Genomic DNA, 57671 nt, shown 5'->3' on the forward strand with positions numbered 1-57671 from the left:
GTACATCATATTGCTGACTCTCAATTAAATATGTATCAGCGTTTGAAGTTAGCACTCACGGATAACAATCCGACCGTACCAGCGTTTATTCAAGATGAATGGGTGATGTTGCCGGATAACGACTTACCTATCGAAAGCTCGATTAAGATGCTAGAAGGCATGAACGAGCGTATCGTAGCAATTGCTAACAATTTAAATGAAGATCAATTAGCACAAACATTTACGTTAAAAGATAGTGGCGAGATAACGGTAGGTAAAAAGATAGCAAAATTATCTTGGCATGAAGAACATCACTTAGCACATATTAAAATAGCATTATCTAAATAGTAGAATATAGAAGGCCGTTCAAATCATGAGAATTTGAACGGCTTTTTTAATTTGGTATGTAGTTGACTTAGTTGATTTATAGAAAATTGGTGTAAAATATCGCTTGAAAAAAGTCTGAGTATGATTTCCAATAAATTGCAAACTGAAAAATAAAGTGGAATTGTACACAATTGACGAACAAATTACATAAATATTACGTGTTTATATTTTATAATAATCTGTTTATAGACGTTTGTGAAAGCTTTTAGTAACTTTTTCGCCATTATTAGTAACTTTTTCACTGTAATTTAGATGTAAAGAACATGCGTATATTTTAATTTGACTGTAACCTACAAACATTTTATGGATGTTATAGTATTATTTGTGAGTTGGTTGAAGCAGTAAATTAATTTTTAATTAAATAATTGAAATTCAGCCATATAAAATAAAAAATTAAAATTATCTTTTTGGGAGGATTTATTAATAATGAAAAAAACAGTAATCGCATCAACTTTAGCACTTGGATTAGGCGTAACAGGAGCAGCAGGTAATTCAGCTGACGCTTCAGAGCAAAACGTAGATAAAGCACAATTAGCACAATTAGCGCAATCAAATCCAGAGCAATTAAATGAAGCACCTGTTCAAGAAGGTTCATATGACATCGACTTTAATTATAATGGTACAGAATATAGTTTCGAATCAGACGGTACAAACTTTAGCTGGAGCTTTGGTGGAGGATCAGCTGAAGGTTCAACTGAGGCACCTGCTCAACAAGAAGCACCAGCTGAACAAGCAGCACCAGCTGAACAAGCAGCAGAGCCAGCACAACAAGAAGCACCATCTGAACAAGCTGCAGAACCAGCTCAACAAGAAGCACCAAAAACTGAAGCAACTCAACAACCACAACAAGAATCTACTTCAAAAGAATCAAGCTCAAGTGAAGCTTCAAGTGGTTCATCAGTAAATGTTAACTCTCATTTACAAGCAATCGCTCAACGTGAATCAGGCGGCGATCTTAAAGCTGTTAACCCATCATCAGGTGCAGCAGGTAAATATCAATTCTTACAAAGCACTTGGGATTCAGTAGCTCCAGCAGCTTACCAAGGTGTATCTCCAACAGAAGCACCTGAATCTGTACAAGATGCTGCAGCAGTTAAACTTTACAATGAAGTTGGCGCTTCACAATGGGTTACTGCATAATTTAAACAGTAATTAATCATTTTAAATAAACGATTCAAAACCTGCTTCTATAATATAGAGGCAGGTTTTTTGATTTAATAAATAATTTGAGATAAATAAAACAAGGGAGTGGGACAGAAATCTAATTTTTCTAATAAAATTTCGTCGTCCCACCCCGGCACAGCTGACTAGAAAATGGAATACAAGAGCTTTAGCTCTTGCATAAGAACTACTTGTCTTCATAAATGAAGTAGTAGTTCTTTAAATGCTTGATATAAGCGTATTTTCAATTCAGTCAGCCACTGCCAATATAAAAAACTGAGGCTAAGACATGTGATATGTCCCAGCCAATTGTTTTTGTTATTAAAATATTTCCGAGGAAATGCAATTTTAGTATGGAGACGATACAAGTATTACAAATAATGTGACCAGATACCGTCGCTTGGAATTGATTCTACAGATATAATTTCATCTTTAGTCGGATGTTTTACGCTAAGATGCGATGCCCATAAAGCAATTTGTTGACCAGGTTTATTAATATGTTGTCCATATTTTTGGTCTCCATATAATGGTAAGTTTTGATTCGCAAATTGCACTCTAATTTGATGTGAACGTCCAGTTCGCAATTGTACTTCGACTAAACTTTTCTTTTCAGCATTACGAATTATTTTGTAGTCTAAGATCGCTTGTTTTGCTTCTTTTCTTTTTGAATCTACCACATATACGATATTTTTATTACGATCTTTCCAGAGATAATCTTTAAGTTCACCTTGTTTTTTTGCAGGTGTGCCATGAACAACTGCTAAATAAGTTCTATCAAAATTTTGCTTTCTTAGTTCATTTGATAAACGAGATGCAGCTTTGGATGTTTTAGCAAATACCATAGCACCACCGACTGGTCTATCAAGACGATGTACTAAGCCAAGATAAACTTTTCCTGGTTTATTATATTTTTTTTAATGTAATCTTTTAACATAGACAATAAATCTTCATTTTTTGAGTCATCAGCCTGTACTGGTATATTAATAGGTTTTTCGACCATAAGTAAATGATTATCCTCATAAAGGACATTGATAAACATTGAACTCCTCCAAATCGATATAATACTTTACATAGTTAGTACGCAATATTAAAAAATAATGTGTTTAAAATAACGTGAAATAAAAATAAAACGAAGTAAAAAGTAAGTGTATACTATTGGTGTAAAGGTACACCATTGTCACACTAATTACATAGAGATTACATAGAGGTAAAGCAAGTATTCTATTTATGAACTATCGTGAGAGTATTTTGGTTGAATTTTCTGGAAATTATTAAGATATTTAGTGTAATGGGAGTGTAAAAAGTCGATTGTTTTTTTAACTTCACTGTAACCCACGAGCTATTTATAGATGTTACAGTAGGTCTTGTAAATTAATTGAGGAAAGTAAATCGTCTTAGCGATGATTGAAATTACGAATTAATTTTAAAACTATAAAATGAAAATTATCTCTTAGGAGGATTATTAATAATGAAAAAAACAGTAATTGCATCAACTTTAGCAGTAGGATTAGGCGTAACAGGAGCAGCAGCAGGAAATTCAGCTGACGCTTCAGAACAAGGTATCGACAAAGCAGACTTAGCGCAACAAGCTCAATCAAACTCTGAACAATTAAATCAAGCACCTATACAAGAGGGTTCATATAATCATAACTTTACTCAAGATGGCGTAAATTATAACTTCCAATCAGATGGTACAAACTTTACTTGGAGCTATGGTGAAGGTTCAAATGGTTCATCAGAACAAGCTTCAACTAATAGTGATCAACAACAAGCTCAACCACAACAAGAACAACCACAACAAGAACAAGCTCAACAAGCAACTGCTGAGCAACCAACTGAACAATCAGCTCCACAAGCTGAAGAAACTCAACAACCACAACAAGAAGCTGCTTCAACTCAATCTTCAGAAAGTTCAAATGAATCAAGCTCAAGTGAAGCTTCAAGTGGTTCATCAGTAGAAGTTAATTCTCATTTACAAGCAATCGCTGAACGTGAATCAGGTGGCGACCTTAAAGCTGTTAACCCTTCATCAGGTGCAGCAGGTAAATACCAATTCTTACAAAGCACTTGGGATTCAGTAGCACCTGAAGAATACCAAGGTCAATCACCAACTGAAGCTCCAGAATCAGTACAAGACCAAGCAGCAATGGATCTTTACGAATCTGAAGGTGCTTCACAATGGGTTACTGCATAATATAAGCAGTAATGTCTAATTAAAATTAAATATAGTTAAGTGAATAAACTAATCCCTGTTTCTACTATGTAGAGACAGGGGTTTTTATATGTAAATAAATTTATTTTGAAAATTGATTAACTAATGGGTGTAAGGGAATAATATGATATTATGAAAAAACTTTTAGCACATTTAATCGTAGCATTGACGTTAGCAATTATATTATTTTTGACTACTTTATTTTTCGATTTATTTAAATCGATGCACTTAACAGCATTATTACTGAATATAGATTTTTTAATAGATGACAATGCTTCAAATATTGTTTTGGAATTTTTAATTCATGTAGGCATTACAATTTCACTTTATGCTTTACTTTATTTTATTTATAAAAAGTTAGGGGATTATTATTATATCGCGTTAATTTGTGTCATGTTTTCATTTTTAGCACTTTATCCATTGCTGATTTATATGGCAATTAACCCTGTTTTTCAATTTCAATTCATGGGTTATATCTGTTGGATTATTGCACATATTCTATTTTTAGTTTGTACGCATAAAGGGATTAAGTTTATGGGGAGAAGGTTTTAAAATTCATAATTTTGTTAAAAACTTAATACAGTAAAAGTGAAAAGGCGGTTTATAATTATTATGTAACGACGTTAATTACTCTTAAGGAGGGGTTTTTAATTAAAAATGCAGAATTAGTATTATTTGATTTAGATAATACTTTATTTCCTTTCAATGATTTATGGTTAATTGCGAATAAACAAATTTTCAACGATTCTGGGTATGCAGAAGATATTGCATATGATGAATTCCTCAAAATTTACACTTATTATGATAAAAAATTTTGGTTGAAACATAGTCGAGGAGAGATAACTTTAGATGAACTCAGGCAACTACGATTAATAGAAAGTTTAAAATATTTTAAGAAAAATATTACAACAAAAGAAGCACATGAATATTTCTTAGCTTTTTTTGACATTATTATTCAACATATTAAACCAAATATAATATTAAATGATCATCTTAATGAATTAAAAAAATGGGTGAATATAGGTATATTAACTAACGGAAAAATTTCAGAACAAACAACTAAGATAGCACGTTTAGAATTAAAAAAGATTTTTGAAAATAATATTTTTATATCTGAAGATATTGGAAGTGAAAAGCCTGATGGTGCTGCTTTCTTAAAGGTAACTCATATGCTAAATATCAAACCTGAGCATACAATATATGTAGGAGATTCTTGGGAAAATGATGTTTCTGGTTCACTTAATGTAGGCATTAAACCAATTTGGTTTCATGGTGACAAAAACATAAATGACAAAAATATAGAAGTTATTAATAGTAGTATTGAAGAATTAGTAGAAAGTTTGATAACACGAGTGAAACGATAAATAAAACACTGTTATGCATCATGCATAACAGTGTTTTATATTATTGGCTTACAAGATTTTTGAAGTTTTCTAAGCGTGCGGCTTTTTCTTCTTCGCTAATGTCATGTTTTTTTACATAACGATTATTTTCGTGAGTTGCACATTCGTGTGTACAAGCACCTAAATAACGTTCTTCATTTTCTTCAGAAACAAGAATTTGTTTGTTACATTCTGGATTGCTGCAATTGATATAACGTTCGCATGGTGTACCATCGAACCATTCTTTACCCACAACTGTTTTGTCTACTTGGTTGACTTCTACACTAATACGTTCATCAAAGACGTACATTTTACCGTCCCATAATTCACCTTTTACTTCCGGATCTTTACCGTAAGTAGCAATGCCACCTTCAAGTTGACCTACATCTTCAAAGCCCTCTTTTAATAAGTAACCAGAGAATTTTTCACAACGGATGCCGCCAGTACAATAAGTAACAATCTTTTTGTCCATGAATTGCTCTTTATTTTCTTTGATCCAATCAGGTAGGTCTCTAAATCTCGTGATATCAGGACGAACTGAGCCGCGGAAATGACCTAAATCGTATTCGTAATCATTTCTTGCATCAATGACTACAGTATCATCAGCCAATAAAGCTTCTCTAAATTCTTTTGGTGATAAGTAATTTCCTGTTAATTCTCTTGGGTCAACGTCATCTTCTAAATCTAGAGCAACGATTTCTTCTCTTGGACGTACGTGCATTTTTTTGAAAGCATGTCCTTCAGCTTCATCAACTTTAAAAGTAATTCCCTTAAATCTTTCATCTGATTTCAATTGTTCCATATATTGATCAGTAGCTTCGACTGTCCCAGATACAGTACCATTGATACCTTCTGTAGATACTAAAATACGGCCCTTAAGTTCTAAATCCTTACAAAATTCTAAATGCTCCGTAGCGAAAGTTTCGGGGTCATCAAGTGTTGTATATTTATAATACAATAATACTCTATAATCCATAATTCGATTCTCCTCTAATCTATTCTTTTCATTATTATTAATATAAAATTTATGGTTGAAGTGGTTGGTTGTATTGAAGCAACGTAATGCTTCATTTATAATTTACTTACTCATTATTTCGAGTAAAAGAACAAAATTCTCCTTATTGCATTATAACAAAAAAGGGATAATATTCAATTTATTAATTTAAATTAGTGCAATATTTTCATTATATATGAAAAGTACATTTGAAGAAATAGAAAAATAAAAATGCTCTTCTCAAAACCGTCACTTTAATAGTGAAAACCATGAAAAGAGCAAAGGTATATAGCATTCATTTTATACTTCTTAAAATTTAGAAACAGCTATGATGAACTTATTTCTTTTTATTTGTGCAAACAAGTGCAGTCACTAAGCCAATTGTACTTATAGCAAAAATAATGTTCATAATTGCTAAAGTTTCGATGATTACGACGTCTTTGCCTAATCTTTCAAAGGCATTTTGCTGCATTTCCTTTTCAGAGCTTAAATCGCTTTGTGATCTTGAAGGTTTTTCTTCGATATCTTCTAACATTCTTTCTTCAACTTTAGGCATGTAATTCCTCCTTGTATACTACTTTAATATTTTCCCTTTTGACAAAAAATCAATCATACACCTTTGAAAACGCTAAACTATAAGTAATTGCAAATGAACGTGGTTATTACTATACTGAATTGATAATTGTTAGTTGAAAAGGGAGAGATGTAAATGGAAACGGTATACTTGGCAGGCGGATGTCTATGGGGTGTACAAGCCTTTGTTAAAACTTTACCTGGTGTAGTAGACACAGAAGGTGGCAGGGCAAACGGTATTACAGATACACTCGATGGAGAATATGATGGATATGTAGAAGTCATTAAGACAACATTTGATCCAGCAAAAGTGACAGTTACAGACTTAATGGGATATCTATTTGAAATTATTGATCCTTATAGCGTAAACAAGCAAGGTGAAGATGTTGGCTTGAGATATAGAACAGGATTATACAGTGAAGATGCCAAGCATTTAAAAGAGGCACAAGCATTTATAGATGCAATTGAAGACCATCATCTGATTGCAACAGAAGTATTACCACTGACAAATTACGTGAAAAGTGCAGAAGAAAATCAAGATAGATTAACAAGATTCCCTGATGATTACTGTCATCTTCCTAAAGCACTCGTAAATAAATATAAATAAATAAATAAACAAGGCGGCTCTCAGATTAGTGAGAGCCGCCTTTGCTTATGAGCAGTGATTATGAACTATCTCATGATGTATAAAATAAGTAGTTTATCTTTAAGCCTTTAACACATCTTGTTCTAATGGAATTGATTTTTGAGCGCCTTCAACTTGGACTGTAAGCGAAGCTGCTTTATTTGCGTAAGTAATACTTTCTTCTATATTAAAGTCTGTCATATTGAGACGACTTGCAAATGCACCGATAAAAGTGTCACCTGCTGCTGTTGTATCAATCGCTTTTACTTTAAACGAAGGTATTAAACCAGCAGAATTTGCTGTCGCGTAATAAGTACCTTGCTCGCCAAGTGTGATAATAACAACTTTCATTCCTAAAGATAAAAAGTATTCGGCGTTTTGATGCATTGATGCACGATCTGTAACTGCGATACCACTTAATAATTCTGCTTCTGTTTCGTTTGGCACAATAATGTCAGTTAAAGTAAGTAAATCTTTAGATAATTCACTTGCAGGAGCTGGATTTAAAATAGTAGTGACATTGTTTTCACGTGCGATTTTAAAAGCGCTAATAATCGCAGGAACAGGCACTTCAAGTTGAGCAATAATATAATCTGCTTCTGCAATTGCGTCAGCTGCTTTATTTACATCTGTATCATTTAATTCCATATTTGCGCCACCATAAACTAAAATTGTATTTTGTCCATTGGCATCAATTGTTATGAATGCTTGGCCTGTTTGGGCGGTATCTGTTGTCATGATGTAGTCTGTATTCATATGCGCTTCTTCAAAATCTTCTAACATGAAATCTGCGTCTCCTTCAGTTCCAATCTTAGAAATAAAAGTTGTTTGGGCATTTGAGCGTGCAGTTGCAAGTGCTTGATTTGCGCCTTTACCGCCACCATAAATTTTTTGAGCATTTTGAAGATGTAATGTTTCTCCCGGTTTAACAAAACGGTCTACGTTTAAAATTTTATCTACATTGGTAGAACCAATAATTACAACTTTATTTGTCATAGTATATTCTCCTTTTTTCTTTAAAATGTCACGTTAGATTCAAGTGCAATATTTGAAAATGGTGTCGTTTCCCCTGTGCGAATATTAGCTTTTGTTAGTGAATGATTTAAATTTTGTTTCATTTCTTCATGTGGAATAAATGAAATTTCTACATTGTCACCTATCAATGATTTAATTTGTTTAAGTTGTTCAGCGTTTTGTGTTTTGATTTCTTCTGCAAGAAATATTTTTTGAACTTCAACTTCTGATAAAACGTTCTCTAAAACATCAATAAAGCGTGGTAGGTCTTTAGTAATCGCTAAATCAATACGACGTTCGTCATTTGGAATTGGCATACCCGCATCATTAATTGTTATTAAATCAAAATGACCCAATGTTGCAATTGCATGTGACACATGACTATTTAAAACCTTTGTTTTTTTCATAATTAAATCTCCCATCCTATAGTTTATTTAATAAATACTGTAACTGCTGCTGCTATTAATATGATTACAAGTCCAATAATAGTAACGATAAGTTCTTTTGGTGTTTTTCTCTGATTCAAGAAATAAATACCTGTTAACGTAGCTAATACTACTGATGTTTGTGACAGTATGAATCCTGTCGCTAATCCATTCATATCTGACTGTGCAGAAATTAAGTATGTTAATGCACCAAATGCAAAGAACAATCCTGAAATAATTTGTTTCCAGCTGACTTTTTCTAAGAAAGCATTGCCTTGTTTCATATTCATAAATGCATAAATTACTGCAGCAAGCACCATACCCATTGCTTGTGGTAAGAATGCTTCCATACCACTGATATTAGTTGCTTGAGGTGCTGCAGAGTAGGCCCAATAACCTATTTCACCTATAAGTAGTAAAATAACTGCATTTCTTAATTTCTTACTATACTGTTGTTCTGATTTTTCACTCCAAACAGTCATATATGCACCAATTAGCACAACAAGTAGGGCAGTGAAGCCGATAATTTTATTTGTTAATCCTGGCCAATCTCCTAATGCAAAGACACCCCATAGTGATGCACCTAATAGTTGAAATGCAGTTGTGATTGGCATAGCTCTGGAAGAACCGACTAGACCAAATGCTTTAAAAGTAATAATTTGTCCAAAGCCCCAACCAACACCTGATATTAATGAAAATATAAGGTTCATTCCTGTTGGAAAATCGATACCTTGAATGAATGCGAAACCTAATGCGAAAATCAACGTTCCTACTGTTGCACCAAATATTTGGTTAACTGGTCGTCCACCAAACTTCGATGCGATGGTAGGAAATAGTCCCCAACCCAGTAATGGTCCAAGACCAATTAAAATTGCTATAATATCCATAAGACACCTCTATATATATTTATGTAGTGATTATTTTTAGGTAAAACGATTTAGTAAAACGTTTTACTAAGTCATAATAACATCAATTTCTATATTTGTACACGCTTTCATTTTTTACAAAAAAATATAAGACCTAGAAGATAAGCTGAAAATTGATAACTGCTAACTCGAGTCAAGCAATCAATGACATATCTTTAAGTCTTATATTATGTGTGTTTTATTTTTAAAAATGTTGTGTTGTTTCTCTGATAATTAACTCATTATGTAATGCAACGTTATGTAAAGTTGCATCATTTTGATTCAGCTTATGAGTGATTAAAGCTAATGCAGCCTCGCCTATTTCTTTAATAGGTTGTGCAACTGTGGTGAGGGAAGGGACAAGATATTTTGCAATGTCTATATTATCAAAGCCAATAACTGAAATATCGTTTGGTACGTGAAATCCTTTATCAGCGAGGCCACGCATAATACCAATAGCCATCTCATCATTTGTTGCAAAAATAGCACTAGATTTGGACTTTATAATATCATCAATGACTGCAAATCCACCTTCTTTATTTAAAGGGGTTTCGATAATTATAGGAGATGGTATCTCATGCATTTCACAATATTTGATGAAACCATCTGTTCTTGCTTTCATATTACTCGTTAAATTATAAGGTTGAATGATTGAAATGTGCGTGTGGCCGTAATCAATAAGATGTGCGGCTGCCAGTTCACCACCATTGCGTTCATTTGTTTTTACGATATCAGTAAATCCATGGTCATCACTTTGATCTAGTACGATATAGGGTATATTATGATTTAATAAATATTGATTTAAACGAGACGGGTTCTTAATCATCTGCGCAATAATCAGACCATCCATGCCTCGTTCGACAAGATGCATAATCCCTTCTTCGATTTTATCTTCCTTTGTTGTTAAGAAGAATAAATCGATATCATCTGGTTTGTGATCGTCCATAGTTTGCATCATCGTGGAAAAGAATGGATTAGTTAAATTTGGTAATAGCACACCGATTAATTTTGTTTGGCTACCACGTAATTGTTGCGCATTTTTATTAGGGAAGTAGCCTAATCGCTCTTTAGCAGCAATGACTTTGTTTACTGTTTCCTCTGAAAAACGGTTGCTTTTTTTATTTAAAATTTGCGAAACCGTAGTCAAAGACACGTCTGCTTCTTTAGCTACATCTTTGATAGAAACTTTTTTCATCCAAGTTCACTCCTTATACAATCTATCCATTTAATATAATAAGTAATATTTTTATTAATTATAGCGTACCATGTACAAAGTAAAATGTATCCATTTCTTATTAATAAAATGAAAACGTTTTATATTTTGGGGGTGAGTTTTTTTAAAAGTGAAGAAAAGATAGGAGTCACGCAGTTCATGTAGTAAAATATTTTTACAGACAAGTTGGAATAAAGGTGGCTAATCTCATTGAAAATGGGGTGATGCCTATGATTTTGGTCTCTACTCCAAGAAAGGATAGAAAATGACTGATTATGAAATCTTGATGGTTGTGTTAACAATCATTGGACTCATATTAGTTTGTAATAGCCAAAAAAAATAACCTTCCAACTTTGGAGAAGTTAAGGTTATTTTAACCAAAAAGCCCCCGTGTTTTAACGGGTCTGTGAGGGAAGTATGTTAGCGCATATCTCCTTCTTAATTTTAATATAACAACGGTTAATTCATAAGTCAAAAGATTTTATTATATTTTTAAAAGCGTACATAGAGACGTTATAAGAATTCAATAAAATGATTCATATAGGGATAGTTAAATTTTTCAAAAAGTGAAGAAAAGGTAGGAGTGACGCAGTTCATGTAGTAAAATATTTTTACAGGCAAGTTGGAATAAAGGTGGCTAATCTCATTGAAAATGGGGTGATGCCTATGATTTTGGTTTCTACTCCAAGAAAGGATAGAAAATGACTGATTATGAAATCTTAATGGTTATGTTAACAATCATTGGTCTCATATTAGTTTGTAATAGCCAAAAAAAATAACGTTCCAACTTTAGGCAGATAAATGTTGAAACGTTATTTTCACTTTGTCTAGCCACCGTCTTTTTAACGGGTCTGTGAGGGAGGTATGTTCACGCATATCTCCTTCTTAATCTTAATATAACAACGGTTAATTCATAAGTCAAAAGATTTTAATGAGTGACGTTTCAATGGCTTAACAGTAGTCTTTCAAGAGGGAAGGCAGTACAAAGAACGACGTTTAAACTAAGTACGTAATTACTTTATATTATATGATGAATTCAACGTATAAATTCAATTTTTCTTAAAATTTGATTCATTGAATAAATATGACGTATGCTATAATATGCGGTATTAAGACAAATTGGTGAGACTAGGAGATTTTCAATTATGAATAAGCCGAAATATCAAATTGTAGCGGACGAAATTAAAGAAAAAATAATTAACAAAAGCTATCAAGTTGGAATGCTCTTACCTACAGAAAAGCAATTTCAGGATAGGTATAATTTAAGTCGCTATACAATCAGACAAGCAATGGATTTATTAGTCAAAGAAGGATACATTAAAAAGAAAAAAGGTTCTGGATCATATGTGAGTTACAATTATTTAAATACAAATCAGAACAATGAAACTAAAAAAATAGGCGTAATCGTGACTTACTTATCGGATTATATTTTCCCGAGTATTATTCGAGGTATTGAGAATGTATTAAAAAAGAATGGCTATTCTTTAATATTAGCAAGTACGAATAACAATCATGAGGAAGAACGTAAATGTTTAGAGATGATGCTGAATCAAGGTGTGACGGGACTTATTATAGAACCTACTAAGAGTAATGTCTATAACCCGAATTTGTCCTATTATTCATTATTCAAACAGCGAGATATTCCGATTTTAATGATTAATGCTAAGTATGATGAGTTGAACTTGCCTTATATAGCAATTGATGATGTGAAATCTGGCTATTTAGCAACAAAATATTTAGTAGATCAAGGACATGAAAATATTGCTTTAATTACTAAAATAGACGATAACCAAGGTAAATTAAGAATGAAAGGTTATTTTAATGCTTTTGAAAGTAATCATATTCTTTTTAAAGGCGAACATATTTATACATTTGATACCGAAAGTAAGCCACAAGTCATCGAACAAATTGTTCAGCATATTTGTGAGAAAAAGATTAATATCACTGGCTTAGTTTGTTATAACGATGAAATTGCTTACGAGATCATCCAAAGATTAAAACAGCGAAATGTGCAGATACCAAGCGATTTATCTGTGGTTGGCGAAGATAATTCAGTGCTAAGTAAATTGAGTGAGATGGATTTGACTACAACGTCACATCCTCAAGAATTACTTGGTAGAAAAGCAGCAGAATGGATGATTACCGCGATAAATACAGATAAAAAACAAACGTCACAACTTATAGATACATATATTATCGAACGAAATTCTGTAAAAAAAATATAAAAGACAGGCTCAAATCAATCACGCTATTGGTTTGAGCTTTTTTATAATTCAAAAAATGTACGGACATAAAATAATAAACATTGACATGTACGGACAAATATTATAAGGTATATTTGAAAACGGTTTCAATAGGAGTGTTTGAAATGGATGGTTTGAAGAAAGCATTAAGTAGTGAAGATATATCGATTGGTATTGAACTTGGTTCTACAAGAATTAATACCGTAGCAATTGATCAGCATTTAAATACAGTTGCATCTGGACATTTTGAATGGGAAAACCAATTCGTAGATGGATATTGGACATATTCTATTAATGATATCTGGGTCGGGTTACAGAAAAGTTATAGTGCAATGACAACAGAAATGAAAGAAAAACATAATTTAACATTAAAACAAGTGAAGTCGATTGGTATCAGCGGTATGATGCATGGTTATCTAGCGTTTGATCATAATGAAGATTTACTTGTACCATTTAGAACTTGGAGAAATGGTAATACAGCAAAGGCAGCTACGTTACTTAGCGAAGCATTTCAATTTAATATTCCAGAACGTTGGAGTATTGCGCATGTATATCAAGCCATATTAGATAAAGAAGTCCATGTGAATCAAATTGAATATTTAACAACGTTAGCTGGGTATGTGCACTGGTACTTAACTGGAGAAAAAGTTGTCGGTATTGGCGAGGCTTCAGGCATGTTCCCAATAGATGTTAACAAAAAAGCTTATAGATCAGATTTATTAAATACAGCTAATGACTTATTTAAAGGAAAAGGATTTGAAAAGTCAGTATCAGCTATATTACCTGAAATTAAATTGGCAGGTGAAAGTGGCGGTCGTCTTACAAGTGATGGTGCAACATTATTAGATCCTTCAGGTAATCTCGAAGCTGGTAGCATTATGTGTCCGCCTGAAGGCGATGCTGGTACTGGTATGGTAGCAACGAACACAGTAGCGCAGAATACAGGTAATATATCAGCCGGTACTAGTGCATTTGCAATGGTTGTATTATCTGATGCATTAAAAGGCATGTACCCAGAAATTGATGTAGTAACAACGCCCGATGGTAGTGAAGTAGCAATGATTCACACCAATAACTGTACTTCTGATATTAATGATTGGATGAACATATTTGGCGAAGTATTAAGCGTCATGGGTGTTGATTTTTCATCGGATAAGTTGTACGGACAGATATTCGAGCGTTCATTGGAAAGTGATGACAACATTGGTGGCTTACTTTCATACAACTATGTTTCAGGAGAAAACATTACAGACGTAGAGACAGGTTATCCATTATTTGTACGTGAACCAAACTATAATTTCAATTTAGCTAATTTTATGAAAATGCATTTATATAGTGCATTCAGTACTTTGAAAATTGGAATGGATTTATTGAAAAATAATGAATCGATTAACATAGATAAATTGATAGCACATGGCGGTATTTTTAAAACCAAAGGTGTCGCACAGCAAGTATTATCATCAGCACTTGAAAATAAGATTACCGTAATGGATACGGCAAGTGAAGGTGGCGCATGGGGTGTCAGTGTTTTAGCTTACTATACCGCACAAGAATCTCAACAATCTTTAGCTACATTTTTAAATGAAGTTGTATTTTTAAACACGGAAGAAGTAACTACGGAACCAGTAGAACAAGAAGTGATTAACTTTAATAACTATGTAGAAAAAGTTAAAAAAGGTTTACCTATAGAACAATCGATAGCTAAATATTTAGGAGGCAAATAACATGTTAGAAACGTTAAAAGCTGAAGTTTTTAAGGCAAATTTAGAATTGCCAAACCGAGGATTGATTAAATACACATGGGGTAATGTGAGTGCCTTTGATGCAGAATCGCAATTATTTGTTATCAAGCCGAGTGGCGTAGATTACGATGTCATGAAACCAGAAGATATGGTGGTTTGTAATTTAGATTGTGAAGTGGTTGAAGGAGATTTAAAACCTTCTTCAGATATGCCAACGCATGCTGTTCTTTATAAAGAATTTGGTGATATTGGCAGTGTCGTACATACGCATTCACCATGGGCAACAACGTGGGCGCAATCAGGATTGAACGTGCCAGCTATGGGAACAACACATGCAGATACATTCTACGGCGAAATTCCGTGTGCTAGATTTTTAACGACTGAAGAAATCGATAAAGATTATGAGTATGAAACAGGCAATGTCATTGTTGAAACATTTAAAGAAAAAGGTATCAACCCACATGAAGTACCTGCAGTATTATTGCATGGTCACGCACCATTTATTTGGGGAGATAATTGTGAAAAAGCTGTGATGAACGCAGTAGTGTTAGAAGAAGTATGTAAGATGAATATCTTCACAAGACAATTAAATCCATTCGCAGAAACATTACCTAAAGCAGTACTTGATAAACACTTTGAAAGAAAACACGGCGCAAATGCCTATTACGGACAAAACTAAGGAGGAAACAAAATGACTACAACAAAAAAATTCTGGTTTGTGATTGGATCACAAGAACTCTATGGTGATGATGCACTCGCACAAGTTAAACAAAATGCACAAAATATTACGGACGAGTTAAACGCGCAGGCACAATTACCGTTTGAAATTGAATTACAAACGAAATTAGCAATTTCTGCAGATGTTATTACAGATATTATGAAAGAAGCGAATTATCGTGATGATATTTTAGGTGTGATTACATGGATGCATACATTTTCACCAGCGAAAATGTGGATTAGAGGTACTAAATTATTACAAAAACCATTATTACATTTAGCAACTCAATACAACAATGATATTTCATGGGAAAACATTGATATGGATTATATGAATTTACATCAATCAGCACATGGAGATAGAGAATACGGTTATATTAACCGCCGTCTTAATAAGAAAAATGAAATTATTTTTGGACATTGGAAAGATGAAAATGTACAAAAGCAATTAAGAGAATGGATGGTTGTAGCTAATGCTTATAATGAAAGCTTCAACTTAAAAGTTGCAAGATTTGGTGACAACATGCGTAATGTAGCTGTTACTGAAGGGGATAAAATCGAAGCACAAATCCAATACGGTTGGACTGTGGATTATTTTGGTATAGGTGATTTAGTAGAATATGTGAATCAAGTAACAGATTCAGAAGTAGATCAATTATTTAAATCATATGAAGATTTATATGACTTTGATTACAGAGCGTACAGTAAAGACGCATTTAATGCTTCTGTTAAAGAACAAATAAAATATGAAATTGCGATTAAACGCTTTTTAGATGAGGGTGGATATACTGCTTTCACTTCTAACTTTGAAGATTTACATGGCATGAAACAATTACCAGGTTTAGCAGTACAAAGACTTAACGAACAAGGTTACGGATTTGCAGGTGAAGGTGATTGGAAGACTGCTGCTTTAGACCGCTTACTTAAAATTGCTGCAGAAAATGAAGCAACAGGGTTCATGGAAGATTATACGTACGACTTAAGAAGTCACCAATCACATATACTAGGCGCACATATGTTGGAAGTTGATCCAACATTAGCAGACACGAAACCTAAAATCGTTGTAAATCCCTTAGGTATAGGCGATAAAGAAGATCCAGCAAGATTAGTATTCGATGGAAAAGCTGGCAACGGCGTAGTGGTCACAATGATGGATCTTGGCACACGCTTCAAGTTTATTGTGAATGAAATTACTGCTAAACAATTAGATGAACCTGCACCTAACTTACCAGTAGCTAGAGTGTTATGGGATGTTAAACCATCATTAGAACAAGGCGTGAAACGTTGGATTGAAGAAGGCGGTGGTCATCACACAGTACTGTCACTTAAATTGAATACATCGCAAATAGAAATATTATTAAACATGTTTGATTCAGAATATACATTAATAAATTAAATTACAGTAGATTTGTCGTTAATCAAATAACGTAATGTAAGGCATATTTTGTTTTAAAAAAGGGTGAATGGGATGAAAATAAACAGTAAAGTTTCGAATCGCTTTATCTATTTCTTCGGTGCTTTTGGTGGGATACTTTTTGGTTATGACATAGGTGTTATGACCGGAGCGTTACCATTTTTAAGAGAAGACTGGAATATTAATAGTGGATTTATAATTGGGTTAATTACTTCGTCAGTAATGCTAGGCGCAATATTTGGTGGTATTTTAGCAGGTAAATTATCTGATACGCTTGGTAGAAGGAAAATGATTTTAATTTCTGCAATCATTTTCGTAATTGGTTCTGTTTTGTCAGGCATCGCACCACATGATGGTAGTTATTTCTTAATTATATCAAGGGTAATTCTTGGATTAGCAGTTGGTGCTGCATCAGCATTAGTACCAGCTTACATGTCAGAAATGGCTCCAGCCAAGTACCGTGGTCAATTGTCTGGTATGAATCAAACAATGATTGTATCTGGGATGTTGTTATCATACATCGTAGACTATTTCTTAAGAGGTTTGCCAGTTGAAATGGGTTGGAGATTAATGTTAGGTGCAGCAGCAGTTCCAGCAGTCATTTTATTCTGGGGCGTATTAAAATTACCAGAGTCTCCAAGATTTTTAATTAAAAATAATAAATTTAAAGAAGCTAAAATAGTCTTAAGCAACCTTAGAAATAACCAAAACGTAGATAAAGAATTTGAAGAAATAAACAAGACTATTCAAATAGAAAGTAAGAATAAAGTAAACCAATCATTAGCAACATTATTTAGTGGCAAATATAAATATTTAGTTATCGCTGGATTGGGTGTAGCTGCGTTCCAACAATTCCAAGGGGCAAATGCAATATTCTACTATATTCCATTAATTGTTGAACAAGCTACAGGTAACTCAGCAAGTACAGCTTTAATGTGGCCAATTATTCAAGGTGTGATTTTAGTATTAGGATCATTACTCTTCATTTGGATAGCGGATAAATTTAACAGAAGAACATTACTTATGTTAGGTGGTACTGTGATGGGATTATCATTCATATTACCAGCAGTCATTAATTTGATATTACCAAATGCGAATCCAATACTCATTGTTATATTTTTAAGTATTTATGTAGCGTTCTATTCATTTACATGGGCGCCGTTAACATGGGTTATCGTTGGAGAAATATTCCCATTAGCAATTAGAGGATTTGCTTCAGGTGCAGCATCTTCATTAAATTGGATTGGTTCTTTCTTAGTTGGATTACTATTCCCAATTATGACAGTGTATTTCCCACAACAAATCGTATTTGCGATATTCGGCATCATTTGTATACTCGGCGTACTGTTTGTGAAAAAATTCGTTCCAGAATCTAGAGGACGTACACTAGAAGAAATCGAAGCAATCGGTGCTTCACATGCGTCAAACAATGAAAAAGCACAAGCACAAACTGAAAAAGTATAATTAAGATATTACTTTGAGACTGGGACATATGGCACTGAACCCTTAAAATGGGAATTTAATAAAAACACTGTTTTCTAAGCTGCTGATTTCCTGAATTCTATAGGAGCTAAGTAGCCTAGTTTTTGTTGAATTCTAACTTTATTATAGTTTTCAATGTAATTTTCGACAATATCTATTACAATGTTATTAGAGCTCTTGAGCTCTTTGTTTAAGTAGAATGTTTCAGACTTTAGTGAGGAATGAAAACATTCGATCGGGGCATTATCGGCTGGCGTTCCCTTACGGGACATGCTTCTGGTAATGCCTTTTTCTTTGCACAATTCATAATATTCATACGACGTATAAACACTACCTTGATCAGTATGAAGAATACAACCATCAGGAATTTCCACTTGATTAAGCGTATCGTTTACTAAACTTTGATTTTGGTGATTATCTATAGAATAAGCTATAATTTCTCCGTTATAGACATCCATAATTGATGAAAGATACAACATTGTATTACCGAAAGGTAAATAAGTAATATCAGTTACAAGTACTTCTAATGGACAGTTTGCGTTGAAATTTCTCTGTAGTAAATTATCTGTTTTATAAAATGGATTACCTGGTTTTTTAGATTTCTTAGGTTTAACGCGACAATTCAATCCATTTTCCTGCATAATTCTTTGTACTTTTTTGTGGTTAACTATTATTTCGCTAAATTTATTTAATTCAGCAGTTACTTTCCTATAACCATAGGTATAGTTGTGTTTATGACAAATATATTTAACTTTTTCTTCAATTGAATCTAATTCATAATTTTTACATTTCCAACGATAATAAGTGGATTTGGGAATCTTAAAAACATCTAATATTACCTTAACTGGGTACCTTGATTTCAACGCATTAACCACTTGTATTATTACTTTTGGCGCCACTTCCTTTCCAATTCCTTGTACTTTTTTAAAACATCAATTTCAGCTTGTTGACGTCTAATTTCTAATTTCAATTTCTCTTCATTACTGAATTCTTCAATTCCCTTTCCATATGAATATTGTTTTCCGACTTGTTGAGGAAACCTGTTGCTTTCACCATCTCTATACCATTTCCACCATCTTTGTACTTGAGTCTTATTTTTAATATTTAAAATGTCCATAATATGTTTAGTAGAATAACCTTGAATTTTCATTTCTATTACTTTGTTTTTAGTTTCTACTGAATATGCTACTTTTTTCATAGAAAAAAACACCTCCGAATAAATTCATTTTAATATGAATTCAACGAAAGTGTCTTTATTTTACTCCCATTAATTGGGGTCAGTTCAATATATTTATGTCCTAGTCTTTTTTATTTTCAAAAACTACAAATGTTTAGAAGTTAAATTTAAGACCCTCTCTAAAAATATCACACGTGATTTTAGAGAAGGTCCTTTTTGTGAGGAAAATGACTTTATTTTAAGAAACCTAAAACAAAGTCTACACCGCTAGCTAATGCACTCGCAATGCTTGTACCCATAGTTACCCAATCATGAGCGATACCTGCTTGGATGGCATTATTTAGTGCTTCTATGATTGCTGACATATAAAACACCCCTTTCCAAGTATTTAAAATTAAAACAAAGTTTTAATTTATCAACTACAATATAAAATATTTCCCTGTCAATTTGCTTGAAAATGCCTAACTAGCGGATTTATATGCCTAAGTGTAATATTACTTATTTAATTGGAATTGTAAGAATTGGATATTTTTTAGTGCTAAATTGATTTTACAAATGAGAGGTATATACTCGTTTTATAAACAATAATTTACACGGGAGAGGGAACTCTATGGCTGATCTTGTAGCAAAGTTAACGAACGCAATAAAATATTATGATCAAAAGAAAGTCTTAGATGGCATTAATATAGAATTAACTGAGGGAGAAATATTAGGATTGATTGGTCCTAGTGGTTCAGGTAAAACTACGACAATAAAATGTTTAATGGGTATGGAAAGTTTAGATGAAGGACAGGCTCAAATATTCAATAAACAAATACCTAATCGCAAAGTATTGAATGAAATAGGCTATATGGGCCAAAGTGACGCTTTGTATGAATCATTAACAGCAAGAGAAAATTTAGTGTTTTTTGGGAATTTGATGGGGTTAAAAGGTAAGAAATTAGAAGAAGCAATTGCTGGAAATACAAAAATAGTAAATTTAGAACATGAATTAGGAAAGGTAGTTTCTCATTTTTCAGGTGGTATGAAACGTAGACTTTCTTTGGCTATAACACTGTTAGCTAACCCCAGCCTTATTATTTTAGATGAGCCTACGGTTGGGATTGATCCTAAGCTTAGAAAAGATGTTTGGAAGCAATTGAATGGATTAGCAAATAAGGGGAAATCGGTGATTGTTACAACCCATGTTATGGGAGAAGCGGAACGTTGTGATTATATAGGCTTAATTGTTGAAGGAAAATTATTTACGATTGGAACACCTCAAGAATTAAAAGATAAATTCGAAGCTGATTCTATAGAAGAAGTGTTTATAAAAGCAGAAGCGGAGGTGCAATAATGAGATTTAAGGCGATTTTTATCAGAGTTATTAAAGAATTATTACGAGATAAAAGAACGTTAGCTTTAATGTTATTTGCACCTATTTTGGTTTTAACATTGATGTATTTTATATTTGATACTAATAATGAAACAAATATAAAAATGGGGGTGAATGCCTCAGTATCAGATGAAATTGTGAACGCTTTGCCTTCAGATAAAGTAGATATTGAAAAATATGATGCGCCTAGCTCAATTAAAGATACAATTGTGGATTCAGATTTGGATGCATATATAGAACAAAAAGGATCTAACCTAGAAGTTACTTATAAAAATGAAGACCCAAGTCTTACAGGGTCAACGAAACAATTGTTAGCAAGTGCAATCCAAAAAAATAAGATGCAAGATATGACTAACATTGTTGAAAAGATACCGGACAACATGAAACAAGACAATGGACAACAGGCAGAGGCATTGAGCATAGATAGTCATTATCTTTATGGTGATGCTGACAGCACTTTTTTTGATAAAATATTTCCAATTCTCATTGGTTTCTTTGTCTTTTTCTTTGTCTTCTTAGTTTCTGGTATAGCACTTTTAAGAGAACGTACGAGAGGGACTTTAGAACGTGTACTTGCAACATCTGTTAAAAGAAGTGAAATTGTCTTTGGTTATTTAGCAGGTTATGGTTTGTTTGCGATATTACAAACATTAATTATTGTATTTTATTCGATATACTTACTGAAAGTTGAAGTTGTAGGAAGTATCTGGTGGGTATTATTAATTAATATACTTATTGCATTAGCTGCTTTAGCTATTGGTTTGTTTGTTTCAACTTTTGCAAATTCAGAATTTCAAATGGTTCAATTTATACCGTTAGTTGTTATACCTCAAGTCTTTTTCTCTGGACTTATCCCCTTAGATAGCATTGCCAATTGGGTCAGTGCTATTGGCTATGTATTTCCGTTAAGATATGCCGGTGATGCGCTGACCAATGTAATGATTAAGGGACAGGGATTTGAATTTATTTGGTTCGATATTGTTATACTGTTGCTATTCATTTTGATATTTACAATACTAAATATCATTGGTCTTAAACGTTACAGAAAAGTATAAAGAATAAATTTGAAATTTTACACACATTAAAATATAAAACTAAAAAACACTTTCGCGTAAATTCATTTAAATATGAATCCAGCGAAAGTGTTTTTATTGTTAAAATAGTGCAACATTTGAAATTCTTATTTTATAATGTAATATAAAGAGTTATAAAATATAGTGTGCTACATACAAATATGAAGACGTATAGATGAGGTGGTAAAGTTGAAAAAGAAAAATGTTTCAGCAGAATTGGTAGCTAAAAAAGCTAATGTATCACAATCTACAGTTTCCAGAGTTTTTACACCTGGTAAAAGTGTGTCAGAAGAAACAAAACAAAAAGTGTTGAAAGTTGCCAATGAACTAAATTATAAACCCAATGCTTTAGCTAGAGGTTTAATCACTAACAAATCTAAGCTAATTGGTTTAGCTATGAAAAATAAACAGAACCCATTCTATCATGAAGTTTTAGCATTATTCACACAAAAATTGAAACAATTCGGCTATTCTGTACTATTTGTATATACAGAAAATGAAGAAATTCAACAAGAAGAAATCAACCAATTTCTTGAATATAACGTTGAAGCAATTATTATCACAGATGCAGTTTTATCATCAGACTTAGTGAAAAAGTTAAAAAGCTCAAATATTCCAGTCATGTTATTTAATAGATATGATGAAACTTTAAATTGTAATTCAGTTTCAAGTGATAATATTTTTGCAGCAAGATCGGTAGCCGAATATTTTTATAATCAAGGATACAAGCAGAACTTGTATGTGTCAGGACAACATAACACCTCTACAAATAGAGATAGATTACATGGATTTAGGCAGTATTTTAGTGAAAGAAAACAGGATATAGATGTGATTGAGGGAGACTTCACCTTTGAGACAGCGTATAAATCTACATTGAAATATCTAAAGGATGGCAACAGACCTCGAGGTATATTTGGCGCAAACGATATTACAGCACTCGGTGTATTAGAGGCAGTGAAGAAAATGAATATTGAGGTACCTAATGAAATTGAAGTGATAGGATTCGATGATATACGAATGGCTTCATGGCCCAATCATCAGTTGTCTACTTGGTCACAGCCACTGAATGAGATGATCGATGAAACAATTGAAATCCTATTAAAAGATAACTTAGATGAGATAGAACAAAGGAAGTTAAAAGGGAAGTTTAAATTCAGAAAAACAACGAAAACAATTTGACATTTGAAAGCGCTTACTATAACATAAAGTGAAATATTTGCATACGTATGCAAAATTCTTTTATTGTGTTTAATTGCATGCGCACGCTCTGGGAGAGGGGATTTTTAAATGTCTTACAAATTAAAAAATGGTAAAAGCCAAGAAGAAATAAAACAATCTGATGAGAAGGTTAGTCAAATTGTAAGTGATACGATTAAAACGATTGAAGCTGAAGGGGATAAAGCTTTACGCGATTTGTCTGTGAAATTTGATAAATGGAGCCCTGAAAGTTTTAAATTAAGTGACGAAGAAATTGAAAGCATTGTTAATGATATTCCACAACAAGTTAAAGATGATATCGCATTCGCGCAAAATAACATTCAAAGATTTGCTGAAGCTCAAAAAAAATCGTTGAAAGACTTCGAAACAGAAAATTCACCTGGCGTTATATTAGGTCAGAAGAATATACCGGTTGATAGTGTAGGGTGTTATATTCCAGGCGGTAGATACCCGATGATTGCTTCTTCGCATATGAGTATCTTAACTGCCAAAGTTGCTGGGGTGAAACGTGTTATAGCTTGTACACCACCAATAGACGGTAAAATTCCAGAAACAACTGTGTACGCAATGTACAAAGCGGGCGCCGATGAAATTTATATTCTAGGTGGCATTCAAGCCATGGGTGGTATGGCGATAGGTACAGAAACAATAGATTCTGTAGACATGATTGTTGGGCCAGGTAATGCTTTTGTAGCAGAAACGAAACGCCAACTATTTGGCAGAGTCGGTATCGATCTACTCGCGGGCCCTACAGAAACATTAGTGATTGCAGATGAAACATCAGAACCTGAAATGATTGCTACAGATATACTGGGCCAAGGGGAACATGGACCTACATCTCCAGGTGCGATTATTTCTACTTCTGAAGCAATTGCGGAAGCAGCTTTAAAAGAGATAGAAAGACAATTACAAACGTTATCAACAGCTGATATTGCAAGTGAATCTTGGGAAAATTATGGCCAAGTGATTATTGTGAAAGATGAAGCGGAAGCTGTAATAGAAGCGAATAAACTCGCTTTTGAACATGTTGAAGTATTAACTAAAGAACCAGACTACTTTTTAAATCATTTAACAAATTATGGTGCACTATTTCTTGGTCCAGAAACAAATGTAGCTTATGGGGATAAAGTCATTGGCACGAATCACACACTACCTACTAAAAAAGCAGCATGTTATACAGGGGGCTTATGGGTAGGTAAATTTATTAAAACAGTGACTTATCAACGTATTACATCTGAAGAACAAAGTGCAGCTATGGGTGAGTATGCAGCGAGACTATGCGGTTATGAGAACTTTGCGGGACACGCAGAACAAGCATTATTACGTGTAAGAAAGTATGGAGATAAAGGAAATAAATAAAACCGTTTATGTTCTAAAGGGGACATACTTATATGTTAGGTGTTATAGGATTAGTTGGTGGGTTAGTTATTTTGACTATTCTAGTAATGAGAGGCGTGAATCTATTAATCGCAGCGCCTTTATCTGCGTTGTCTGTTGGCATTTTAAATGGTATACCTTTGTTTTCTCAACTTGCTACAGGTAAGGAAATGGATTTTGTTACAAGTTATATGGATGGGTTTTCTGGTTTTGTGACATCTTGGTATTTAATGTTTTTAACTGGGGCAATTTTTGGAAAAGTCATGGAAGACAGTGGTGCTGCAGAAAGTGTATCACATTGGATTATTAAAAAAATAGGTATGAAAAGAGCAGTTTTAGCAATTGTACTAGCCTGTGGTGTCTTGACCTATGGCGGAGTTAGTCTATTTGTAGTTGCATTCGCCGTTTATCCTATGGCTGTAAATTTATTTAAGGAATCTGATTTTCCAAGAAGATTTATTCCAGCTACTTTAGCTTTAGGTTCCACTACATTTACAATGACTTCAGCTGGGTCTCCAGAAATACAAAACTGGATACCGATACCATACTTACATACAAGTCCATATGCAGGATGGACTGTTAGTATCATCACTGCATTGTTTATGTTAGTTGCAGGTTATTTATGGTTGATGCATATGATTAAAAAAGCAAAACGAAAAGGTGAATATTTTATTAGTAGAACTGGGGATCAAATGGAAGATAGGAATAAACTACCTAATCCATTTTTAAGTATGATTCCGTTATTAATTGTACTGTTAGTATCATTTTTCTTACATGATACATTAGAGCAATCCGCACTAATAGTCGCTTTAACGAGTGGTATCATCGCAACATGGTTATTGAATAAAAGTTATTTTAAAGATTTTTGGAAAGCAGTCGGAAAAGGTACTGAAGGTGCATTGATTGCGTTAGGTAATACGTCAGCAGTTGTAGGTTTTGGAGGCGTCGCGAAAGTGACACCAGCTTTTAATGATGCTATTGATTATGTTACGAACTTGCCGGGTTCTCCATTAATTACGGGTGCATTTGCGGTAATGGTTATCGCTGGATTAACCGGCTCGTCATCTGGTGGGCAATCGATTGCGTTACCTATATTGGCACCACACTATTTAGATATGGGTGTAAATGCTGATGCGATGCATAGGACAATTTCGATGTCTTCAGGCACGTTAGATTCATTGCCACATGGTGGATATACCGTGACGACGATCCGTTCTATTGCAGGTGAAACACATAAAGATGCATACGGGGCGTTTGGAGCTATGACAGTCATTGTTCCACTCGTAGCAGTCATTCTTGCAATCGGACTATTTATGTTAGGTCTATAAAATATTTAAAAATTTATTGATATAAATAAATTGAAATAGTTTATCCAAAAGGGGTGTAATGATGGAGAATATTGCTGTATTAGGTAGTGGAACGATGGGTCATTCAATCGCTTTATCCGTTGCTTGGGCAAATTATAAAGTTAAAGTTTACAGTATCAACTTGGAAGATTTAAAAAGAGCTGAAACAGAAATTGATAAAAAATTATTGTTATTATATAAAAATGCTTTAATTAGTGACGTTCAAATGCAAACTATCAAAAATAATATTATTTTTGATACTCATCTTGAAGCGGTAGTAGAAGATAGTACATTTATCATAGAGGCTGTGCCAGAAGATTTAAGCATTAAAAGCGAATTATATGAAAAATTAAATGATTTATTATATGAAAAAACCATATTAGCTAGCAATACATCTGGTTTCACATTACAACAGCTAACTAAAAATTATAAATTTCCCAATCATTTTATCATCACACATTTTTGGAATCCGGCACATTTAGTTCCATTAGTAGAAATTGTGAAAAACGAAGACACAGATATTGAAACTGTTGCACGGACTGAAAATGTAATTAATGCTATAGGCAAAAAGCCTATTTTAATACAAAAAGAAATATCAGGATTTATCGGTAATAGATTACAGTATGCGCTTTTTAGAGAAGCACAATCATTATTTGATCAAGGTGTAGCGTCTAAAGAAGATATTGATGCTGCAGTAACTTATAGTGTAGGTAGAAGATACCCTGTCGTTGGTCCACTAATGACAGCAGATTTAGGAGGATTGGATGTTTTTAGTGCCATATCTGATTATTTATTTGAAGATTTAAGTACTGAAAAAGCTTCTGGCAAAACTTTGAGTAAACATGTTGATGAAGGTAACCTTGGATATAAAACGGGTAAAGGTTTTTATGATTGGGATGAAAGCGAGTCTCAAGAAATTATTGATAAGCGTGATGAAGTATTGATGTATTTTTTGAAGAAAGATCAAGAAAATAATTAGGGTGATTTATAGTGCAAAAAAACTTTAATGATTTAAATGGTAAGACTGTTATTGTAACTGGTGGCAACCGAGGTATTGGGCAAAAAATTGCAATCGATTTCGCTCAGTTAGGGGCCAACGTAATCGTTATAGCTAGAGATAAAGATTCATTAGATAAAACGTTAGATATGCTGAATGAATCTAGTGGACAACATACAGTTTATGCGTTGGATATGACTCAAATTGATCAACTTTCAAAAGTGATAGACGATATTATTTCAATATATGAAAAAATTGATGTACTTGTGAATAATGCTGGAATAAATATAAGTAAACCTGCATTTGAAATTGAGGAAAATGATTGGGAAAACGTATTAGACATTAATTTAAAATCATTGTTTTTTATCTCTAAGTTTGTTGGAAAATACATGGCACAAGAACAGAGTGGGAAAATTGTAAATATGGCATCACAAGTTGGATTTGTTGGTTATTATGATAGAGCATCATATGCTTCAAGCAAAGGTGGTGTGATTCAACTAACAAAAGCACTTGCTGTTGAGTGGGCACAATACAATATCAACGTTAATGCCATTGCTCCAACATTTGTAGAAACAGAATTAACAGAGAAGATGTTCAAGAATGAAGCATTTAAAGAAGATGTATTGAATCGTATCTTATTTCATAAAATGCCAAAACCTACAGACATTTCAGGCGCAGTCATATATCTAAGTTCACAATTATCAAATTTTGTTACAGGTGAAACGATCAAAATAGACGGTGGTTGGACAGCGATATAGTTATCTTTCATCATAGATGGACTTCTATAATAAACCATTATTATGTTAAATAAAGTAGCACAAATTTAATAACTTTTCATAAAAAAACACTTTCGCGTAAATTCAATAAATATGAATCTAGCGAAAGTGTTTTTATTAATTTCAATAATTTAGTCTATTTCGTAAAAATATATAATTGTTTTTAAATTAAACTATAGTGGAAATATCTATACATTAACTTCGAATTTTACTGTGCTGAGTTATTACTTTGAACTTCTTCCACATTATTAGAAACTTGTTTATCTTTGTCTTTAATCCAAACTTTTTCTAATTCTTCTAGTGTTTTACCTTTTGTTTCTGGAATGAATTTCCATACGAACAAGCCAGATAAAATACTCATCAGTGCGTAAAATCCATAAGTCATTGTACCGCTAATATCCATCATAGATGGGTAAGTAGAAGTGATTGTAAAGTTTGCTAACCATTGTACTGCGACAGCTATAGCCATCGCGCCACTTCTAATTCTGTTAGGGAATATTTCTGATAATAACACCCAGATAATTGGTCCCCAACTCATCATAAATGATGCAGTATATATAACTAAGAATATTAATGTTGTAATGCCAAACGCGCCATTAGCAGCGAGTGTACTCATTCCGATCATTCCAATTGCCATACCAGTAGAACCGATAATTAATAAAGGCTTACGACCAAATTTATCGACGTATAATATAGCGATAACGGTGAATATTACGTTTACTAATCCCATCACAACAGTTTGTATCATTGAGGTATTCTCACCTGCACCTAAATTTTCAAAAATACGAGGTGCATAATACAATGCCACGTTGATACCGATGAATTGTTGGAAAATAGATAATAAAATACCGATAATAATCACAGTTTTACCAAAACTAAATAATGGTGCTTTTACATCTGTTAGTTTATTTTTAGTTGATAAGATATCGTTTAAAACGTTCTGTGCATGATTTTTAGAAGAGTATATTCTATTTAATACTGTAAGTGCTTCAGTGTTTCTATTATTTAAAGATAAATACCTTGGTGTTTCAGGTACTAAAAATAATAAAAAGAAAAATGCAATTGCTGGTATTGCTTCAGTCATAAACATATAACGCCATCCGATTAGTTCAATCCAGCTTTGAGATTGACCGAAAGTGATACCATAGTTTACAAAATAAACGACTAACATACCAAATATAATAGCGAATTGGTTCCATGAAACAAGTCTCCCTCTTATAGAAGAAGGTGCAATTTCACTAATATACATTGGAGATATTGCAGAGGCTAATCCCACGCCAATTCCACCGATGACACGATATAGATTAAATGTTATCAGTAAAGCAAGACTGGATTCACCTGGTTCAAAAAATAAAAACTCCGGATAGCCTGATAAAAGCGCAGAAACTATAAATAAAATAGCAGCTATTTGTAATGATTTTTTACGACCGAGACGACTTGAGAAACTTGAAGATAACAAGCCACCAATAATACAGCCGATTAAGGCACTAGAAACTGTAATGCCATGGATAAAGCTACCGTAATCTTTAGTTAAATATTTCTGGAGAGATTGTTCAGCACCAGAAATAACTGCAGTGTCATAGCCGAATAACAACCCGCCAAGCGTTGCGATTAAAGCTATTTTAAAGATAAACTTCTTATTATTATAAGTTGACATATATCCATCCCCTTGATAAATCACTTAAATTCACTTAGTTTTTGAGTTACTGGTTGTGTAGCGTTATAGATTGTTTTATAAATATCAAATAAGTTGTGGTATGATTTACTATTTTCTTCAATAGGAGATACTTTTTGATTATATGTAATCCATGATTGACTCATTTCATTGAAAGTATCAAACCACGCTTCACCCATGGCAGCTAACATCGCTGCCCCATAAGCTGGACCCTGTTCTTCAGTTCTTGTGGTAATTGCTGAATCGAAGACATCTGCTTGTATTTGAAGCCATTCTTGATTTTTTGCACCGCCCCCGATAGAAACAATTTCCTTAATGTTAATACCGTTGTTTTTCATAATTTGAATGCTTTCATTTATAGAATATGTGATACCTTCAATAACAGAACGTTTCATATCGAGTTGTGTGGTATTCGCATCCAAACCGATAAAGCTGCCTCTAACTGCCGCGTCATTATGTGGTGTACGTTCACCGAGTAAATAAGGTGTGTACATTAATCCATTCGACCCAACATCAGAATCAGAAATCGTTTTTAAGAATGCAGCAAAATCTGCATCAGGGTCTAGTAGTTGTTTTAACCATTCCAGACTATAACCAGCGGATAAAGTAACTCCCATAATGTATTTTTGATCAGGCACACAGTGATTAAAGTAATGAACATTGCCATCATTTTCATAGTCAGCATTATTTTCAATAGAGAGTGCTACGCCAGAAGTACCAATACTTACCAATTGCTTTTGTTCATCTGTGATACCAGAGCCTAAAGCGCCACATGCGTTATCAGCGCCCCCTTGATAGACATTGATATCCCAATTGATGTTTAAAGATTTTTTCACGTTGTCAGTTAATTGACCACTTTTTTCATGAGAAGCAATGATATCTGGACAAATAGATGTGTCAATATCTAAACTATCTAGTAGTTCAGTAGACCAATTTTCTTCTTTCACGCTAAACATAATTGTACCTGCAGCGTCTGAAGGTTCTGTAAAAATGTTGCCAGTTAATTTATAAACAATGTAATCCTTTGGCAACATGAATTTATGAATTTTGTTGTAATTATCAATTTCATTATTTTTAAGCCACATTAGTTTAGGTAATGTAAATCCTTCTAACACAGTGTTTTGTGTGAATTTCAGTAGTGCGTCGAGACCTAATTTATTTTTGATTTCATCAACTTCATTAGATGTGCGTGTGTCATTCCATAAAATAGCAGGTCTAATGACTGCACCTGCTTGATCAATAACCACTAGGCCGTGCATTTGACCTGAAAAACTAATGCCAGTAATTTCTTTTTGTGCATATTTGTTTAATAAATGTTTTAAACTCTCAATTGTTGCGTCATACCAGATATCTGGATTCATTTCACTGTATCCAGATTTAGGATGCAGCGTATGATAAGAGACGCTGTATGAATCTACAACGTCTCCATTTTTATTAACAACAATAGACTTTAAGGAACTTGTACCAATATCTATACCGATTACATAAGTCATTTTTATCAGTCTCCATTATTAATGTTTAAAATATATTGATTCATTTGAGCTTTAATTACTTCTAAACGATCAGAAGTATTATCAATCTCATTAATGTTGAAAGCATATTCCTCTAATTCTTTAAATGAAGTATTACCTTCAACTATTTTTTTACCAATACCTTCAGCAAAAGATTTATATTTTTCATCTACAATATTTTCAAAGAAATTATCTTCAATCATTTTGTGTGCTACTTTTAAACCAAGTGCAAATGTATCCATACCAGCGATATGCGTTAAAATTAAATCTTCTTGTTTGAATGAAGTTCTTCTTGGCTTAGCATCGAAGTTCAAACCACCTGGATTTAATCCACCATTTTTTAAGATTTCGTACATTGCTAATGTTGTATCATAGACGTCAGTAGGGAATTCGTCTGTGTCCCAACCTAATAGTGGGTGACCTTGGTTTGCATCTACTGAACCTAATAAATCATTATCACGTGCATATCTTAATTCATGTTGGAAAGTGTGACCAGCTAATGTTGCATGGTTTGCTTCAATATTGAATTTGAATGTTTTATCTAAGTCATATTTTTGTAAGAAAGCATGTGAAGTCGCAACATCAGTATCATATTGGTGTGTTGTAGGTTCTTTTGGTTTAGGTTCAATTAAGAATTGTCCTGTATAACCAATTTCTTCTGCATAGCTTTTAGCCAATTTTAAGAAATTAGCTAAGTTGTCTAACTCTAATTTCATGTCTGTGTTTAGTAAACTTTCATAACCTTCACGTCCGCCCCAGAAAACAAAGTTTTCAGCGCCTAATTTTTTAGCGATTTCTAATGATTTCTTAACTTTTGCAGCGGCATATGCGAAAACTTCAGCGTTAGAAGAAGTTGCTGCACCATGTACGAAACGTTCGTGTGTAAAGTTGTTTGTCGTATTCCAAAGTAATTTTTTACCAGTTTGATCCATTTTTTCTTTAATAAGGTCTACAATGATATCTAAATTTTCATTAGATTCTTTTAATGTTGCACCTTCTGGAGCGATATCTATATCGTGGAAACAGAAATAATCAATACGTGTTTTTTCCATAAATTCGAAAATTGCATCAACTCTTGCTTTAGCTTTATCCATGTCACTTAAGTTATCCCAATCACGTTCAGCTGTACCAACACCGAATGGGTCAGATAAGTCAGCTGTAAATGTATGCCAATAAGCCACACCAAATCTTAGGTGTTCTGCCATTGTTTTGTCGCCTACTTTTTCTTCGGGATTATAATATTTAAAACTAAAAACATTATTTGATTTAGGACCTTCGTAATTTACTTTATCAATATTGAAATATGTCATGATAATCCTCCTATAACTAGTTGGTTAGTTTATTAAACAAACTAACTTTAGAGATAATATAGCACGGAAAATTATTTTTGTAAACGCTTTCTAAAATATTTCAAAAATAACCCTTCTACAAAAATGTAAAAGGGTGTGCTTGTTTAGTTAGATTTTAATTGAATATCATCAATGTTTAATAATTTCTGCATAATTGCGATTGAGCCACCTAATAAGGTTGCGTGTTTCACATTCGTAGTAAGATTGAGTTGTACGGAATGAGTCGAATATTGATGTAGCTGTGTTTTAATCGAATCTAAAATAATAGGTAATTCATTGATTAATGTGCAGTTAACATAAATCATATCCGGATTAAATTGCGTATTTAAATTGTGAACTAATACTGCAATTTTAGTTGTAAAATATTCAATTTCTTGAATAACAATATCATTATGTTGATGATAAAGTTCGATAAGTTCTGAAAGTGATATATTTTGTTCAAATTTATTACTAATACTTTGAATTAATGCTTCTTGAGAGCAAATATTTTCAATTGTGTTGTATGTTTCACCATTTTGAAGAACGAGCGTTTTACCGATTTCGCCAGCTTCACCATTAGAGCCACGATATAATTTTTTATCGATGATTAAACCTGCACCAATGCCTTTGTGAATACTTAGAGCAATTAAATTTCTCATTTCTGAATTACTATGGATGCTTCTTTCATAAATTGCAGATAAGTTTGCTTCGTTTTCAATAATTACTGGGGCTCGAGTCAGTGATCTTAACTCATCTGTAATGGAAATGTCTTCACTTTCATGGAAGGGAAGGTGAATAATAGTTTGATTGTGATCTACAATACCGTGAATTGAGACAGACATGCCCAACAAGCCATAGGAAGTATCATAGCTTTCAGAAGTAGGTATATTTGTTTTTAATATAGCCAAGATGCTACTCACTTTTTTGTCAGGTAAGTTATATGATTCATGTTTTAACACGGTACCATCAAAATAATTGTACATTAATTCTACAGAGCTATATGTTAAATCCATAGAAATATAATAGCCATAATGTTTGTTGATTTTTAGGAGGATTGGTTTGCGTCCTCCGCTTTTCGTACTATTACCTTCGCCCACTTCAATGACTAAGGATTTCTTTTTCAAAGCATTTAATATATTAGAAATAGTGGCTTTATTGATTTCTAAATTCTTAGATATCTGAGTGCGTGAAATATTATGATTATTGAAGATTTGTTTTAATACACGTCTTTCATTCATACTGATTTTTAAATTATTTTCCATTTTTTAATTACCTCTTATAAGTTTAAACAGGGTTTAAATGCGATTTTTGTCTAATATTACAACAGTGTAACACATTACACCAAAGTTATAGATTATAGATAAAGTTATGTTAGCAAGTAATATTAGTGATACAAGTCTTATATTATATATTATAGTAGACAGATTAAAAAAATGGTAATTATGAAGAAAAAACATAAAAATAATCTAAACATTTTTATGTTTAGATTATTTTAGAGTGTCGACAAAACCTCCGACTTTGTTGGCAATTGTTATATGCAAGATTTCCGCTGGCATATCCTGTAGTATCCATCTAGCACTTTATTAACTAGTTATGAGACGGCCTAAATCACTGTCATTCTTAAAAAATTATTATAATCAATTATCCATTTTTTGAATTTATATAGAAGAAAAAGCAAACGAAAATAAATATATAACTGAATCAATGAAAAATTCCTTCAATATATACTTCCATTAAACTGAGCTAAGTTAGCATAAAGATATTTTTAGATTTCGCTAATATTTTATGATTGACAAGTTATTTTCAAGAGCGTATTATATAAAAATGTACATGGGGTGTACTGTATAAATAAAAACACTCCACATATTTAAAAAATAGATGAATTCAAGGATTAACACTCACCATAACGCAATGTTTATAGCGTTTGGGATTATTTTCAAACTAATAGTACGTGGGGTGTACAATTTTAAAAAGAAAGGTAGATAGTAAATGTTTAATGAATTTAAATTTATATTCAGAAATAAAATGTTGATCGTATCTCTTATAGCCATAGCGCTTATCCCTCTAATTTATGTGGCACTATTTGTAGGCTCAATTTGGGACCCATATGATAAGACAGATCAATTGGAAATATCTATTGTAAATCAAGACGAATCAGCCAAATTAAATGGTGAAAAAATAACAATTGGCGATGATTTAGTAGATGAATTAAAAGATAATGAGGATTTTAAATTCCAAGCAGTTTCCGAGAAAAAAGCTGCACATGAATTGGAAAAAGGTAATAGTGTGGGAACAATTATTGTACCTAAAGACGCATCTAAAAATGCAACGACATTACTAGATGAAAACCCTAAAAAAATTAATTTAGAAACGCAAGTTAATCCGGGATCAAGTTACACGGGTAGTCAAACTGCTCAGAAAGCAATTGATACAGTAACAGACACAATTAAAGATGATATTCGTGAAAATTACTTAACTGAAATATTTGCGAGTACGAAAAAATCACAAGATGGTTATCAAGATACATCTGACGCACTAGGCGAAATGTCTAATGCAGAGTCACAATTAATTGATGGTAATCAGCAAGTCAGTGATGGCTTGCAACAATTAGTCCCAGCGGTAGGACAACCTGCACAGCAATTATTATCAGGTAATGACCAAGTTACTGATGGTTTAAATCAATTACAGGAAAATAATGATCAATTAAAAGCTAAGTTAGATGAAGCAATCACGAGTCAGCAAGATGTTTCACTTGAAGATGACAATGAAAAAGCATTAAATAATGTAACGAAAATAAATGAAAATAATCCTACTGAGGCTGACAATTATGGCGAAACAATTGTACCTTATATGGCGAGTGTAAGTTTATTTGTTGGAGCAGTGTCATTTAGTGCGATTTATCCATTGAGAAAAACATTAAACAAAGGCGTTTCCTCAACTAAACAAGCGCTTGGTAAGCTATTACTTTATCTACTGCAAGGTAGTTTATCAGCATTGTTTATGAGTAGTTGGGTTATATTTGCATTCAATATGTCGATTGACAACGTAGGCCAGTTCCTATTAGTGAGCTTCTTATGGGCTATTGCTGCAATAACGATTACGTCATTCTTAGCATTATTCTTGGATAGAATTGGATTATTCTTATCCATGTTATTACTCATATTACAATTGAGTTCAAGTGAAGGTATGTTCCCAATTGAACTTTCAGCCAGTTTCTTTAGATGGATTCATCCATTTTCTCCAATGTCCTATGCGATTCAAGGATATAGAGAAGCAATCTTTACCAATGCTGGACACTTTGACTTTAGTTTCATTGTAATACTATTAAGTGCTATTATTATTGGAATGATATTATTACAATTCTTAGTGCTATTATGGTTTAACAAGAGAGAAAAAGTTCCGTTTTCAGTGGAATTTAAATAAAGCTAAAGCAATATAGGGGTGAAAAGTATGGAAAATGAAAACATCAATCAAACGATAGAAGAAGCCATTACCAAATTTCAGTTTGTTATGTTGCATTTAAATAAAGAAATTGTAGAAATGATAAAGGAAACAGGTTTAGGTAATTTTCTATCAAGAGAACAAATTGAAGCAATGAGAATAATACAAACTGAAGGTAAAGTGACGATTAATGAACTTGCAATGTTGCAAAATATATTTAAAACGGCAGCTTCTAAACGTATCGTTAAATTAGAAGAAATGGGCTACGTTGAAAGAGCCTATACAGATAATAAACGTATTAAATTAGTTAAACTCAGTACAGAAGGGGAGACTTTTTTAAAAAAAGCAAATTCAGTTATGATTGAAGCTGTTAAAGAACGTATAGGTGACAAATTTACAACAGATGAAGTACATGAGTTTGTAGACCAATTGTCGCGTCTTAATGACGCATTTAAAGCACATAAAAACTGACAAAAAAGACTCGCATACAATGCGAGCTTTTTTGTTATTATATTATTTATTATTTCAAACATATTTTGTTTATAATGAATAGACTTAAATATTAACAATTAGTATAATTAGCATTGTAATTGAAGCGAATAAATAGAAATAGGAGGCGCACGATTATGATAAAAAGAACAACTGAACGCGTACTCACATGGATAGGTATTGCATTGCAATTAATTGGTGTAGTTCTTATCGCAGTTTTCATACCAATGATAGGTAACAATGAGGTGAAAGAAACAGTCATTCAACAAATGATGGCAGATGATCCAAGCTTCTCATATGAAGATGGTACAAATATCTTCGGTATGTTGAGTAGTTTATTAACAGCAGGCTTGGTTTTATCTATAGTAATTTTAATCATTGCAATCATTGGTGCTATTCTAATAAATAAAAAAGCTAAAGCAGCCGGAATCTTACTTATTCTAGTAGGTGTCATTTCATTCTTAGGAAACTGGATAAATGCGATATTATGGATTGTTGCAGGTGTTATGTTATTAGTAAGGAAACCAAAACAACCGATTCATGGTGAAGGTGAAATGTATAATGACAATAAACAAGATGCAGTGAATGAGTCATATGAAAGATCTAACTCTAATCAAGATCAAGATTTAAAAGACTTTGATGATTTAGATGGAAAAACGAAACAAAATCATAATGATCCATATAAATACTAATTAAACTCGACAATTAAATAGATCAAAAACAAACTAGGTTTCCAGATGATTGGAAACCTAGTTTTCAAATTATAAATAAAATAGACATATTATAGTCATATTCACATTCATAAAACCATAAAAAATATGTTATATTTTAATAAAGAGCTATTCAATTAAATTAATTGTTATCAGACTATTTTCTGATATTAAAATGGGGTGAAAAATATGATGATGGTAATTGGAATGCTATTACCTATTTTGGTAGTTGGATTTATAGTGATGTCAGTGTTAGAAGAGAAAAAAAGAAATCGCAAGAAATAAAATATTAAGTATTTGGAAGAAACACTAAACTTAGAATACTTAATTACAAAATAGAGCTAATTTCCGCGTGAAATTGGCATTTTACCCAAAGGTTAGCCTTACCTCTTAGTGAAGGAAGACTGGCAGAAGTCTAATTCTCGACTCAGTATGTGGAAATCATAGTGGTTTGGATATATTTTTTTCAGATGACCAAGTTAAAAAAGAGTCTAGATTTCAGAATCTTAAAAATGAAATCCCATACATAAAATGTTTATAAAACAACGGATTGTTTCACGTTAAACAATCCGTTTTTTATTTCATACGTAAATATAAAGATGAAAAATATTTTATTAGTCAGACAAACAGTAAATTAATTAATATTCTGCTATCATAAACTATAATAATTAATTTATATAAATCTAATTCATATATGATTTTGAACAAAGGGGGAATATAATGAGTGAGATGTTGTATATTTTACAAACTGTACTTTTACCTATTTTTATCATGATTTTTTTAGGGTTTATTTTACAAAAGAAATTCACATTAGATTTAAAGACGCTAGCTAAATTAAATATATATGTATTTGTACCAGGGTTTATATTTGTGAAGTTTTATAAAACAGATTTCGCTATAAAGCTTTTATTTTACATAGTCATTTTCTTTATTTTGTATATGGTCGTCCTATATATAATTGGTAAGCTGTTGTCTACTATTCGTAAAACAGATAAAGGGGAAGCAACAACGTTGACGAATAGTATTCTGTTTTTCAATTCAGGCAACTATGGCGTTCCAGTTAATGATTTAGTGTTTAAAGGCGATCCATTAGCTATGTCTGTGCAAGTTATTGTATTGTCATTACAAAATATATTCACTTTTTCATATGGAATTTTTGCGATTCAGTCGTTGCAAATAGGGAAATTACAGGCGCTACTTGGATATTTTAAAATGCCAGTTTTATACGCTTTGGTGTTAGCTATTATTTTAAATTATAATAATGTGCCAATACCAGAATTTATTTGGACGCCAGCAAATTACGTGGCGGATGCAATGATTGCTGTTGCATTATTATTGCTAGGGGCTCAAATTGCGAATATTAAATTCAGCTTTAAATGGTCAATTTCTTATATTTATATATTTGTGAGACTAGTTATTGGTCCACTTATTGCTTTAGTGATTATTAAATTACTTGGTTTAGAAGGCGTGATTGCACAAACGTTATTTATCGCTTCTGCTATGCCAACATCGGTAAATAGTTCAGTTATTGCGCAAGAATATGATAACCACCCAGAACTTGCTGCGCAATTGGTCTTCTTATCAACACTATTAAGTGCAGTAACAGTAGTCATCGTCATCTATTTTTCTAGAATTTTATTTTAAATATCTAGACAATCTAATGGAGCGGGAATATGAAATCATAATTTGATTTCATATTCCCGCTCTCTTTTTTAGAATTTTGATTTATTTATCGGGCGTGTTATAAATAGGTCGTATATCACATATTACGAAATAAAAATTTAAAATCTATTTATAAAGGACCGATTAAATTGACTGATGCAGTGTTAGGTATTGATATTGGAACAAGCTCTGTTAAAGTAATAGCAGTAAATAGACATGGTAAAGTTTTACAGAGTGAAAGCGAATCTCTAGACATCATACAGCCACAAAATGGGTTTAATGAACAACATCCAGAAGCGTGGTTTGAAGCAACTAAACGATGTATTAAGCGATTAATGGTGACAGATGAAGTTAAGCATATGCATATTAGCGGACTATCACTTTCAGGACAAATGCATAGTTTGGTGATATTGGACGATAATGGCGAACCACTACGAAATGCAATTCTTTGGAACGATACAAGGACTACACCTCAATGTGAAGTTATTAGAGAAAAACTAGGTGATTATGTGTTAGATAATCCTGTATTAGAAGGTTTTACCCTTACGAAATTATTATGGATAAAGGAAAATGAACCTGAACATTGGCGCAATACGAAAGTGTTTTTATTACCTAAGGATTATGTTCGATTCAAATTAACTGGCAAGTTAAATATGGAATATTCAGATGCCTCAAGTACATTATTATTTGATCATAAGTGCAAAGCTTGGGATGAAAATATTGGTGAACAATTTGATATTCATAATATTTACCCTAAACTTGTAGCTTCACATAAATTAGTTGGTTATATGGACGAGAAGATAGCAACAGAACTCGGACTAAATGGGCAAGTGGCTGTTATTGCAGGTGGTGGTGATAATGCATGTGGAGCGCTTGGTGCGGGAATGATTAAAACCAATGAAACACTTTGTAGTATTGGCACTTCAGGCGTGGTCTTATCATGTGAAAGTGAAAAACATACGGAGTATCGCCGGAATATGCATTATTTTAATCATGCTTTAGAAGATATGGCTTATGTTATGGGCGTGACACTTGCTGCTGGTGACAGTTTGCAGTGGCTACGCCGAAATATATTAGGACATTTAAGCTATGATGAAATCATTACCATGGCGAGTCAATCACAGGTTGGCAGTAATGGATTATTATTCACACCATATCTATCGGGAGAACGCACGCCACATGGGGATTCCAACATCAGAGGGAGCTTTATAGGTTTAAGTGGCTTACATAGTAGTGGTGACATGGCACGGGCAGTTATTGAAGGTATAACCTTTTCTTTATTCGAGTCGATAAAATATTTACGCGATTGTGGTAAAGATATTCAACATATCGTGTCTATCGGTGGCGGTGCAAAAAGCGACTTTTGGTTACAATTACAAGCCGATATATTTAATGCTGAAATTAGTAAATTGAAGTATGAAGAAGGGCCTTGTATGGGTGCGGCAATCTTGGCTGTATGTGGTCTAGGATGGTATGAAAGTATCGAAGCGGCTACAAAGCAATTTATACGTTATGAAAAATCTTTTAAACCAGATAGTGAGAAACACAAACAATATATGCAATATTTTGCTTTATATCAAAGTGTATATCGACAAACTCAAAGTCTTACAGCTAGTTTACTAGAAATATCTAAAAGTAAAAAATAGTTACTAGTTGAATTATTTAAAAATAAGTAATAGTATCTACTTTAACACTTAAAAACAACTTAAATTATAATGCCACTTGAAATAATCAATGGAATAGGTTAAGTTGTATGTAATAATTCTTCAACACATATTTAATAATTATTATAAAAATTAAATAGCTTAAATAACCACTGGAAGTGCCTTGCATAAGGCTGAGACCGAAGTAGTAACTTGGGAATTCCTTGAACCTGATCCAGTTTGTACTGGCGTAGGAAAGTGGCGTTATAAACATGCGAATTCGTTAATCCAACGTCATTTTTCTTACCAGAAAAATGACGTTTTTTTATTTGGGGTGAAAACATTGTTTATAGCAATTACACAGTATAAGTATTTAAATGCAGTAGAAATTAAGCAGTATATCAAAATAGAGCAGTTTATAGACTATTTAATTATCAGAACACCAATGGAGACGGCTGAATTGATTGATTGGGTTCATTTGCTTAATCAATCCGGCTTTCCTAAAAGTAAAATAATTATTCATGACAATTTAACTGTATTAACACGATGCAAGTTACGTGCTATTCATTTTAAAGAAAAAGATGAGCGCATAGCGGACTTTAAATATAATCATCCAGACATCCAAGTTAGTATGTCTACACACGACACAAAACATATAGCGCAAGCAGAAGCATTACAGTTAGCATTTGTCTTATATGGACATATTTTTAAAACCAATTCCAAACCGAATCAACATCCAAGGACAGAAAATGAAATAAATAAAGCGTTAAAATTCAATATCCCAATTATCGCTTTAGGCGGTATCAATACACAAACTTTAAAAGAGCTACCTAATGGATTCAAAGGCATTGCAGGGATTTCCATTTTTGCGCAACAAAACGTAAATGAAATCAAACAGCTGAAGGAGGATTGGCAGACGTATGTATGATGTCATAATCATTGGCTCTGGTGTAATGGGTATGTCAATCGCGAGAGAATTAAGTAAATCAGATATCAAAATTGCTGTGATAGATCGTGATATACCAGGGAAACATGCTTCATTTAAAGCTGGAGGAATGCTTGGTGCTCAAAATGAATTTACTGAAGACAGTGATTTGTTTCATATAGCACGACAGGCTCAAGAAATGTTCGAGCCACTGAGGGATAGTTTGCTAGATGAAGTAGGCTTAGATATTGAATATCTGGATAGTGGTTTAATTAAAATCGCAAGCAGTATTGATGATAACGCAAGTGTTGAAAAGCAATATAAATTTCTGCAGCAATACAACCGAGCTGTGGAATTATTGCCTGCAAAGTCACTGAAAGAAAGAACGAATGGCAACGTAATATCAGACAAGTTATCCGCAATGTATATACCGAATGATAATCAAATCAATGCCAATAAATACACGAAAGCGTTATTAAAATCGTTAGAACAACGGGGCATTCACCGTATTTACAACACAGAAGTTAGTGACATAACACCATTAAATCCAGGCTATCGTGTGGTAACCGACACAGATGTGTTAACTGCGGAAAAGGTAGTGGTCGCTGGAGGAGCTTGGAGTGGAAAATTATTGAGTCACTACATGCCAAACATTAGTGTTACAGGAGTTAAAGGTGAAGTGTTACTTGTAGAGCATCCAAATCTGTCTTTAGAAACAACGTTATTTACTACAAATGGTTGTTACGTTGTTCCAAAAATGAAAAATCGTTATTTAATTGGAGCCACAAGTTATTTTGATGATTATTCAGTAGGTGTTTCTCAATTAGGGAAAAAATGGTTGTTACAACAGGCTACGATGCATATTCCTAACTTAAGAGATGGTAAATTAATCAATCAATGGTCAGGCATTAGACCTTATACCTCAGGTGAAAAACCCATTATGGATGAAGTAGCTAAACATTTATTTATCATTTCAGGACATTATCGCAATGGCATTTTACTATCACCTTACGTTGGAAAATGGATGGGCGATTGGATTCAGTATGATCGTAAGCCGGAACAATTTGCAGATTTTATAATTGAAAGGGGTAAGACCAATGAAGTGCATTATAAACGGTGACAACTTTACTTTTGATAGGGCATTAAGTATTCAGGAAGTGATTCAAGAACTAGATTTGGATGAAACGCGTATGATTGTGGAACATAATGAACAATTAATTCAGAGAGAACAATTTTCAAAGCATAAGGTTACGGATGACGATCGTTTGGAATTATTAGAATTTGTAGGAGGCGGATAACATGTTCAAGATAGGCGAATTTAAGTTAAATTCAAGATTATTATTAGGAACAGGGAAATTTGATAGTGAAGCGATACAAACTGAAGCAATCGAGGCGTCAGGGACAGAGGTTTTGACCTTTGCAGTACGTCGAATGAATTTATATGATAAAAAGTTACCCAATCCATTAGCGAAAGTAGACTTATCTAAATTCATTACTTTTCCTAATACTGCCGGGGCCAAATCAGCAGAAGAAGCAGTCCGCATAGCTGAAATCGCAAATCATGCAGGTGTCTGTGACATGATAAAAGTAGAAGTTATAGGAGACGATGAAACGTTATTACCCGACCCGTTAGAAACGTATAAAGCTTGTGAAATCTTGTTAGATAAAGGTTATACAGTTTGTCCTTATATTTCTAATGATGTGGTATTAGCAAAACGATTAGAAGATTTAGGTGTGCATGCAATTATGCCACTCGCATCACCGATAGGCACGGGAAGAGGTATTAATAATCCTTTGAATTTACGTTATATAATCGAAAAAGTAAATGTTCCTGTCATAGTTGATGCGGGTATTGGTTCTCCTAAAGATGCCTGTCATGCAATGGAACTCGGAGCAGATGGTATCCTACTTAATACGGCAATATCTAGCGCACAAAATCCAGTGAAAATGGCGGAAGCGATGAAATTAGGTATTCATGCAGGTAGGTTGAGTTATGAAGCGGGAAGAATACCAGTGAAATACACAGCACAAGCTTCAAGCCCTACTGAAGGTATAGGGTTCCTATGACACAACGCTATGATCGTCAAATGCGTTATGAACCATTTGGTAAATATGGACAAGCGCAATTGCAACAGACACATGTCATGATTATGGGCGCAGGTGCGCTTGGAAGCCAATGTGCAGAGTTGTTAACTCGAATGGGTGTTGGTCAGCTCACTATTATCGATATGGATATTGTAGAAGAATCCAATTTACACAGACAGGCTACTTATGTTGAAGCAGATACCACGCAAATGCTGCCTAAAGTAGAAGCGTTAAAAGTACATCTTGGACAAATTAATAGTGAAGTTCAAGTACAGGCGTTATATCAAGAGATTACAAATACAAATATAGAAGCATTACTCTGTCAACATCAACCTGATATCGTACTGGATGGAATGGATCATTTTGCGATTAGGTATTTGATTAATGAAGTTTGTCATAAATTAGGTGTGCCATGGATTTATGGAGCAGCTGTAGGCAGTAAGGGTACAGTATATGCCATTGATTATCATGGGCCATGCTTAAAATGTATGCTTGGTACAACGCCATCTACAGGGGAAAGTTGCGCAATAAATGGTGTACTTCCTCCAGTGATTCATCAAGTGGCAAGCATGGAAGTATCAGAGTTATTAAGGTGGCTGTCTGGAAAAGGTTTTTCTAGAAAGTTAACAACGATGGACTGCTATACGATGCAGTATAAAACACTTAATATAGATACATTAAAAAACAATAACTGCCCTATCTGTAACGAAGGAAATTATGAATATCTCAACATGGCTCAACAAAATTCTATTGAAAAACAGTGCGGTAATGTATTTCTATTGAGATTTACTCCTCAAATATTTAAATATACAGATTTACTACCAGTGAAAGTCATGAAAAGTAATTATTTCGCTAAAATGATATCTTATCGAGATTATGAAATAACGCTATTTAAAGACGGCAGAATGAACGTGTATGGTATTGAAAATGAAGACCAAGCTGTAGCATTATATGAAGAATTTCTAAAATGCTTAAAGTAATAAATAAGTTAATGCATTTATTGGAAAAACAAACTAAAGTTCATGAAATGTTTAAAAATATATGACAAATTCGTTAACGTAGATGTTCATATTTGAATCACTATATATAGTGTTATAAATTAAAATAAAGCACAATATATAGTAAAGAGGGATAATGTGAATAAACTTGAAACGAATTTAAAAGATCTTATTACTAAAGATCCTACAGTAGTTAATGAAAATGCCAATAAAGATAGTTCTACATTTTCAACAATGAGAGATTTAACGGCGGGAGTAGTTTCTAAATCATATGCATTGGACTATTTACTGCCAAAGCATGTGGCTGAAGCGCATAAACAGGGAGATATTCATTTTCATGATTTAGATTATCATCCTTTTCAACCATTAACGAATTGTTGTTTAATCGATGCTGAAAGTATGTTAGAAGACGGTTTTCAAATAGGTAACGCAACAGTGACTTCACCGAAATCGATTCAAACAGCATCTGCGCAGTTAGTACAGATTATTGCGAATGTATCGAGTAGTCAGTATGGCGGTTGCACAATTGATAGAGTCGATGAATTGTTAAGTAAGTACGCTCAATTTAATGAGCAAAAACACCGCAAAGTTGCAGGAAAATTTGTAAATGCAGCGGATATTGATACATATGTGGATAATCAAGTGACACAAGATATAGGTGATGCTATTGAGAGTTTAGAGTATGAAATTAATACTTTATATACATCTAATGGACAGACGCCATTTGTAACACTGGGATTTGGACTCGGTATAGATAAATATAGCCGTAAAATTCAGCAAGCAATTTTTCACACGCGTATTAAAGGATTAGGTAAAGACTGCATTACCGCAATTTTTCCTAAATTAGTATTTTCCATCAAAAAAGCTGTGAATTTCAGTGAATCAGATCCCAATTATGATATTAAACAACTTGCGCTAGAATGTTCTACAAAGCGTATGTACCCAGATATTTTAAATTATGATAAAACTGTGGAATTGCTAGGCGATTTCAAAGCACCGATGGGATGTCGTTCATTTTTACCTGCATGGAAAAATGAAGCAGGTGAATATGAAAATAATGGTAGATGTAAACTTGGGGTAGTGACACTCAATGTACCACGCATTGCATTAGAATCTGATGGAGATATAGAACTATTTTGGAAATTATTCCATGAACGCATGAATATCATGCATGATACGTTAGTGTATCGTTTAGAGCGAATAGCAGAAGCAACACCTGATAATGCTCCTATTTTATATAAAAATGGTGCATTTAAACATCGCTTAACAGACAGTGATAGTGTGATGGACCTATTTAAAGGTCAACGTGCAACATTATCTATGGGTTATATCGGTTTATATGAAGCGGCTACAGTATTCTTTGGTCCGAATTGGGAAAGTAAGTCCAAAGGCAAAGCATTTACGTTAGCTATTTTAAAAGCCATGAAAGTTTATCAACTACGTTGGACTGAAAAATACGATGTGTGGTTCAGCATATATAGTACACCAAGTGAATCTTTAACAGATAGATTTTGCAGATTAGATCGAGAAAAATTTGGTGACGTTGTTGACATTACAGATAAAGGCTACTACCAAAATTCATTCCATTATGATGTACGTAAAGACATTACACCATTTAAGAAAATTGATTTTGAAAAAGATTATCCTGTATATGCGAGCGGTGGGTATATTCACTATTGCGAGTATCCAAAGCTCAATCATAATTTGAAAGCTTTGGAAGCGGTTTGGGATTATTCCTATGACAAGGTGAGCTATCTAGGGACGAACATTCCTATCGATCATTGTCGTAAATGTGATTTTAAAGGAGATTTTAAAACAACGGCTAAAGGTTATCAATGTCCTGAATGTGGTAATGATGACCCAACAACTGTAGATGTCGTTAAACGAACTTGCGGTTATTTAGGCAATCCTGTACAACGGCCGACAATTGAAGGTCGTCATAAAGAAATGTGTGCACGTGTTAAACACTTGAAAGATGCGACATTATGAAAAACTTAGAAATCACTAAGGGACAAGGTTATATTGCCAAAATAGAAGCGCAGAGCTTTGTTGATGGCGAAGGGGTTAGATGCAGTATGTACATTTCTGGTTGTCCTTTTGCTTGTAAAAATTGTTATAACAAAGCTGCTCAAAATTTTAGATACGGAGAACGTTTTAATGAAACTATTCTAGAAGAAATTATGGATTATTGCGAACCTGATTATATTTCAGGTTTAAGCATTTTAGGTGGTGAACCTTTTTGCAATTTAGATATTACTTTAAAATGTGCCCAAGTATTGAGGCAACGTTTTGGTAATTCCAAATCGTTATGGGTATGGACAGGATTTTTATATGAATATTTAGTTCAAGATACTGCTGAGAGAAGGGCATTACTTGAGCTCATCGATGTATTAGTAGATGGGCCTTTTATCAATCATTTGTTTCAACCTAACTTACCTTATAAAGGTTCATTAAATCAACGCATTATTGATGTACCAACTTCATTGAGCACAGGTAAACGATGTGAATATATTACGACTTAAAAAAGAACTTAATTTTTTATATATTAACTCGGTTACGTAAGCGAATTAGTATTAATATAGTAAGAAGTTTCCTAATATAGAGAGGAACAAGAAACTGAATTTAATCATTATAGATAGAGATTAAGCATAGCGTAAAGGAGTAGATTATGAATGTGTACAGGATTTTCATTCTTATCAAAGAGTAACCAGGCGATCTTAGGACGTACGATGGATTTTGTCTATCATTTGGACGGACAACCCGCAGTACAGCCGCGTCATTTTTATTGGGAATCACGTGTTGGATATAAAGGTGAGACGTTGTATGGTTTTATTGGAGCAGGCAGCGATATGGCAGGCTTTGTATTTGGAGACGGCGTGAATGAACACGGCGTGGGTGCTTCCGTACAGTACTTTAGAGGTTATGCATCATATGCTTCTGAAGTACGACAAGGCTTTATAAATATTAGTCAAAATGAAATTATTACATGGATACTTGGCTATAATAAAATATTGACGATTTAATCGAAAATGCTAAATCAGTTAATGTGGTAGCACATGTAGTAAACGAAATTGCAGAAGTACCGCCATTACATTATCACGTTTCTGATGATACAGGTAGATCTGTCGAACTTACATTCCAAAATGGCAGTATCGTCATAAATGAAAATCCAATCGGCGTATTAACGAATAACCCAGATTTAAACTGGCATTACGAAAACCTAAGAAATTATATAAATATTACACCACAGAAACCACAGGAAAGTACATTTATGGGGCAACCACTAAAATCCTTAGGAAATGAAGGTGGCACTTATGGTTTACCGGGTGGCTATACAGCACCAGAGCGATTTGTGCGTACTGCATTTTTGAAAAATCATCTTATAAATAGTGACAAACCTGAGTATGATGTGTTGGATGCTTTCAAATTATTAGATGGCATTAGTATTCCTAAAGGCGCTGTACTTGATGAAAATGGAGAATTGCATTATACCCTTTACCAAACTGTGTTCAATTTAACAACACGCACAATGTATGTTAAATGGTACGATACAAACCAAATGACTGAATTGCAATTAACTGAAGACCTCATCACAAAAAAAGATATTACTGTTTTTGAAACAGCTAAAGGTTTAGTTACCAATAAATTGAATTAATAACATATTGATTATAATGATGAAAGATTAAAAAAAGCGGAGAGACGATGATATTTATCGTTTCTCCGTATTTTTATTAAACCAACTATTTTATAATTAAAGATTAATGTACTTAAGTTTAATTTGTGAAATTTATATACTAAAAGTCATATTGATCATTTTCTTCTTCTATTATTTGTGAATACACTTTGGAGACGCGTAATGTTGAAGTAGCTAATTCCTCTATTCTGAATAAGATATCATCATTTACAATCGTACCTTGTGAGAAATCACGTTCTTCGATAAATACATAAGTTTGAATAATGTGTGCCTTCATATAACCTAATATTGGTTTTAATTGTGTTTCAGGAATTAAATAATGCTTAGGTGAACCGGCCGTGGCTATGATTCCGATAACTTTATCCCTAAAAGCGTTAACAGGAAGTAGATCAAATACGTTTTTTAAAGTGCCAGGAATTGAAGCTTGGAATATAGGGAAACCAATAAAAATAATATCAGCTTGCATTAAGGCAGTAGTGAATTCTAAAGTATCTCCTGAATAATCTAAATAATTGCGACCATCACTAAATGACAAATTTAAATTTTTTAAATCAAAAAATTGAATTTCATGTTCTTCATGTTGATGAGAAATTGCTTCGTTTAAATATGTCATGGCTGTACTTGTCTTAGAACCGACAGTTGAACCGGATAGAATTACGATTTTCATGCTAAGTCACCTACTTTTTCAAATGTTTTTTGATTCCAGGTATAATTTCATTACCGATAAGTTCGATATTTTTCATGATTTTATCGAAAGGTGCACCACCAAAATCAATTTGGGCCATAAATCTTTGGTGATTATATAACTCATGTTGGTAAAGTATTTTTTCAATAATTTGCTGTGGGCTTCCTACCATTAGGGCATCTCTATAATCAGGTGTATTTGCAAATTGTTGTTTTGGATAACCAGTTCCTCTTATAAATGACATACCTACATTAATATGAGGATAAAATTCACGTAAAGCAGCTTGTGTTGTATCAGCAGTATAGAATAAACTTGCTGTAGAAACAGGTAATGCTTCAGCGGAATTGTCAAAGCCATATTCTTTGGCAGTTAAACGGTATTCGTCTATAGAATTTTTAAATGTCATTGCTGGACCACCTAAAGTTGTAATCATCATAGGAATACCTTGACGACCAGCCTTGATTGCACTAGCAGCAGGACCACCAACTGCTCTCCAAATTGGTAACACATTATCTATAGGCCTTGGAAAAATTTCCATGTTATTTAAGTCAGGTCTGAACTTACCAGACCAAGTAATTTTATTTGTTTTATTAAGTTCTAACAGTAAATTTAATTTCTCTTCATAAAGTTCGTCGTAATCATTTAAATCTAAACCAAATAAATCGAATATACCAGTGCGTGATGCTCTTCCTGCTACAATTTCTGTACGACCGTGAGAAATAAGGTCTAGTGTTGCAAAGTCTTCAAAGACTCTAACTGGATCAGCTGCACTAATAATAGAGGATGAACTAGATATTTTAATCGTATTTGTTGCTTGTGCGATTGCACCTAAAATAACAGTGTGCGCCTGTGTAGTAAAATGTTCTTGATGGCTTTCACCAACGCCGAAAACGTTGATACCTGCTTGTTCGGCTAATTGACTCGCTTCAATTAATTCTTGTATACGTTTTTCAGAACTTACTTTTTCACCTTTATGAGGATTAAGTAAGTGGTCTCCAAGTGAATAAAGACCAAATTCTAATGGGGTATTTTCATTCATTTTTAATTTAGCCATAGCGTATCATCCTTTATAAATCATGTAGTTTAGACTCTATTTCTGTTCTTTGATTTTCCATAAAATCTGGCAAATTGAGTTCTTTACCTAGGTTTTCAATCTCTGTATCAACCGTAAATCCAGGTGAATCAGTTGCAAATTCATACATAATACTATTATGTCGATAATAAAGAGATTTGAAAAAGTAGCGATCTATAATGCCACTATTATTTCCTGGGTTATGATCAATTGTGTTTAATACGGACTCTAAATTTGAATCTTTTGGCGTGTTCACGGCGATATGATGTACATATCCTTGACCAGGACGCGCACGCTCTCCTTGTTGTTCAATAACTACGAAATCAGTATACAAACCTTCTTGATCTAATGTCATAACAGTTTCGTCAGTGTCTTGACGAGGTGCATAATTTAGTTCGTTTTTTAAAAAATCGATTGTTGGTTGAGCTTCACGAACTCTAAGCTCAACAGGTCCCATACCTAATATTTGATGTTGTACAGGAACATCCGCATAAGGATTTTTTCTCCACGTTGTGGGGATTTTATAATCATCGTTAACGAGCAATACGATTTCTAGATTATCGACATCTTTAAATAATAGTGCTGGCTGATTTAGATATGTTATATCAGTTGTCGTAATATTAGCTTCTGTGAGACGCGACTTGAAATAAGATAGTGCAGCTTCATTTGGGACGAGTAATGATAAACGATGGATAGAATTTGTACCAGGACGATTCTTACCTACATGTGGAATTTCAAAAAAACTTAGTAATGTACCGACAGAGCCAATTTCATCACCGAAAAACAAGTGATACATAGTTGGATTATCTTGGTTCACGGATTTTTCTACCAAGCGTAATCCTAATAGTTGAGTGTAGAAGTCTTTGTTTATTTGAGCATCTTTTGTATACATTGAAATGTGATGATGACCGACAATATTCATATGTGTACCCCCGTATTATGATAATTTCTAGTTTTAATACTCATTACCTATTTAAAAGAAAATAAACCGATGTAGTATAAAAAGTATACTAGTTATCTATGATATATGTCGAAAATGGAAAAAAAGCAATAACTGTGAACTATTATAAGTGACACATGTTGTATGTGATAATTTAAATGAATTTTTACATAGTAGATAGTCGATAAAATATCGGACTTTGTTGGAAGTCTTTGTGCACTCTTTCCTCGGGAACATATCTTCAGCTAGTTCTTTATAAACTTGTCAGTGGTTTCTCAAATCACTACTATTTTTAACATGGACGCTATTAGAGTCTATCTTATCTGTGGTAGGTCTTATCTTAATATTAATCACAAATTTAATTATATGATATTAATTGTTAACCAAAATAAAAAATCCCTTCATAAACAATCACTTGAATGTGATTGCTATGAAGGGATTTTATTATGATTTGTTGTCCTGAGTCAGCGTAAGCATACCATCTTCCATGTGATATACGCTATCACAATACTCTGTTAGTCGCTCATCATGCGTAACGACGATACAAGTTTTGTTTTGTTCCATCGTTTGTTCTTTCAAAATTTTCATTACTTCCATTGCATTGTTCGTGTCTAATGAAGCGGTTGGTTCATCAGCTAGAATAATTGATGGTTTTGTATAAAGTGCTTTAGCAATCGCAACGCGTTGCTTTTGTCCGCCAGATATTTCACTTGGAAGTTTATTCTCAAGCACCGCAATATCTAGTTGCTTAACAAGTTGATTATAACTTGCTTCGTCTAGAACATCTTTTTTCTGTTTTTGTAGTAACTTAAATTGCTGTTTTACATTTAGAAATGGTACAAGATTCGTAGCTTGAAGAATAAAACCAATTTCTTGCATCCTCGTTTTTGCTAATTCTTTTAACGACAGTTGAGACACTTGTTTATCATTGATGATAATTTCACCAGATGTAGGTGTTTGTAATGCGCCAGCCATTGTTAGAAATGTACTTTTTCCAGAACCAGAGGGTCCGATAATGGCAATTAGTTCATTTTTATTAAATTTTAAAGATGTAGGTTTTACAGCTTCAATTGTTTGATTCCCGTCTTTAAAGCTTTTAGTGACATTTTTAAATTCTAGCATTTATTATACACTCCTATTTATCCTATTGCCTTGAGTGGATCTACTTTTCTAATCGTCAATATTGAGAAGAGGCTGCCTAATAGAGAAACTATGATAAGGACGACGCCGTATACTAATAATGTAGTAACATCAAATTTAACCGGGACTACACTTGGTAAAAAGGCGCCAGTCAGTAAAGTTAGCGCCAGTCCAATTAATGTACCAATCATTGCAATGATGAATGTTTGTGATAATACAACTTTTGCTAAATATCCATTTGTGAAACCTTGTGCCTTTAATACACCGAATAAATTTGTTTTTTGTAACGTAATGACATATAAAAAAATACCAATCACTGTTGCAGAAATAATAAATAAGAACGTGATCATAAAGTTTAAAGTTAAGTTTTGAGCTTGATAACCTGGTAAATTTTCAACGAAACTTTCAATTTCTATAGCTTCTAAATCACTATTTAAATCTTGCTTATTCCAATTTTTATCTTTGACCACGACCGCATTGGTTGTATCTTTATCCAATGAAGGGTTAATTTTTTGTATTGTACTATTATTAGAAAATAGGACTGGCGAGGCATTGTATTTAGCACTTTCACTAAAGCCTACAATTTCCAATTTTTCATCTGATTGTGATAACGATAATTTATCTCCTATTTTAAACCCTTTATCTTTTAAAGTTTCATCCGCCACTACTTCATTGTCAGATTTTACTTTTTTGCCTTCTATCATATCAGGTACTAGGAAAGAATCAGAAGTGACACCAAATAGTAAGGCATTTTCTTCTGCATTACCATTAGAAGCGATAACACCAGTCTGTTTTAAAGTCGTTTGTTTATCATATGTATTTCTGACATCATCTTTATTGAACGAAGACTGTTCTACAGTTTCATTTGCATCTTTATTTAATACAATAGCATCGGCTTGCCATTTATCGATGCCTTCTCTATTCATATTCATCAGACCGCTTGCTAAGCCGGATAAAAGGAAAAGTAGGTAACTGATCATAATTAAGACACCGATAATCAAGCTGAATTTCAACTTGTTACGCTTAATTTCATTCCATGCTAAAAACATAAATTACCTCCTATGTGTTAATTGCGATTATATTTATATAAATTAAAAAATTCATTTTCAACTTACTTGTTTTATAAAGCTTACTTCTATCATAACCTATTAAAAAATAAGATGTATTCATTTTCTATGTAAAAAAGACAGTGTATCTTGAATCGTAGATTATTTAATGAAAGACAAAACACTTGTATAAGCATTGCTTATACAAGTGCTTTGAAAATTAATCTTCAAAATTAATAGTTTGTGGTTCATCTAATGTTTTATCATTCATTATCTTAATAGATTGTGGTTGAGCTTTAACTACGCATAATTCTGGGTCAGTTTTGTTATCGAAAAACGATTTGTCTTGATTTTGCCATAACCAATCAATTGTTTCTTGGTCTTGAGCAATTGATAATGTGGCATCAATTTCTAGAAAACTACGATTATTTGTGTCATCGTAACCAATTAAAATATGTGCACGTGGATTTGACTCAATTTCGTCAATTTTTATTGAGTTAACATTTGTTTTTGTATAAAGCGTGTTACCGTCATTATAAAAAATCATATATCTACTGTTAGGCACATTATTATATGCGGTAGATAGCACTCCGACACGTGATGTATTAAGTATTTCATTAATCTTGTTAGTTAAATTAGTATTATCCATATATAAATCACCTCTGTTTGCTTTATTCCCTAATAATGATATTTAAAAACTAAATTCCGAAAAAACTAATGAAGTTCAATTAGATAATAATTATTCTAAAATCATCATAAATGCTAAAACTACAAGACATGCAGACATACTAACTTTATAGATAAATTCATATTTTAATAGAAGTTTTTTAAAGCAAAGTCCCATAACTGCCCAGGCAACTGCACCTGAAACACCTATAAGTGCAATGATAATTGTATAACTGAGTGTAGCAAGAAAACTTATATTTTGAGTAGTTACATAGGTCACGATTGCAGTAAGTACATAAACGATTGTTTTAGGATTCATATATTGAAGAAGCAAACCATCTCTCATACGATACGTATTGCTTTGTTGAGCGTCTTTAGCATTGTGTTTAAATACAGAATAAGCAAGATACAATAAGTAAATAAATCCCACTATTTTAATTACAAATATAAAACTCGAAAAGTAAGCAGCCATATACTCACTAAATAATAAGCAAAGCATGGAAAGTGTTAAAAAACCTAATCCAATACCAATTAAGAATTTCGCAGTGCCTTTAAGACCTAATTTTAAAGCGCCATCTAATGCTAATAAGTTATTTGGTCCAGGTGTATAACTCATAAAAAAAGTATAAAAAACAAATGATATAAACAAATTGCATTCTCCCTTCATTATCCTGTATTATGGAAATATAAATATAAAACTTCCGCTCAATAGGATATTTCCTTTTAAAAGGATTTTATATCCATTAAACAGGAAAGTCAATGTAAAAGGGGCATAATAATGGAATTTCATAAAATAGTAGCTAAGAATATTTACTTATATAGAAAGAAAAATAAGATTAGCTTGGACAAATTATCAAAGCTCACAGGGGTGAGCACATCTTCATTGAATGAAATTGAAAAAGGTAATACGATTCCTTCAATAAATACCGTTTGGAAAATTAGTAATGGTTTAAAATTATCGTTTAGTAGTTTAATGAATGAGGCAGAGTCAGATTATACACAGTTAAAAAAAGAAGATGTTGTACCTGTTACTGAAGATGAGGGGAAATATCGTGTTTATCCATATTTTCCATTTGAAAAGAGTAAGTCCTTTGAATTCTTTTACGTTGAGCTTGATCCAGGAGCAACATTAGATGCCGAACCCCATTTATCCGGTTCAGAGGAATCAATTATTGTAATTGATGGACAATTAGAAATGCATTTAGAACATGAAACGCTTCATTTAGGCGAAGGCGATGCTTTGAGGTTCAGATCAGACATCTCTCATAGTTATGTTAATAATGGAGAAAATATGACCCTAATATCTATGGTTATTGACTATCAATAAATTAAAACCCATGTTTCTCTACATAGTAGAGGGCATGGGTTTTGTTATAAAATAATATAACTGTGTGTAAAAGATTTATTATTCTTTTTTATGAAAATTGTCTTTATTTTTTTCTCTGTTAAACCAAAAATATGCATTAGGAGCATCTTGTTGCGTGGGTTTATAAACAGCTAAGCTGCCAGAGCCTTTCGATTTTTTCTGATTTTCAAAATCTTTTAAAGCACGAAAGGCGGGCTTACATAAAATCCATATAGCTATAATATTTAGCCATGCCATCATACCAACACCTACATCGCCCATTGCCCACGCAGCATCAGCGGTCTTGATTGTGCCATATGCAGTGGCAAAAATAAGTAGGAAACGGGTCAATGTAATATAAAAATTTGATTTTTTAGCACTCAAATTTCTAGTAAGATACGCAATATTTGTTTCGGTAATATACGAATAAGCTAATATGGTAGTAAATGCAAAGAAAAATAATGCAACTGCTATAAAATAAGAGCCGAATCCAGCGAAATTTGGGTCAAATTGGTAGCTATCGCCTTGAAATGCTTTATCGATACCAGATTGTACATACATGGCAGTCCCAGAGAAATCTTTAGAGCCATCTGCATTTAATACATAAACACCATTATCTTCAATTAAATTAGGCTGTCCTTGTGCATTCTCTGTGCCATCTGTTGTATTATAAGTTCCTGAAATTAAAATAATTAGTGCGGTAGCTGTACAGACGAAAATAGTATCTATATAAGCTGAGAAAGCTTGTACAAGCCCTTGTTTTACTGGGTGAGATACTTCTGCCGCTGAAGCTGCATGGGGTCCTGTCCCTTGACCTGCTTCATTTGAATATAATCCTCGTTTTACACCAATTTCAATCATTGCCCCAATAATTCCACCGAAAGTAGATTGTAACCCTAGTGCAGATTTAAAAATAAGTGCGAATAATGCAGGAACTTCCTCAATATTTAAAAAAATTACAATAACAGCTAATAAAATGTAAGCTATAGCCATAAAAGGGACAATTGCTGTTGCCATACTGGCAATGCGTTTAATTCCACCAAAAATGATAAGCGATAGTAATATTACTAGAAAAATTGTGACTGCCCATTTTGGAATGCTAAAAGCACTATGTAATGAAGTTGCAATTGCATTGGACTGTACGCCTGGCATTAAAAGTCCGATTGAAATAATAGTCACTATAGCAAATATTAACGCAAATATTTTTCCGAACTTTCCTCCAATACCATTTTCAATGTAATAAGCAGGGCCGCCTCTGTATTCCCCATTTTCCTTTTGTTTATATATTTGACCCAATGTAGACTCTACAAATGCAGTGCTTGCACCTAGTAAAGCTGTCACCCACATCCAGAAGACTGCACCGGGGCCGCCAATAAATATGGCAGCTGACACACCAACGATATTCCCAGTGCCAACTCTGCCAGCTAGTGATAATGAAATAGCTTGAAAACTAGAAATACCTTGTGGAGATTTTTCACCTTTGAATAATAAACGTAACATTTCTTTAAATTGTCTCACTTGTGCGAAGCGAGTAATAAGTGAAAATATCAATCCTGTTATTAATAAACCAAAAACTAACGGAGGACTCCATATAATTTTATCTAAGAAATCAATGAATTCTGTAATCAAATTAATTCTCCTAACATAAAATGAATTTTTATACTGATTTATGTAAGCGCTCGCTCGTAATTGTACACGTCTGAAATCTGTGAGCAAGAGTGTCAATTAATTCTATATATGGAGTAAAATAAAAACACACAAAAAATCTGTTCAAGTTTCTATTATTGAGACTTGAACAGATTTTTGGTTATGCTATTTTCTTTTTTCTGCAGTGGCGTTAATTCTTTTATTTAATAACACAAAGAATAAGATGAATGCGATAGAAATAAAGATGTGACCTAAACCAGCAATGCCCGCGATTGCAGGACTTACACTGAATCCTTTGATAGTAGCAATACCGTTCACAAATTGCATCGCTACAGTTACTAATACGCCTAAGTGGAAAATATAAAAGAAACTATTAAATAATTTACTATTACGAGTCAATTTAAGTTGATGTTCGATAACCATGAAAATCAAGAACATAATTGTACCTAAAACTAATAAATGTGTGTGCGTTACATTTAATTGCGAATAACCGCTAAAATTTTCTCCTTTTGACATTTCTCTATAGAACAAACCACTAAGTAATCCTAATAAAGTATAAAAGGCAGAGCTGAACATTAATTTTTTCATTTTTTCTTCCTCCAAATTGTTAATAACTGCAATATAAAGTAATTTTATGAACTGTTTATGAACAGCATAAAAATAAATTACCGTTTATAACAATATGAAAGAAACGCACGATAACGAATGAAATATAAATTTTAATATTAGCATATCAAGTAGAGCGTATTTAAAAAATAGCACCTTATTATTTTTGTTGTGCCAATAACAGCGAATAAATAGTATCCAGTACTGGCGTATCCACTTGATGTAATTTTGCTTTTCTAAATAAAAAGCCTTGGATTCCTTCTATTTCTAATGGGTTATCTGAGATGATATCGTAATACATACTTGTGCCCATTTGATTGGGATAACCTTCGTAAATCGTCATAATACCATCGATAATGTCATCACCAAAATAGATATTTTCAGCTTGTGCAATGGCTACACCTTCAACTAATAATTGCTTACAAAGGTGTTTCATTCCTGGGACTTGAAGTACTTCGGCAGTGCGACGACTTAATGCTGTGACACTATTAATAGCTAAATTAACAAGTAGTTTATACCAAATGGCATAATCAATATCGTTTGTGAGTTCAATTTC

Annotated in this window: 53 protein-coding genes, 2 pseudogenes and 1 riboswitch (2 of these 56 running past the window's edge); of the genes and pseudogenes, 32 read left to right on the plus strand and 23 right to left on the minus strand. The window is 33.1% G+C overall.

All coding sequences use genetic code 11. The features are described 5' to 3' along the window. Together AOB58_RS09545 and AOB58_RS09550 are read left to right on the plus strand one after the other, a co-directional pair. Positions 1–327 carry the 3' portion of a YfiT family bacillithiol transferase gene (locus tag AOB58_RS09545; protein WP_064783368.1) on the plus strand. It extends 183 nt beyond the left edge of the window, so 327 of the gene's 510 nt are visible here — the last part of the coding sequence; its start codon lies off the left edge, out of view; it ends in the stop codon at positions 325–327. A gap of 465 nt (positions 328–792) precedes the next feature. After that, entirely contained in the window at positions 793–1506 is a 714-nt protein-coding gene (locus AOB58_RS09550; protein ID WP_064783369.1) for a transglycosylase family protein, read from the plus strand. A gap of 392 nt (positions 1507–1898) precedes the next feature. Here the strand turns inward: AOB58_RS09550 and AOB58_RS09555 are convergent. Then, positions 1899–2566 (minus strand): annotated as a pseudogene (locus AOB58_RS09555) (RluA family pseudouridine synthase). Positions 2567–2995: 429 nt separating this feature from the next. On the opposite strand from AOB58_RS09555, the gene AOB58_RS09560 reads away from it, so the two are divergent. From AOB58_RS09560 to AOB58_RS09570, 3 genes are all read left to right on the plus strand, one after another. Continuing rightward, positions 2996–3721, plus strand: a complete 726-nt coding sequence (locus AOB58_RS09560; protein ID WP_064783370.1) for a transglycosylase family protein — start codon at positions 2996–2998, stop codon at positions 3719–3721. A gap of 150 nt (positions 3722–3871) precedes the next feature. Beyond that, positions 3872–4291, plus strand: coding sequence for a hypothetical protein (locus AOB58_RS09565; protein WP_064783371.1), 420 nt, complete (start codon positions 3872–3874; stop codon positions 4289–4291). A gap of 167 nt (positions 4292–4458) precedes the next feature. Beyond that, positions 4459–5103 carry an HAD family hydrolase gene (locus AOB58_RS09570; protein ID WP_233640625.1) on the plus strand — a complete coding sequence of 215 codons (645 nt, stop codon included), beginning with the start codon at positions 4459–4461 and terminating at the stop codon, positions 5101–5103. A 40-nt stretch (positions 5104–5143) separates the two neighbouring features. On the opposite strand, the gene trhO is transcribed toward AOB58_RS09570, so the two are convergent. Further along, positions 5144–6097 (minus strand): oxygen-dependent tRNA uridine(34) hydroxylase TrhO, encoded by a 954-nt coding sequence (gene trhO, locus AOB58_RS09575; protein WP_064783373.1) that lies wholly within the window; start codon positions 6095–6097, stop codon positions 5144–5146. Between the two features lie 355 nt (positions 6098–6452). Then, the gene (locus AOB58_RS09580; RefSeq protein WP_002506421.1) at positions 6453–6671 is read right to left on the minus strand and encodes a hypothetical protein; all 219 of its coding nucleotides are present in this window, start codon (positions 6669–6671) and stop codon (positions 6453–6455) included. A 153-nt stretch (positions 6672–6824) separates the two neighbouring features. On the opposite strand from AOB58_RS09580, the gene AOB58_RS09585 reads away from it, so the two are divergent. After that, entirely contained in the window at positions 6825–7295 is a 471-nt protein-coding gene (locus tag AOB58_RS09585; protein WP_002506422.1) for a peptide-methionine (S)-S-oxide reductase, read from the plus strand. A gap of 99 nt (positions 7296–7394) precedes the next feature. Here the strand turns inward: AOB58_RS09585 and rbsK are convergent, their stop codons facing one another. The 4 genes from rbsK to rbsR all read right to left on the minus strand — a co-directional run bounded on the left by rbsK (position 7395) and on the right by rbsR (position 10852). Then, positions 7395–8309, minus strand: coding sequence for a ribokinase (gene rbsK / locus AOB58_RS09590; protein ID WP_021338944.1), 915 nt, complete (start codon positions 8307–8309; stop codon positions 7395–7397). A gap of 20 nt (positions 8310–8329) precedes the next feature. Continuing rightward, the gene (gene rbsD, locus AOB58_RS09595) at positions 8330–8734 is read right to left on the minus strand and encodes a D-ribose pyranase (RefSeq protein ID WP_021338943.1); all 405 of its coding nucleotides are present in this window, start codon (positions 8732–8734) and stop codon (positions 8330–8332) included. A gap of 23 nt (positions 8735–8757) precedes the next feature. Further along, a complete protein-coding gene (rbsU, locus tag AOB58_RS09600; RefSeq protein WP_002506425.1) occupies positions 8758–9639 on the minus strand; it encodes a ribose/proton symporter RbsU in 882 nt (293 codons plus the stop codon). A gap of 223 nt (positions 9640–9862) precedes the next feature. After that, positions 9863–10852, minus strand: a complete 990-nt coding sequence (gene rbsR / locus AOB58_RS09605) for a ribose utilization transcriptional repressor RbsR (RefSeq protein ID WP_064783374.1) — start codon at positions 10850–10852, stop codon at positions 9863–9865. A gap of 1163 nt (positions 10853–12015) precedes the next feature. Here rbsR and AOB58_RS09610 point away from each other — a divergent pair. The 5 genes from AOB58_RS09610 to AOB58_RS09630 all read left to right on the plus strand — a co-directional run bounded on the left by AOB58_RS09610 (position 12016) and on the right by AOB58_RS09630 (position 18450). Further along, entirely contained in the window at positions 12016–13095 is a 1080-nt protein-coding gene (locus tag AOB58_RS09610; RefSeq protein WP_046465756.1) for a GntR family transcriptional regulator, read from the plus strand. Between the two features lie 143 nt (positions 13096–13238). Further along, a complete protein-coding gene (locus AOB58_RS09615; RefSeq protein WP_064783375.1) occupies positions 13239–14837 on the plus strand; it encodes a xylulokinase in 1599 nt (532 codons plus the stop codon). A gap of 1 nt (position 14838) precedes the next feature. Then, positions 14839–15534 carry an L-ribulose-5-phosphate 4-epimerase gene (locus AOB58_RS09620; RefSeq protein ID WP_046465758.1) on the plus strand — a complete coding sequence of 232 codons (696 nt, stop codon included), beginning with the start codon at positions 14839–14841 and terminating at the stop codon, positions 15532–15534. 12 nt (positions 15535–15546) lie between these two features. Next, positions 15547–16968, plus strand: coding sequence for an L-arabinose isomerase (gene araA / locus AOB58_RS09625; protein WP_046465759.1), 1422 nt, complete (start codon positions 15547–15549; stop codon positions 16966–16968). 72 nt (positions 16969–17040) lie between these two features. Beyond that, entirely contained in the window at positions 17041–18450 is a 1410-nt protein-coding gene (locus AOB58_RS09630; protein WP_002506431.1) for a sugar porter family MFS transporter, read from the plus strand. Between the two features lie 74 nt (positions 18451–18524). On the opposite strand, the gene AOB58_RS09635 is transcribed toward AOB58_RS09630, so the two are convergent. Together AOB58_RS09635 and AOB58_RS09645 are read right to left on the minus strand one after the other, a co-directional pair. After that, positions 18525–19666, minus strand: a protein-coding gene (locus AOB58_RS09635; protein ID WP_102134915.1) for an IS3 family transposase whose coding sequence is annotated in 2 segments (ribosomal slippage) — positions 18525–19396 and positions 19396–19666 — 1143 coding nt in all. Because the reading frame shifts where the segments join, the coding sequence is not laid out codon by codon here. A 212-nt stretch (positions 19667–19878) separates the two neighbouring features. Beyond that, positions 19879–20010, minus strand: a complete 132-nt coding sequence (locus AOB58_RS09645; RefSeq protein ID WP_002506432.1) for a beta-class phenol-soluble modulin — start codon at positions 20008–20010, stop codon at positions 19879–19881. Between the two features lie 245 nt (positions 20011–20255). On the opposite strand from AOB58_RS09645, the gene AOB58_RS09650 reads away from it, so the two are divergent. The 7 genes from AOB58_RS09650 (at position 20256) to AOB58_RS09680 (ending at position 27789) form a co-directional block, all read left to right on the plus strand. Further along, a complete protein-coding gene (locus AOB58_RS09650) occupies positions 20256–20981 on the plus strand; it encodes an ABC transporter ATP-binding protein (protein WP_002506438.1) in 726 nt (241 codons plus the stop codon). After that, the gene (locus AOB58_RS09655; protein ID WP_046465760.1) at positions 20981–22075 is read left to right on the plus strand and encodes an ABC transporter permease; all 1095 of its coding nucleotides are present in this window, start codon (positions 20981–20983) and stop codon (positions 22073–22075) included. Before AOB58_RS09650 ends, AOB58_RS09655 begins: the two co-directional genes overlap by 1 nt. 207 nt (positions 22076–22282) lie before the next feature. Further along, positions 22283–23272 carry a LacI family DNA-binding transcriptional regulator gene (locus tag AOB58_RS09660; protein WP_046465761.1) on the plus strand — a complete coding sequence of 330 codons (990 nt, stop codon included), beginning with the start codon at positions 22283–22285 and terminating at the stop codon, positions 23270–23272. 108 nt (positions 23273–23380) lie between these two features. Next, complete coding sequence (hisD, locus tag AOB58_RS09665; protein ID WP_064783376.1) at positions 23381–24670, plus strand: histidinol dehydrogenase; 1290 nt, start codon at positions 23381–23383, stop codon at positions 24668–24670. Positions 24671–24702: 32 nt separating this feature from the next. After that, a complete protein-coding gene (locus AOB58_RS09670; RefSeq protein WP_046465763.1) occupies positions 24703–26016 on the plus strand; it encodes a GntP family permease in 1314 nt (437 codons plus the stop codon). A gap of 58 nt (positions 26017–26074) precedes the next feature. Next, on the plus strand, positions 26075–27013 hold the full coding sequence (locus AOB58_RS09675) for a 3-hydroxyacyl-CoA dehydrogenase family protein (protein WP_237283145.1): 939 nt from the start codon (positions 26075–26077) through the stop codon (positions 27011–27013). An 11-nt stretch (positions 27014–27024) separates the two neighbouring features. Beyond that, positions 27025–27789, plus strand: coding sequence for an SDR family NAD(P)-dependent oxidoreductase (locus AOB58_RS09680; RefSeq protein ID WP_046465765.1), 765 nt, complete (start codon positions 27025–27027; stop codon positions 27787–27789). A gap of 226 nt (positions 27790–28015) precedes the next feature. On the opposite strand, the gene xylE is transcribed toward AOB58_RS09680, so the two are convergent. From xylE to AOB58_RS09700, 4 genes are all read right to left on the minus strand, one after another. Beyond that, positions 28016–29464 (minus strand): D-xylose transporter XylE, encoded by a 1449-nt coding sequence (gene xylE / locus AOB58_RS09685; RefSeq protein WP_021338934.1) that lies wholly within the window; start codon positions 29462–29464, stop codon positions 28016–28018. 20 nt (positions 29465–29484) lie between these two features. Then, positions 29485–30975, minus strand: coding sequence for a xylulokinase (gene xylB / locus AOB58_RS09690; protein WP_046465766.1), 1491 nt, complete (start codon positions 30973–30975; stop codon positions 29485–29487). A 5-nt stretch (positions 30976–30980) separates the two neighbouring features. Beyond that, positions 30981–32303, minus strand: coding sequence for a xylose isomerase (gene xylA / locus AOB58_RS09695; protein ID WP_002506442.1), 1323 nt, complete (start codon positions 32301–32303; stop codon positions 30981–30983). Between the two features lie 143 nt (positions 32304–32446). Then, positions 32447–33583, minus strand: coding sequence for an ROK family transcriptional regulator (locus AOB58_RS09700; protein ID WP_046465768.1), 1137 nt, complete (start codon positions 33581–33583; stop codon positions 32447–32449). Between the two features lie 727 nt (positions 33584–34310). Between AOB58_RS09700 and AOB58_RS09705 the strand changes: the two genes are divergently transcribed. The 13 genes and pseudogenes from AOB58_RS09705 to AOB58_RS09765 all read left to right on the plus strand — a co-directional run bounded on the left by AOB58_RS09705 (position 34311) and on the right by AOB58_RS09765 (position 47929). Further along, positions 34311–35744 carry a YhgE/Pip family protein gene (locus tag AOB58_RS09705; RefSeq protein ID WP_046465769.1) on the plus strand — a complete coding sequence of 478 codons (1434 nt, stop codon included), beginning with the start codon at positions 34311–34313 and terminating at the stop codon, positions 35742–35744. Between the two features lie 27 nt (positions 35745–35771). Beyond that, entirely contained in the window at positions 35772–36233 is a 462-nt protein-coding gene (locus AOB58_RS09710) for a MarR family winged helix-turn-helix transcriptional regulator (protein ID WP_046465770.1), read from the plus strand. A gap of 155 nt (positions 36234–36388) precedes the next feature. Next, the gene (locus tag AOB58_RS09715) at positions 36389–36943 is read left to right on the plus strand and encodes a DUF4064 domain-containing protein (protein WP_046465771.1); all 555 of its coding nucleotides are present in this window, start codon (positions 36389–36391) and stop codon (positions 36941–36943) included. A gap of 738 nt (positions 36944–37681) precedes the next feature. After that, a complete protein-coding gene (locus tag AOB58_RS09720; protein ID WP_002506448.1) occupies positions 37682–38605 on the plus strand; it encodes an AEC family transporter in 924 nt (307 codons plus the stop codon). A gap of 167 nt (positions 38606–38772) precedes the next feature. Further along, positions 38773–40269 carry a xylulokinase gene (gene xylB / locus AOB58_RS09725; RefSeq protein WP_046465772.1) on the plus strand — a complete coding sequence of 499 codons (1497 nt, stop codon included), beginning with the start codon at positions 38773–38775 and terminating at the stop codon, positions 40267–40269. Positions 40270–40431: 162 nt separating this feature from the next. Further along, a riboswitch (TPP riboswitch) is annotated at positions 40432–40540 on the plus strand. Between the two features lie 60 nt (positions 40541–40600). After that, positions 40601–41194: a thiamine phosphate synthase gene (locus AOB58_RS09730; RefSeq protein WP_230622019.1), complete on the plus strand. Its 594-nt coding sequence runs from the start codon at positions 40601–40603 to the stop codon at positions 41192–41194. Next, complete coding sequence (locus AOB58_RS09735; protein ID WP_046465773.1) at positions 41187–42311, plus strand: NAD(P)/FAD-dependent oxidoreductase; 1125 nt, start codon at positions 41187–41189, stop codon at positions 42309–42311. The genes AOB58_RS09730 and AOB58_RS09735 overlap by 8 nt, the downstream gene beginning before the upstream one ends. Continuing rightward, positions 42289–42489 (plus strand): sulfur carrier protein ThiS, encoded by a 201-nt coding sequence (gene thiS / locus AOB58_RS09740; protein WP_021338918.1) that lies wholly within the window; start codon positions 42289–42291, stop codon positions 42487–42489. The genes AOB58_RS09735 and thiS overlap by 23 nt, the downstream gene beginning before the upstream one ends. A 1-nt stretch (position 42490) precedes the next feature. Beyond that, entirely contained in the window at positions 42491–43258 is a 768-nt protein-coding gene (locus AOB58_RS09745; RefSeq protein WP_021338917.1) for a thiazole synthase, read from the plus strand. Beyond that, positions 43255–44256 (plus strand): ThiF family adenylyltransferase, encoded by a 1002-nt coding sequence (locus AOB58_RS09750; RefSeq protein ID WP_046465774.1) that lies wholly within the window; start codon positions 43255–43257, stop codon positions 44254–44256. The genes AOB58_RS09745 and AOB58_RS09750 overlap by 4 nt, the downstream gene beginning before the upstream one ends. 156 nt (positions 44257–44412) lie before the next feature. Beyond that, entirely contained in the window at positions 44413–46263 is a 1851-nt protein-coding gene (nrdD, locus tag AOB58_RS09755) for an anaerobic ribonucleoside-triphosphate reductase (protein WP_064783377.1), read from the plus strand. After that, positions 46260–46796, plus strand: a complete 537-nt coding sequence (gene nrdG / locus AOB58_RS09760; RefSeq protein WP_046465776.1) for an anaerobic ribonucleoside-triphosphate reductase activating protein — start codon at positions 46260–46262, stop codon at positions 46794–46796. The genes nrdD and nrdG overlap by 4 nt, the downstream gene beginning before the upstream one ends. A gap of 150 nt (positions 46797–46946) precedes the next feature. Then, positions 46947–47929, plus strand: a pseudogene (locus tag AOB58_RS09765) (choloylglycine hydrolase family protein). Positions 47930–48068: 139 nt separating this feature from the next. Here the strand turns inward: AOB58_RS09765 and AOB58_RS09770 are convergent. The 7 genes from AOB58_RS09770 to AOB58_RS09800 form a co-directional block, all read right to left on the minus strand. Continuing rightward, positions 48069–48635, minus strand: a complete 567-nt coding sequence (locus AOB58_RS09770; RefSeq protein WP_021338912.1) for an NADPH-dependent FMN reductase — start codon at positions 48633–48635, stop codon at positions 48069–48071. Positions 48636–48645: 10 nt separating this feature from the next. After that, positions 48646–49707: an LLM class flavin-dependent oxidoreductase gene (locus AOB58_RS09775; protein WP_046465778.1), complete on the minus strand. Its 1062-nt coding sequence runs from the start codon at positions 49705–49707 to the stop codon at positions 48646–48648. Between the two features lie 13 nt (positions 49708–49720). Further along, positions 49721–50647, minus strand: a complete 927-nt coding sequence (locus tag AOB58_RS09780) for a VOC family protein (RefSeq protein WP_021338910.1) — start codon at positions 50645–50647, stop codon at positions 49721–49723. A 462-nt stretch (positions 50648–51109) separates the two neighbouring features. Beyond that, positions 51110–51787, minus strand: a complete 678-nt coding sequence (locus AOB58_RS09785; protein WP_046465779.1) for an ABC transporter ATP-binding protein — start codon at positions 51785–51787, stop codon at positions 51110–51112. A 17-nt stretch (positions 51788–51804) separates the two neighbouring features. Then, on the minus strand, positions 51805–52854 hold the full coding sequence (locus AOB58_RS09790) for an ABC transporter permease (RefSeq protein ID WP_021338905.1): 1050 nt from the start codon (positions 52852–52854) through the stop codon (positions 51805–51807). A gap of 217 nt (positions 52855–53071) precedes the next feature. Further along, positions 53072–53500 carry a pyridoxamine 5'-phosphate oxidase family protein gene (locus tag AOB58_RS09795; RefSeq protein WP_021338904.1) on the minus strand — a complete coding sequence of 143 codons (429 nt, stop codon included), beginning with the start codon at positions 53498–53500 and terminating at the stop codon, positions 53072–53074. A gap of 90 nt (positions 53501–53590) precedes the next feature. Next, positions 53591–54166: a LysE family transporter gene (locus AOB58_RS09800; RefSeq protein WP_021338903.1), complete on the minus strand. Its 576-nt coding sequence runs from the start codon at positions 54164–54166 to the stop codon at positions 53591–53593. A gap of 129 nt (positions 54167–54295) precedes the next feature. On the opposite strand from AOB58_RS09800, the gene AOB58_RS09805 reads away from it, so the two are divergent. Next, entirely contained in the window at positions 54296–54844 is a 549-nt protein-coding gene (locus AOB58_RS09805; protein WP_021338902.1) for a helix-turn-helix domain-containing protein, read from the plus strand. Between the two features lie 78 nt (positions 54845–54922). Here AOB58_RS09805 and AOB58_RS09810 read toward each other — a convergent pair whose 3' ends face one another. From AOB58_RS09810 to AOB58_RS09820, 3 genes are all read right to left on the minus strand, one after another. Beyond that, positions 54923–56491, minus strand: coding sequence for an alanine/glycine:cation symporter family protein (locus tag AOB58_RS09810; protein WP_046465780.1), 1569 nt, complete (start codon positions 56489–56491; stop codon positions 54923–54925). A 183-nt stretch (positions 56492–56674) separates the two neighbouring features. Then, on the minus strand, positions 56675–57097 hold the full coding sequence (locus AOB58_RS09815) for a DUF2871 domain-containing protein (RefSeq protein WP_046465781.1): 423 nt from the start codon (positions 57095–57097) through the stop codon (positions 56675–56677). A gap of 178 nt (positions 57098–57275) precedes the next feature. Beyond that, positions 57276–57671 carry the final stretch of an oxidoreductase gene (locus tag AOB58_RS09820; RefSeq protein WP_046465782.1) on the minus strand. It continues 462 nt past the right edge of the window, so only the last 396 of its 858 coding nucleotides appear in the window; its start codon lies beyond the right edge, outside the window — the gene reads right to left on this strand; it ends in the stop codon at positions 57276–57278.

Origin of the sequence: Staphylococcus sp. AntiMn-1, from assembly GCF_001663395.1 — a bacterium.
GTDB lineage: Bacteria > Bacillota > Bacilli > Staphylococcales > Staphylococcaceae > Staphylococcus > Staphylococcus equorum.

Excerpts from the sequence above, each read along its gene's own strand:
- AOB58_RS09550 (WP_064783369.1), top strand. The coding sequence starts at position 793 with ATGAAAAAAACAGTAATCGCATCAACTTTAGCACTTGGATTAGGCGTA.
- AOB58_RS09560 (WP_064783370.1), top strand. The coding sequence starts at position 2,996 with ATGAAAAAAACAGTAATTGCATCAACTTTAGCAGTAGGATTAGGCGTA.
- AOB58_RS09565 (WP_064783371.1), top strand. The coding sequence starts at position 3,872 with ATGAAAAAACTTTTAGCACATTTAATCGTAGCATTGACGTTAGCAATT.
- trhO (WP_064783373.1), bottom strand. The coding sequence starts at position 6,097 with ATGGATTATAGAGTATTATTGTATTATAAATATACAACACTTGATGAC.
- AOB58_RS09580 (WP_002506421.1), bottom strand. The coding sequence starts at position 6,671 with ATGCCTAAAGTTGAAGAAAGAATGTTAGAAGATATCGAAGAAAAACCT.
- AOB58_RS09585 (WP_002506422.1), top strand. The coding sequence starts at position 6,825 with ATGGAAACGGTATACTTGGCAGGCGGATGTCTATGGGGTGTACAAGCC.
- rbsK (WP_021338944.1), bottom strand. The coding sequence starts at position 8,309 with ATGACAAATAAAGTTGTAATTATTGGTTCTACCAATGTAGATAAAATT.
- rbsD (WP_021338943.1), bottom strand. The coding sequence starts at position 8,734 with ATGAAAAAAACAAAGGTTTTAAATAGTCATGTGTCACATGCAATTGCA.
- rbsU (WP_002506425.1), bottom strand. The coding sequence starts at position 9,639 with ATGGATATTATAGCAATTTTAATTGGTCTTGGACCATTACTGGGTTGG.
- rbsR (WP_064783374.1), bottom strand. The coding sequence starts at position 10,852 with ATGAAAAAAGTTTCTATCAAAGATGTAGCTAAAGAAGCAGACGTGTCT.
- AOB58_RS09610 (WP_046465756.1), top strand. The coding sequence starts at position 12,016 with ATGAATAAGCCGAAATATCAAATTGTAGCGGACGAAATTAAAGAAAAA.
- AOB58_RS09615 (WP_064783375.1), top strand. The coding sequence starts at position 13,239 with ATGGATGGTTTGAAGAAAGCATTAAGTAGTGAAGATATATCGATTGGT.
- AOB58_RS09620 (WP_046465758.1), top strand. The coding sequence starts at position 14,839 with ATGTTAGAAACGTTAAAAGCTGAAGTTTTTAAGGCAAATTTAGAATTG.
- araA (WP_046465759.1), top strand. The coding sequence starts at position 15,547 with ATGACTACAACAAAAAAATTCTGGTTTGTGATTGGATCACAAGAACTC.
- AOB58_RS09630 (WP_002506431.1), top strand. The coding sequence starts at position 17,041 with ATGAAAATAAACAGTAAAGTTTCGAATCGCTTTATCTATTTCTTCGGT.
- AOB58_RS09645 (WP_002506432.1), bottom strand. The coding sequence starts at position 20,010 with ATGTCAGCAATCATAGAAGCACTAAATAATGCCATCCAAGCAGGTATC.
- AOB58_RS09650 (WP_002506438.1), top strand. The coding sequence starts at position 20,256 with ATGGCTGATCTTGTAGCAAAGTTAACGAACGCAATAAAATATTATGAT.
- AOB58_RS09655 (WP_046465760.1), top strand. The coding sequence starts at position 20,981 with ATGAGATTTAAGGCGATTTTTATCAGAGTTATTAAAGAATTATTACGA.
- hisD (WP_064783376.1), top strand. The coding sequence starts at position 23,381 with ATGTCTTACAAATTAAAAAATGGTAAAAGCCAAGAAGAAATAAAACAA.
- AOB58_RS09670 (WP_046465763.1), top strand. The coding sequence starts at position 24,703 with ATGTTAGGTGTTATAGGATTAGTTGGTGGGTTAGTTATTTTGACTATT.
- AOB58_RS09675 (WP_237283145.1), top strand. The coding sequence starts at position 26,075 with ATGATGGAGAATATTGCTGTATTAGGTAGTGGAACGATGGGTCATTCA.
- xylE (WP_021338934.1), bottom strand. The coding sequence starts at position 29,464 with ATGTCAACTTATAATAATAAGAAGTTTATCTTTAAAATAGCTTTAATC.
- xylB (WP_046465766.1), bottom strand. The coding sequence starts at position 30,975 with ATGACTTATGTAATCGGTATAGATATTGGTACAAGTTCCTTAAAGTCT.
- xylA (WP_002506442.1), bottom strand. The coding sequence starts at position 32,303 with ATGACATATTTCAATATTGATAAAGTAAATTACGAAGGTCCTAAATCA.
- AOB58_RS09700 (WP_046465768.1), bottom strand. The coding sequence starts at position 33,583 with ATGGAAAATAATTTAAAAATCAGTATGAATGAAAGACGTGTATTAAAA.
- AOB58_RS09705 (WP_046465769.1), top strand. The coding sequence starts at position 34,311 with ATGTTTAATGAATTTAAATTTATATTCAGAAATAAAATGTTGATCGTA.
- AOB58_RS09710 (WP_046465770.1), top strand. The coding sequence starts at position 35,772 with ATGGAAAATGAAAACATCAATCAAACGATAGAAGAAGCCATTACCAAA.
- AOB58_RS09715 (WP_046465771.1), top strand. The coding sequence starts at position 36,389 with ATGATAAAAAGAACAACTGAACGCGTACTCACATGGATAGGTATTGCA.
- AOB58_RS09720 (WP_002506448.1), top strand. The coding sequence starts at position 37,682 with ATGAGTGAGATGTTGTATATTTTACAAACTGTACTTTTACCTATTTTT.
- AOB58_RS09735 (WP_046465773.1), top strand. The coding sequence starts at position 41,187 with ATGTATGATGTCATAATCATTGGCTCTGGTGTAATGGGTATGTCAATC.
- thiS (WP_021338918.1), top strand. The coding sequence starts at position 42,289 with ATGAAGTGCATTATAAACGGTGACAACTTTACTTTTGATAGGGCATTA.
- AOB58_RS09745 (WP_021338917.1), top strand. The coding sequence starts at position 42,491 with ATGTTCAAGATAGGCGAATTTAAGTTAAATTCAAGATTATTATTAGGA.
- AOB58_RS09750 (WP_046465774.1), top strand. The coding sequence starts at position 43,255 with ATGACACAACGCTATGATCGTCAAATGCGTTATGAACCATTTGGTAAA.
- nrdG (WP_046465776.1), top strand. The coding sequence starts at position 46,260 with ATGAAAAACTTAGAAATCACTAAGGGACAAGGTTATATTGCCAAAATA.
- AOB58_RS09770 (WP_021338912.1), bottom strand. The coding sequence starts at position 48,635 with ATGAAAATCGTAATTCTATCCGGTTCAACTGTCGGTTCTAAGACAAGT.
- AOB58_RS09775 (WP_046465778.1), bottom strand. The coding sequence starts at position 49,707 with ATGGCTAAATTAAAAATGAATGAAAATACCCCATTAGAATTTGGTCTT.
- AOB58_RS09780 (WP_021338910.1), bottom strand. The coding sequence starts at position 50,647 with ATGAATATTGTCGGTCATCATCACATTTCAATGTATACAAAAGATGCT.
- AOB58_RS09785 (WP_046465779.1), bottom strand. The coding sequence starts at position 51,787 with ATGCTAGAATTTAAAAATGTCACTAAAAGCTTTAAAGACGGGAATCAA.
- AOB58_RS09790 (WP_021338905.1), bottom strand. The coding sequence starts at position 52,854 with ATGTTTTTAGCATGGAATGAAATTAAGCGTAACAAGTTGAAATTCAGC.
- AOB58_RS09795 (WP_021338904.1), bottom strand. The coding sequence starts at position 53,500 with ATGGATAATACTAATTTAACTAACAAGATTAATGAAATACTTAATACA.
- AOB58_RS09805 (WP_021338902.1), top strand. The coding sequence starts at position 54,296 with ATGGAATTTCATAAAATAGTAGCTAAGAATATTTACTTATATAGAAAG.
- AOB58_RS09815 (WP_046465781.1), bottom strand. The coding sequence starts at position 57,097 with ATGAAAAAATTAATGTTCAGCTCTGCCTTTTATACTTTATTAGGATTA.